The following is a 56,086-nucleotide window of genomic DNA, read 5'->3' on the forward strand; positions in this document are numbered from 1 at the left end:
GGCCGACAGGACGAGTCCCGACGGCTTGCGGTGCCGCACCGCCATCAGCGTGCCCAGCGGCACCGCCACGATGCAGGCGATCACCATGGCCGTCCCCACGAGCCAGAGCGTGACCAGGAGGCGGTCGGCGAGCTGCGGCCCGATGGGCGTATGGGAGATGTAGGAGTCGCCGAGGTCGAAGGTGACGATGTCGTGCATCCAGCCGAGGTACTGGTCGACGAGGGGCCGGTCGAGGCCGAACTGTTCGCGCAGCCCCGCCACCGCGGAGTCGGAGGCGCTGACGCCGAGGGCGACGCGCGCGGGGTCGCCCGGCAGCACCGCCATGAACGCGAACACCACGACGGAGCTCACGAACAGGCTCGCCACCAGGATCGCGATCCGCTGCAGCAGTCGGACGATCATCGGTTCGGGCCGCCTTTCATGACCGGTCGGCCGAGCCGGCCGGGTGGGACGAGCCGGACCGGCTCAGGCCGGTGAGGTCGAGGGATTCGGTGACGCTGTTCACCGGCAGACCGGTGATGTCCGCGTCCGCCACCATCAGGTTCGGCAGCAGGAACAGCCAGTCGGCGGCAGCGTCCTTCGAGAGCGTCCGGGCGGCGGCGCGCATCGAGGTGATCTGCTCCTTCTGGCTGCCCTCGTCCGCCTTCGCAAGGAGCTTGCGGAACGCGGGGCTGTCGTAGCGGGTGTAGTAGTCCTTGCTGCCGAACACGGCGGTCATGTCACGGGGTTCGACGTGGCTCATGATCGTCATGTCGTAGTCGGCATTCTTGAACACCGTCGTCAGCCAGGCCGCGGGGAACTCCAGCTGGTCCAACTCGACCTTGAATCCGGCCTGTTCGAGCTGACTCTTGACGACGGTGCCGCAGGCGGCGGCGTACGGCAGTGTCGGAATCCGCAGCCGCAGCGTGCGCCCGGCCTCCCCGGACTCCTTCAGCAGCCGTTTCGCCTTGGCGCGGTCGTACGGATACATGTCGGTGAGGTCCTGGTACCACGGGTCGGTGGGCGGCACCATGCTCCCGATGAGCTTGCCGCGGCCGCCCCAGCAGGTGTCCACGAGGGCCTTGTGGTCGATGGCGTAACGGACCGCCTGCCGCGCCTTCCCGCTCTTCATGGGCCCTGACCCGTTGTTCAGCGAGAGCATCACCTCGCCGTTGGTCGAGCCCTCGATGACGCGGTACTTGGGGTTGTTCTCGAAGCGGTAGAGGGAGTCCGGTGACTGCATCGCGCCGATGACATCGATGGTGCCCGTGAGCAGCGCGTTGTTCATCGCCGTCGGGTCCTTGAAGTACTTGAGCGTGACCGTGTCGAAGTGCGGGGCGCGCCCCCAGTAGCCGGGTCGGCGGGCGAGCGTGATCGAGTCGCCGCGGTTCCATCTCTTCACTTCGTACGGTCCGGTGCCGACGGGGTCGGTCGCGAGCTTGTCGGTTCCGGTGCGGCTGAACATCGCGCCCACGCGGGTGGTCATCCGGTACAGCCAGTCGTTGCTCGGCCGCTTCAGGGTCACCTTCAACTCGTCGCGGGAGACGGCCCGTACGTGGTCCACGACGCCCATCGGGGCCTTGAGCGCCACCGTCCACTTGGGGATGACGCGCTCGATGGAGAACTTGGCGTCCTCGGCGGTGAACGGTGCGCCGTTGCTGAACTTCGCGTTCTTGGTGAGGTGGAAGGTGTACGTCCTGCGGTCCTTCGACAGGTCCCAGGACGTGGCGAGCGCGGGCCGGATCCTGCCGCGCTGGTCGAGCTTCACCAGGTTTTCGTAGACGTTGTAGAGCAACGCCTGCGGCACGGCGGCGCCTTCGGTCTTCGTGAAGTCGAGGTTGGACGGTTCGGCGGTGAGGCCGATCGCCAGGGAGTCGCCGGGGCCCTCGGGGCGGGAGCCGGCGGCCGTGGACCCCGCGGAGCATGCCGTGGCCAGGAGCAGGACGCCGCAGGCCAGCAGGGATGCGGCCGTCCGGACTGGGCGCCCGAATCGTCGGTCCTTGCTCATGCACGACACCTTCCGCCGTAACTGGCCTGACCAGTAAGCTCACTTGACAGGTACCGTGACGACTGAGGGAGTACCTGTCAAGAGGGCGGCGCCTGTCCAATGGAGAGATGGCTGTCCATGGGAGAGGGTCCCGTCCAGAGGAGAGGGTGCGGATGTTCACCGAACAGAACCTGGCCACCATGTCCGCCGTCGAGATGACCGCCCGCTTCGCCGATCGCTCGGTGTCGCCGGTCGAGGTGCACGACGCCGTGCAGTCGGTGATCGAGGCGCGCGAGGGCGTGCTGAACGCGTTCTGGGTGCGGGACCCCGCCGAGTCCCGCAAGGCGGCGGAGGCGAGCGAGGCCCGTTGGGCGGCCGGGGAGCCGCTGGGGCCTATCGACGGTGTGCCGGTGACGCTCAAGGAGAACATCGCCCGCAGAGGCGTCCCGATGCCTTCGGGCAACGCGGGAGTGGAGCCGGTCGTCCCCGACCGGGACGCGCCGATCACCGAACGGGTCCTGGAATCGGGCGGATCGGTCCTCGGCTCGACCGTGATGCCCGACTGGGGCATGCTCTCGTCCGGCGTCTCCAGCCGGCACGGCATCACCCGCAGCGCCTGGAACCCGGCCTGGACGACGGGCGGTTCGAGCTCCGGGGCGGGCGCGGCGGCCGCGGGCGGGTACGGGCCGCTGCACGTCGGCTCGGACATCGGCGGCTCGATCCGGCTCCCGGGTACGTGGCTGGGCCTGGCCACCCTCAAGCCGAGCGACGGCCGAATCCCCCTGGACACCCCGTACTTGGGGCGCGTGGCGGGTCCCATGGCGCGCACGGTCGCGGATCTGGCCCTGCTCATGAGGGTCCTGAGCAGGCCCGATCCGCGGGACTGGACGAGCCTGCCGCCGCAGGACATCGACTGGTCGCGGCCGGGTGGGGACGTGCGCGGACTGCGTGTGGGCCTGCACCTGGACGCGGGTTGCGGAGGCCCGCGCGATCCGGAGGTGGTGGAGGCGGTGCGCCGGGCGGCGGGCGTCTTCGATTCGGCGGGGGCGACGGTCGAACCGGTGGAGCCGTTCATGTCCCAGGAACTCCTGGACGACCTGGACCTGTTCTGGCGGGTGCGCTCCTGGAACGACCTCCGCAAGCTGTCCCCCGAGGCCGCGTTGCGCGTCCACCCGTACATCATGGGCTGGTGCCGCGAGGGCGCCGACGTGCCCGGCACCCGGGTGCTCCACTGCTACCAGCAGATCATGCGGATCCAGGCACAGACGGTGGCGGCGACGCTCCCGTACGACATCGTGCTCTCGCCGGTGGCGCCCGTGGCGGCGTTCGCTGCGGAGCAGCCGATGCCGTTCATGGAACCGGGGAAGACGATGTCGCACATCGGCTTCACCGCCCCGTACAACATGTCGGGTCAGCCCGCCGCGACGGTCAACTGCGCCTTCACGGCGGACGGTCGGCCCATCGGCGTACAGATCTCGGGGCGCCGCTTCGACGACCTGGGGGTCCTCCAGGCGGCGGCCTGGTACGAGCGGAACCGGCCGGCCGAGGCGGTCCCCCAGTGGCCGGACGACGCTCCGCCGGCCCTGGAGGGGGAGGCGCCGTGACGCCGGAGGGGGCACGGTTTCAGCAGGTCGCGCCGGTCCGGCTGTACCAGCGCATCGTCGAGCAGATCGAGCAGGCGATTGCCTCCGGCGACCTGAAACCGGGTCAACGCCTGCCGAGTGAACGCGAGTTGGTCAGCCAGTTCGGCGCGAGCCGCCCCACGGTGCGCGAGGCGCTGCGCGTCCTGGAGAGCAACGGCCTCATCCGCTCCCGCCACGGCGATCCGCACGGTCCGGAGATCCTGCCGTTCACCACGGCGGGCCTGGCCAAGGAGATGACGCGGCTCGCCCGCTTCGACACCATCTCGATGGCCGAGCTGATCTCGTTCCGCATGATCCTCGACGGCTCGGCCAGCCAACTCGCGGCGCGCCTGCGCACGGACGACGAACTGTCCGCGATGGAGGCGACGGTGACGGCAATGACACACGCCATCGACGCGGGCTACGAGGAGTTCAGCAAGGCGGACGTGGCGTTCCACGAGGTGGTGGCGCGGGCCAGCCGCAACGCGCTGATAGAGGTCTCCAACCAGGTCGTCCGCGGGGCGGTCCTCACCCTGATCGCCGACAAGGTGGCCCACGCCGACAACCGCCAGGCCCTGATGCGCACCTCCCTCCGCCACCACGAGGAGGTCCTGGAGGCCATCCGCACCCGCGACGGCCTGGCAGCGGCCCGCATCTCCCGCCGAACGTTGTACGACTACTACGCGGGGTATGTGGCGGAGGAGGAGCGGGGGCCGTTGCTGGCGCTGGTGGAGGGAGAGGGGGCCTGAGAGCCGTGTCACCTGAGCGTGTCGCAGTCATCGGCGTGGGCGTCGTGGGTGCCTGCGTGGGCTGGAACCTGGCCCGCCGCGGCGCCCATGTCGTCCTGGTCGACGCGGGCAAGCCTGGCGAAGGGGTCAGTAACTGGTCGTTTTCCTGGGTCAACGCGAGTAATAAGACCGTCAGCAGGGGCTACTTCGATCTGAACGTCGCCGGGCTTGCGGCGCACCGGGAGTTGGCCGGGGTGCTGGGGGCCGGCTCCTGGTGGCATCCCACTGGTCATCTGCGCTGGGCGGACGAGGGCGCGGCGGAGGTGAAGCTCCTGGAGACGGCGGAGTTGCTGGGGAGGTGGGGGTACCGGGTCGAGGCGTGTACGGGGGCCGAGGTGCGGCGGCGGTTCGAGCCTGCGGTCAGCGTTCCCGATGCAGCCCGTGTGCTGTTCTATCCCGACGAGGGGTGGGTGCACGGGCGGCGGCTCGTCGGGCGGCTGGTCGAGGAGGCCGTCGCGGCCGGTACCGAGGTTCGGGTCAGCACCGCCGTGCGTGACATTCGGACCGGTGCGGATGGTGGTGTTCGGGCGCTTGTTCTTGGTGATGGGAGCGCGGTCGATGTCGACGTCGTCGTGAATGCCGCCGGACCCGATGCCTCGCACGTTGCCGGGCTCGTCGGGCGGGACCTGCCGATGCGTCGGGAGCCGGGCGCCGTCGCCCGGGTCGACTGCGTCGAGGTGCCGGTGCGGCGTGCCATGCATACGCCGCACATCGAGATCCGGCCCGACGGGGACGCGTCCGTGGTGCTGCACAGCCGGGAGATCGACGCGCTCATCGATGCGGAGGAGGGCGCCAGAGATCCGGACGAGTTCGGGAGGCTGCTCCACGCGTCCGCACAGCGCGTCGTCCCTGAGCTCGCCCAAGCCCGTATCGCAGGGACTCGTGTCGTCAATCGGCCGATTCCCGTCGACGGGTTCCCCTCCGTAGGGGCCGTACCGGCCGTGCCGGGCTACTACGAAGCCGTCACCCACAGCGGCATCACGCTCGGGCCGGTCATCGGACGACTGCTCGCCGCGGAGATCCACGGCGGGAGCAGCGACGCGCTGCTCGCAGGCTTTCGGCCGGAGCGGTTCTCCCGATAGGGGGCCGCCCCGGTAAACGTCCGTCCGCCACGCCGACGCCGGCGAGAGGATCCTGCCGCGCGTCACTCACCCATGACAGGCCGACGTACCGCACGCACCATGGGCGGACCCCGGACGCGGTACGTCCAGCGTCGGGTTGCGGTCGAAGAAGCCGAACGGCTTGAGGGTGAAGCCCGTGTGGTCGACCGGCATGACCGGCCAGTCCTCGGGGCGCGGGGCGTGGGTGAGCCCGAACGTGTGCCACAGCGTGAGGGGTTGGCCGTCGAGGTCGCGGTCCGCGGCAGCGTATGCGGGCAGGCCCGCGCCACCGGGGTGCTGGTTGACGAAGTCGCCTGCCGGGTAGCGCTCGGCGGCGTCGGAGCGGGTCACCCAGAGGTGCCTCGTGGCGAAGGCGGCGCGCGCGGTGACCGAGGACGCCGGGTCGGCGAGCAGCGTCGGCTTCCCCTCCGGGAACAGGGCGTAACCGACGGGCCTGCCGAGGTGGTTGAGGGACTCCGGGTTGGTGATGTGCCACGTGCGGTCGGCGGCCGGGTCCGCGTCGCGCTGCGCCGCGCGCTCGGTGAGCAGCGGGGTGCGGCGCAGCGTGAAGGCGTTGCCGCGCGGGTTGTCGGGGGCGACCGGGACGCGGACGGCGTCGACCTCCTCGACGCGGTTGGTGACTCCGTCGACGGCCATGTCGAGGCGTGCGCAGAACAGGTGTTGGTGGAAGGGGGCGCCGAGCCCCGGCGCGATCTCGGCCCGGAACCGGTCGTCGCCCTCGTACGCGGCGGTGAAGACGACGCCGGTCGCCTTGGCCTCGAAGGCGATGGTGCCATCGAGGTACAGGTACCAGTAGAAGCCGTAGTCGTAATTGCCGATCGTGGTGAAGAAGGAGAGCACCATGCGGCGTTGGCGCCGGGTCTCGGCGGAGCCCGCCCACAGGTCGGTGTGTTTCCAGAGGATCCCGGCGTCCTCCTCGTGCAGGCAGATCGCGTTGCGCAGGGTCTGCGGTGCGCCCTGTTCGTCGGCGATCACGGCGTCGAGGTAGGTGATGTCGCCGACGCAGTCGCAGCCCAGCTCAAGGGAGTTGGCGCAGCGGCCGATCAGATACTCGCCGGTGTCGAAGTAGTTCTGCCAGGAGCGGACCGGGGACGGGTCGGCGTAGGGCACGACCATTTCCGCGATGGAGGCGCGGTGGATGATCGGGCGGGTGCGGCCGGTGTCGCGGTCGGCGAAGGCGATACGGTGCAGGACGAGGCCCTCGCGGACGTCGAAGCCGATGTCGAGCGACCAGTTCTCCCACGTCAGGCGGTGGCCGTCGAGGGCGAAGCTCGGGCCGTCGGGCTGGGTGACCTCGATGGGGCGCTGGGTGGTGCGCGGCGGCCCCGTGACCTCGGGGTCGTCGAAGTTGCCGGAGCCGGTGGGGACCGGGACGGGGCCGAGGTCGATGACCCGGTCGACGGTGCGGCTGGTGACATCGACGTAGCCGACGAGCCCGTCGACCGGGTGCGCCCAGGCGTGGTCCGCCTCGTGGTCCTGCACGAAGGCGAGGCCGCGCAGGATGCGCCGCCCGGTCTCCTGCGGATACTCGTCGGCGTACACACCGGCGGACAGGGGTGCGACCCGCACCTTCCGCACGTCGAGGCCCCGGCGCTCCAGGGCAGCGAGCCACCGCTCGTCCTTGGCGAGCACCTCCTCGACGGCGCCGAACTCTTCTTCCAGTACGGGGAGTTGTCCGTCCTTCGCCGGGTCGAGCTGCCGGTCGGACACCACACGCCCGTCCGTCAGGGACACCACGACGTCGCGGGCGGGCGCTCCGGCCGTGTCCTGGAGCAGGACCCGCACCCGGCGCCATTCCGCGTCCGCTGTCCCGCCATTGAACAGCGCTTCCTTCGCGGGTTCTTCGAGCCCCAGATAGGCGAAGCGGGTGGTGTCGGCGAGCAGGTCCGCGGCGCTCAGGATGTTCCGGGCCGCCCGGATCTCCTCGGCCGTCACCGGTGCGAGCGGATCGTGATCGTGCAGGTCACTCATGAGTCGCTCCCGAAGCTTTGCCCTACGTCCGTGTCCTGGCGAACGTAGGCCGGTGGAATCGCGCCGGTGCGGCAGCGCGTGCACGCGTAGGCGCCATTGCGTGCACCCAGTGGTGTCCCGCGCCCGGCGCGAAGGGTCAGGGTCGCAGCATGCCGTCCCGGCCGGGAACGGTCCACCGAGCGACCTACGGAGTACGCACATGGACCATCGCCATGACCACCTCTACATCGGCGGAGCGTGGGTGCGCCCCAGCACCGGGCGGCGGCTCGCGCCCGTCGACCCGAGCACGGAGCTGCCGCTCGGGTCCGTCCCCGAGGCGGTGGAGGCGGATGTCGACGCGGCGGTGCGCGCCGCCCGTGCCACCTTCGACTCCCCTGGTTGCTGGGCGAGTTGGGAGCCTGCGCGGCGCGCCGAGGTGATGGACCGGTTCGCCGCGGAGCTGGACGCGCGGGCGCAGGACATCGCGACGCTGGTCAGCGCGCAGAACGGGATGCCCGTGAGCATCGCCCGGCAGCTGGAGGTCGGCTATCCCGGCGCGGTGCTGCGCTACTACGCGGGCCTGGCACGCGAGACCGCGTTCAGCGAGGTGCGCACCGGACTGCTCGGCGGCTCGGTGGAGGTGCGGCGGCTGCCGGTGGGCGTCGTGGCCGCGATCGTGCCGTGGAACTATCCGCAGGTCCTGTCCATGTTCAAGATCGCGCCCGCGATGGCGGCGGGCTGCACGGTGGTGCTCAAGCCGTCCCCGGAGACGGTGCTCGATTCGTACCTGGTCGCCGAGGCCGCGCAAGCGGCCGGGGTGCCGGCGGGGGTGCTGAACTTCGTACCGGGCAGGCGCGCGGCGGGCGCCCATCTGGTGGCGCATCCGGGCGTGGACAAGGTCGCGTTCACCGGCTCGACGGCCGCGGGCCGCGCCATCGGCGAGACCTGTGGGCGTCTACTGCGGCCCGTGACACTGGAGTTGGGCGGCAAGTCGGCCGGTATCGTCCTCGACGACGCCGTGCTCGACCCGGCGGTCATCGGCCAGGACCTCGTCGCGGCCACGCTCACCAACAACGGCCAGACCTGCTTCCTCAGCACCCGCATCCTCGCCCCGCGCGGCCGCTACGCGGAGGTCGTCGACCTCGTCACCGACCTGGCCGCCTCCCTGCCCGTCGGCAACGCCCTGGACGCGAAGACCCTCGTCGGCCCGCTGGTCAGCGAGTCGCAGCGCGAACGGGTCGAGGGGTACGTGGCCAAGGGCGTCGCCGAGGGCGCCCGGCTCACCACGGGCGGCCGCCGCTCGGCCGGACTCGACCGCGGCTGGTTCCTGGAGCCGACCGTCCTCGCCGACGTCGACAACTCCTGGACCGTCGCCCGCGAGGAGATCTTCGGCCCGGTCCTGTGCGTCATCCCCTACGAGGACGAGGAGGACGCCGTCCGCATCGCCAACGACTCCGACTTCGGGCTCGGCGGCACCGTATGGACCGCCGACCTGGAGCGCGGCGCGGCCGTCGCCCGCCGCGTGCACACGGGCACGATCGGCGTGAACGGCTATCTGCCGGACCCCGTCGCCCCGTTCGGCGGCGCGAAGGCGAGCGGCCTGGGCAGCGAGCTGGGCCCCGAGGGACTCGCGGCGTATCTGCGGTACCAGAGCGTGTACGGGGTCGGCGCACGCTGACCTCGGAAACCCGCGGGGCCGCGGTCGCTCACGGGTGCGGCGCCCCGGCCGCCGCACCCACCCGCACGGCCGTGCCGCGCGCCCACGCGCTGGAGGCGAGCACGCCGAGGACGGCGACACCCGCGCCGAGGGCCAGGACGAGCCACCACACTCCGTGTGCGGCACCGGTGAACTCCGCGCCGCCGCCCGCGAGATGCGGGCCCATCACCGCGCCCGAGACGGCGACACCCAGGGTGGTTCCTGCCTGCCGTCCGGTGGAGGCCAGCGCCCCGGCCAGGCCGGCCATCGAGCGCGGCATACCGGAGATCGCCGAGTTGCTGATGGGCGGGTTGACCGCGCCGACGAAGACACCGAACAACAGGTAGACCGCGAGAACCGCGACGAGCGGAGTGTCCGGGCCGAGCCCCAGCGACAGGCCGCCGCCGAGGGCCAGGGCGCCTCCGGCGATCACCAACGGGAGCCGGGGGCCGCGCGCACCGACCATGCGCCCGATGCGCCTTGACACCAGGAGCACCGGCACTCCGACCGGGAGCAGGCAGAGACCGGCCGTGACCGGCGGCAGACCGCGTACGTCCTGCAGGTACTGGGTGGTGACGAACAGGAACGCGCCGAACCCGCACAGCGCCAGGAGCGCCGTCACGATCGCCGAGCTGAACGGCACGCTGCGGAACAGGCGCAGCTCCAACAGCGGGTCGCTGCGCCGCAGTTCGTATCCGACGAGGCCTGCCGTGCCGAACGCGGCGAGTGCGAGCAGCCCGACGATGGGCCAGGAAGTCCAGCCAAGCGCCCCGGACTCGATGATCGCGTAGACGACGCTGCCCAGGACCACGACGATCAGCACCTGTCCGACGGGGTCGAACCGGCGGGCGCGGGCGGCGCGGGACTCGGGCACGTACAGCGCGGAGCACACGATCGCCACCGCCACGATCGGGACGTTGACCCAGAAGACGGCCCGCCAGCCGAACGTGTCGACCAGGCCGCCGCCGACGATCGGGCCGAGCGCGAGGGCGAGGCCCGACATCGAGGTGAACACGCCGATGGCGCGGGCCCGTTCGGCGGCGCCGGTGTAGGTGTTCGCGACGATCGCCATGGCCACCGGGTTGAGCATCGTGCCACCGACGGCCTGCACGGCACGCGCGGCGATGAGCCAGCCGATGCCCGGCGCGAGGCCGCACAGCAGCGAGCCGAGGCCGAACGCGGCCAGGCCGCACTGGAAGATCCGTCGGCGGCCGAACCGGTCGGCGGTGGATCCGGCCAGGACGAGGAACGCGGCCAGCACCAACGTGTAGGCGTCGACCGTCCATTGCAGGCCGGACTCGGAGGCGCCCAGGTCGCGGCGCATCGCGGGAAGCGCGACGTTGACGATGGAGATGTCCATCACGACGACCACGATGCTGAGGCAACAGATCGCCAGGACAAGGGACTTGCGGCGCGGGCCCGGGTCGCCGACCGCCGCCGTGGGAGAGCGCAAGGAGGAACTCATGACCGCGACGCTAGAATTGAGAGCGTGCTCGAAATCAAGCCCGAATCCACGTCCCGAGCCATCCCCGCAGCAGGCGTGAGCATCGCCGAGGCGGCCCGCCGCACCGGGGTCAGCGTGCACACCTTGCGCTATTACGAGCGCGCGGGCCTGGTCGTCAGCCCCGTCGACCGCACCAGTACCAATCGCCGCCGGTACCGGGAGCTCGACCTCAAGTGGATCGTCATCTGCACCAAACTGCGCGCCACCGGCATGCCCATCCGCGGCATCCGCGTCTACGCCGAACTGGTCGCGGCCGGTCCTGGCAACGAGGCGGAGCGGCTGGCGCTGCTCGAGGCCCATCGCGCCGAGGTGCTGGCCAAGTTGGCGGAGACCCGGGAGAACCTGAAGATGATCGACCACAAGATCGACGTCTACCGGGACAGCATGGCCGCGGGCGAGGCCGACCGGTTGTGGGCCCCGGTCGACCCCCGGCTGCCGTGATCACCGCATGAACAGACCCCCGTTGGCGTCCCAGCACGCGCCGGTCACCGTGTCGGCGTGCTCGGCGGAGAGCAGGACGACCATGTCGGCGATGAACTGCGGGCGGCCGAGGCGGCCCACCGGGATCACCGTCTCCATCTGCGCGAGCTTGTCCGGGTCCACGGTGCGGCGCACCACCGGCAGGTCCTGCGGGCCCGGCGAGACGGCGTTGACGGTGACGCCGCGCGGGCCGAGGTCGCGGGCGAAGACCTTGGTGAGCGTGGCGACGCCGCCCTTGGCCGCCGCGTAGTGGGCGCCGGTCGCCGTGCCGCCGTTCTGGCCCGCGAGCGAACCGAGGTTGACGATGCGTCCGTAGCCCCGCTCGGCGAAGTACGAGCCGAAGACCTGGCAGCCGAAGAAGGTGCCGTGCATGTTGGTCTCCACCACGGCGGCGAAGCTCTCCGGGGTGATGTCCATGAGTGACTCGACCTTGGAGTGCCCGGCGTTGTTCACGAGGACGTGCACCGCGCCCCACTGTTCGACGAGCCGGTCGCGGGCGCGGGCGAAGGCTTCCTTGTCGCGGACGTCGAGGGCGAGGCCGACGGTGTTCTCGCCGGTCGGGTCGAGCTCGGCCGCGGCCTTGGCGGCGGCCTCCTCGTCGAGGTCGGCCAGGGCGACCCGGTACCCGTGGTCGTAGAAACGCGCGGCGATGCAGCCGCCGAGGCCGCCGGCCGCCCCGGTGACCAGGACCACGCGGTGCGTGTCGTCCTCCCAGCGCTCCCCCACACCCTCCGGGCTCACTTCGTCACGTCCGGCAGCGGGCGGCCGACGCGGGCCTCGATCTTCATGTACCGCCACAGGCCGTACTCGCCGACCTGCACGGTGCGGAAGAGGTTGCAGGCCGCGGCGACCGTCGGTTGGTCCACGACGTCGGCGAGGACATAGCTGGTCCAGGGCCAGGATCCGGAGGGGCCGACCATGTGCTGGTCGTCGTCGATGGTGCCGATGACGTTGACGCCCGGCAGCTCGTGCAGCTGGCGCAGCATGCTGGTGAAGCCGTCCCAGACTGCCTTGCCCTGCCCGGTCGGCAGGTCGAAGAAGTTCTGGTTGACGCCGATACAGAACAGCACCCGCAGGGGTGCCTGGGGGGAAGTGGACATGGTGGGGTCGCCTTTCGTGAGCAGGGTTCGGAACTGGCCGGACTGGGTTCAGAGATAGCCGGGGAACGGGTCGACGCCCATGAGCACCGCCCCCGCCCCGTCGTACAGGCCCTCCTGAAGGAACGCGTGCTGCGGCACCACGGAGGCGTCCCGCAGATAGCGCTGCATCGGGCTGCCGTCCGCGATGGCCCGGATGCCCGCGAGCTGGTAGGCGGTGCGGGCGACGTCGAAGGAGTCCTGCGCGAGGGCCGTGGAGGCGAGCCGCAGCAGGCTGGCCTGGTGCGCGGTGGCCGGATCGCCGCTCAGCACGGTCTCCCACACCTCTTCGGTGATCTCGTAGAAGAAGGCGCGGGCCGAGCGCAGCCGGGCCTCCGCCCGGCCCACCGCGATCCGGTACGCGGCCCGGTCGGCGGCGACAGGACCTCCGGTGTAACTGGCGCGCCCGCCCTCGGTGATGACCTGGTCGAGCGCGGCGCGCGCCACGCCGAGGCCGACGACGGCGAGGACCTGCGCCGCGTACGGCACGGCCGGGTAGCGGTAGAGCGGTTCGTCGACGGTCGGCTCGCCGCCGCGGACGAAGGTCCACTCCTCGGGGACGACGACGCCGTCGACGGCGAGGTCGTGGCTGCCGGTGCCGCGCATCCCGATGACGTCCCAGTTCTCGACGATCTCGACGTCCTCGGGGCGCAGCACCGCGGTGCGCGGCCGGCCCGCCCGGTCCTCGCCGACCTTGATGCCGACGCCGAGGACGTCGGCGCCCTTGCAGCCGCTCGCGAACTTCCAGCGGCCCGAGATCCGGTAGCCGCCGTCGACCGGTTCGGCGGGCTGGACGGGGAAGAGGCCGCCGGCGAAGGCGACGTCGGGCCCGTCCGCGTACAGCTTCTTCTGGGTCTCCAGCGGCAGCGCCGCGAGATAGATCAGGGAGGAGCCGAAACTCGCGACCCAGCCGGCCGATCCGTCGACCCGCGATATCCGCTCGATCAGGCGCAGGAATTCGGCCGGTGGCAGCGGTTCGCCGCCGAAACGGCGGGGCGCGCTGGCGCGGTAGAGGCCCGCCTTCTTGAATTCGGCGATCATGTCGCGCGGTACGTGGCGCCCCGCCTCGAATTCCGCCCTGCGCTCGGCCACCAGGTCCAGCACGTTGTCCAATGTCTGCGTCATGCGTCATTCCCCTGCCTGACCGGCGAGTTGATCGCTCGAACTCGTTTCACGGACAAAACTAGGTGCGGCCTTCTGCGCCAACAATTGGGAATCAGTAGGGACGTGTAGGGGATTTCCCTGATCGTTTACGAGCCGGGGCCCCCGGCGCCCGCGGCTCCCCTCAGCGGCAGCCGGAACCGGAAGACGGTGCCGCGCGGGGAGTTGGGGAACGCCTCGATCTCACCACCGTGGCGGGTGATGATGCGATGGCTCAGGGCGAGGCCGATACCGTGACCGTTGCCCTTCGAGGTGAACACGCCGTCGAAGATCCGTCCGTCCGACGATGCCGGCAGTCCGCCGCCGGTGTCGCGCACCTCGACCTCCGCACAGTCGGCGTCCCTGCGGGTGGCGATGGTGACCTGCCCCGGTTCGTCGGGCCAACGGGCCATCTCCTCAAGGGCGTTGAACGCGAGGTTCATGACGACCTGCCCGATGAGCACCTTCTCGCAGCTGACGGGCAGATCCGCTTCCGTGCGTTCCCAGCGCACGGCGATCTGGTGCGCCCTGGCCCGTACGTCGACGAAGTACGCGCAGTCGGCGACGATGTCGTTCACGTCGGCGGATTGTTTCGCGTCCTCCAGGCGCACCACGTAGGCGCGCAGGCTCGACAGGATGGTGGTGGCTCGCTCCAGTTGGCGGGTGGCGTGGTCGAGGCCCCAGCGCAGCGAGCCGGGCTCCGGGGTGTCGTCGATGCGGCCGAGGGCTCCCGCGACGAAGTTGTGGGCGGCCGCGATGGGCTGGCTGACCTCGTGGGCGATGGCCATCGCCATGTCACCCATGGCGTTGTAGCGGGCCAGGTGGTTGAGGTACTGGGCGTCGCGCCGGTGTTCCTCCTCGGTGTGCACCGTGTCGGTGATGTCGTGGAAGAGGAGCAGCAGGCCCCGCAGGTCGTTCTCGATGTCGATGTACTGGCAGCGCGCCGCGAACCAGCGGTCGGGGCCGCCGCCCGCGCCGTCGGGGACCGAGAGCCGGTAGCGGGTGTCGGTGGGGCGGCCGCCGCGTGAGGTGTCCTTCAGTACGTCGCGCAGGACGGCGCTCGAATCGGCCGCGAGGAACTCGGTGAAGTCCGTGCCGAGCATGGCGTCGGGGTCCCGGTCGAGCAGGATGCCCGCGGATTCGCCCGCGAAGACGATCCGGCCGTCGTCGTCGAGCACCACGATGCCCTCGTCGAGGTTGCGCAGGAACGCCTGCAACCTGGCCTCGGTGCGGGTGAGGTCGCGGCGGGTGGCCTTCTCCTCCGCGATGTCGCGGAACTGCACCATGACGACGGGTCCGACCGACAGTTCCACGCGCTTGGCGAGCGCCTCGCTGAGGATGTCGGTGCCGGACTTCGACCGGTAGCACCACTCGATGCGGCTGCGGCCCTCGTCGGCGGCGCGCTGGAGCCAGGCGACGCCGATGTGCCGCGCGTACTGCGCCGCGTTGGAGCTCATGTCGGGGGCCTTGAGCGGCTTCAGCTCGTCGAGGGTGAAGCCGAGCGCGGTGCGCGCGGCGGGGTTGGCCCACAGGATGTCCTTGGTGCGGGCGTCGTGCACCAGGACGCAGTGGTCGACGGCCTCGAAGAGTCGGGTCAGGTCGGGGCAGGCGAGGTCGGCGGTGGCGGGCATCGGGCGTCACACCTCCTCGGGGCGCAGGCCGCAGCGCATCATGTCGCCGATGAGCGCGCCGAGGGTGTCGGCGTCCGTCTTCTCGCGGATGCGCGCACGGTGGGCGTCGACCGTCTTCAGGCTGATGCCGAGCTGCCGCGCGATCACCTTGCTGGGGATGCCCTCGACGACCTGGCGCAGGATCTCGCGTTCGCGCGGGCTGAGGTGGGTGATCCGCTCGCGCAGGGAGCGCTGCTCGGTTCGGCGCGCGTAGCGTTCGCCCGCCTCCCGCAGGGCGTTCTGCAGGATGTCGAGCAGTCGCTGGGGATCGTAGGGCTTCTCCAGGAAGTCGACGGCCCCGGCCTGCAGGGCGCGCACCGACATGGGGATGTCGCCGTGCGCGGACACGAAGACGATGGGCAGCGCCGCGCCCTGGGCGTTGAGGAGTTCCTGTACGTGGAATCCGCCGATGCCCGGCATGCGTACGTCGAGGACGAGGCAGGCCGGGCGGTCCGGGTCGAAGGCGTCGAGGAAGGCGTCGGCGTCGGTGAACCACTCCGTCCTGATGTGCACGGACTCCAGCAACCAGGCCAGGGAGAGGCACAGTTGCTCGTCGTCGTCGAGCACGTAGACGAGGTCGGCCGCCGGTTCACCTGTCATGATTCCTCGCTTCCTTCGTGCGTACGTGCCTCCACCCCATCACCCGGTCGCAGGCGGCCGAGGACCACTCCCCCGGCGAACACCGCGACCACGGTCAGTTCCAGGATCAGCGCCGTGGTACCGGACGCGGACACCAGGGTGGTGAAGTTGCGCAGCGCCAGTACGGTCGCGCCGCACAGCAGGGCGATCGCGAGCAGTGGGGCGAGCATGGTGTGCCAGATCCTCCCATCGAGCCGCGTCCTGCGGAAGAACACGATCACGGACACCGAGGTGAGCAGGTACAGCAGCATCAGGGCGAGCACGCTGACGCCGCCGCCCCAGGTCAGCAGCGTGAGCACCGGATCGGCCCCGGCGAGGGCGAACGGCACGACGAGGACGGCGGCGAGCACCGTCTGGGCCAGGCTCGCCGCGTAGGGCGCCCCGTGCCGGTTGGTGCGGGCCAGCCCGCGGGGCAGCACCCCGGCCTGGCCGAGCGAGTGGAAGTAGCGGTTGATCCCGTTGTGGAAGGCGACGACGCCCGCGAGCAGCGAACTGGCCAGCAGGATCTGCGTGACATCACCGGCCCAGCCGCCGAGCGTGTCCGTGAGGGGTGTGAGGACGACGGACGTGGCATCGCCCTCGCGCAGCGCGTCGAGCGCCGCCCCCTGCACCCGGTCGGCGCCGTAGTAGCTCACGATCATCCAGGAGACGAGGGCGAAGAACAGCGAGATCACCGCGACCGACACATAGGTGGCCCGGGGCACCGTGCGCGCGGGGTCCCGTGCCTCCTTCGCGTACAGGGCGGTCGACTCGAACCCGAGGAGACAGCCGATCGCGAAGGTCAGCGCCACGCCGGGCGCGCCGGTGAAGAAGGCGGACGGGGCGAACGACCCGGCGATGTCGAGGCCGTGCGGGCCGCCGCCGCTGAGGAGTTGATGGCCCGCGAACAGCAGCAGCACCGAGGTCTCGGCGACGACGAGCACGGCGAGCAGACGCGCCCCGAGCTCGATGTTGAGGGAACCGAGCGCCTGCACGAGGAGCATCGTGGCGAGCGTCCACGCCCACCACGGCAGATCGAGCGAGAGGTAGCGCTGCCCGAGTCCCTGCGCCACCACGCCGTACAGGCCGTAGAGCGCGGCCTGTGTCGCGCTGTAGCAGAGGATCGCCGCCTGCGAGGCGCCGACGCCGAGCGGCCGGCCGAGGCCGCGTGTCACGTACGCGTAGAAGGCGCCGGCGTCGGTCACGTGCCGGCTCATCGCGATGAACCCGACGGCGAACAGGCCGACCATGACGCCGACCACGAGATAGACGGCGGGCGCGGCGCCGCCGTTGCCGAGGCCGAGCGGGATGGGCAGGGTGCCCGCGACGCCGGTGAGGGGCGCCTGCGCGGACAGCACGAAGAACACCATGCCGGTCACGCCCACGGCGCCCTTGCGCAGCCGGGTGCGCGGCTGCTGTCCTGCATCCGGTCCTGCGGACTGCACGGTCACGAGGTCTCCTTGCGGCCGGAGTTCGGTGGGGTCGGGTCGTACTGTGCGCGCGGCGGGCGACCCCGGAGTGCGGGTACGTGCATCCGTTACCGCCTTTGCATGCACGCAAGTGCGGACTACGTTGATCCAAAGTCCTCCGGCAGGTGGAGCGCAGCATGCCTTCGTACGTGACGACCGAGTACATGACCACGGGGTACGTGACGACCGACGGCGTCGCCCGGGACGACCGTTTCGACCACTGGGCGCAGGAGATGTCGCACGTGTTCGGCGGGCTCGACACGCGGCCGGTCGCGGCGGGCGCCTTTCACGGCACGGCCACCTGCGACGCGCTGGGGCAGCTTCTGCTCGGCTCCATCAGCGCGGGGCCGCTGCGGGTGCGGCGCACCGAGCGGCTGACGGCGCGGAGCGAGGACGACCACTACAAGGTGGCCCTCCAGGTCGCGGGCACGTGTGTCGTCGAACAGGACGGCGCGCAGGGGGCGTTGGGCCCCGGCGACCTCGCGATCTGCGACACCACGCGCCCGTACGCGTTCCGCTACGACACCGCCTTCCGCACCGTGCTGATGCTGGTGCCGCGGGCGATGCTGCCGGTGCGGCCCGAGGCGGTGCGCGGCCTCACGGCGCGCCGGCTGACCGGGGAGAGCGGGGTGGCGGCCGTGGTGGGGCCCTTCCTGCGCTCCCTCGGCGAGCAGGCCAGGACCTGCGCGGGGCCAGCGGCGGCGGGTCTCGCGGACGGGGCGGCGTCCCTGATGACGGCGCTGGTGTCGGAGCGCCTCGACCGTGCGGCGCCCGCGGAGCCGGGGCACGCGATGATGCTTCGGATCCGCGCGCACATCGACAGCCGCCTCCCGGACCCCGGCCTCACGCCGGACTCGATCGCCGAGGCGCACGGGATCTCCCGCCGCTATCTGTTCAAGCTGTTCGCCGCCGAGGACCAGACGGTCGCGGGCTGGATCCGGACGCGCCGCCTGGAGCGGTGTGCGCGGGACCTGGCCAATCCGGCGGCGGTCCGGCGGCCCATCGGCATGATCGCCGCGCGCTGGGGGCTGCTGGACGGCCGCCACTTCAGCCGGGTGTTCAAGACGGCGTACGGCCGGACGCCGCGCGACTTCCGCCGCCAGGCGCTCGCGGGGCAGGACCCTCACGGCCGCATCGGCGCGGAGGCCGACGGGTGACATCCGTGAGGTCGCTCCCGGCGGTGCTGCCGCGCGCCCGTCACGCGGTCAGCGACGTGGGGATCGAGTGGAACTGGCGGCGGAAGTAGACGAGCGCGCCCGCCCCGTCCTCCCCGACGAGCACCCGCTCCGCCTCGATGAACATCACGGTGTGCGAACCGTGTTCGGCGGTGCCTGCGACGCGCCCGACGACGGAGGCGGCGGAGCCCTTGAGTACCGGCACATCGGCGAGTGTGTGGTCCCATACGTCGCCGCAGGCCGCGAAGCGTTCCTCGGCGGGCACGCCGCCCGCGAAGGCCTTGGCGACATCGGCGTGGTCGGGGCCGAGGACGTTGACGCAGACCCGCCCGTTCTCCGTGAACAGGTCGTGGCTGCGGCTCGACCGGTTGATGCAGACGAGCATGGTGGGTGGGTCGTCGGTGACGGAGCAGGCCGCGCTCACCGTGATGCCGGCGCGACCGCGCGGTCCGTCCGTGGTGACGATGTTGACGCCTGCGGTGAGGTTCGCCATCGCGTCACGGAACGATCGTTGGTTCGAGGTGAGTTGGTCCGACGCTGCCCTGCGAGTCACGGGTGTCATGGCTGTCACCGTAGGGCGCGGCAGGTGGCCTGCGATATTGAGAGTTCCTTCGGTTTCCTTAAGGATTTCCCCTATGCCTTCACTCCCCGCAGGGCTGACGCTCTGCCATGACCTGACCCCGGCCGCATGGGTCCGCGCCGCGCTGCCGGACTTCGCGGCCGGCATGGTCGGCTCGCTGCTGCCCGCCGGGTACGAGCGGTACGTACGCGTGCTGCATCCGGCCGGGTGCGACGAGGACGACGACACGGACGGGGACGACGGGCCGGGCGAGGGTACGCTGCCGGGCCCGCTGGCCGCGCCGTTGGCGTCGGTCCTGGAGGGGTGCACGGACACACCGGACGACTGCTACTTCGGGGTGTGGGAGGGGTGCGGCTACTTCGACGACGGCACGGTGAGTGCCCTGCTCGTGAGCGGGACGAGCACCGTGTCGTGGCAGGCGCGACCGGCCGTCGACATCACGGGCGCGCCCCGCCTCGAACTCCCGCACCGCGAGTACGCCGTGTTCCGCGGCCCGGTCGCCTCGGTGACCGCCCTCGCCATGACGGTCGCGGGTGAGATCGGCGAGGGCGCCGATGTGGCCAACGCCCTCGTACCCGACCTGTGGTGGCCCGCCGACCGCTCCTGGTTCGTGCACGGGGACACCGATCTCACGGCGACGTGGATCGCCTGCTCCGCCGCCACGGCGGAGCAGGTGCTCGGGCACCCGGACCTGGAGGCCGTCGTCATGTCCCCGGACTCACCGGTGCTCCCCTGACGACCGGGTCAGTCGGCGAGCGCGCCCATCGGGTCCCAGGCCGGCAGCACGATCGGCGGCTCGTCGAGGGCGGCGGAGAGCTCCGGCGGAAGCGCGGAGCGGCGGACCGCGACCTCGAAGACGTGCTCGCCGAACCACGAGTCGTTCATGGTCCAGAAGCCCTTGTCGGCCTTCTCCTCGCCCCAGCTGTTCTCGACCCGCCAGCGGCGCGGCGTGCCGTCCACCACGTCGACGCCGGTGAAGAGCATCGCGTGGGTCATCTGGGTCTCGTGGTGGAGGAGCCGGTCCGCCTTGTCGAGCTCGAACGACGCGTCGTAGACGGACTCGTAGTCGAAGAGCTCGGCGTCCCAGATGCCGAGGTCGGGGCGCATCTGCTGGGCGACGTCGCAGCCGAACCAGACGGGCTCGCCGCTCACGACTGCCTCCATGGTGAGGCGCTTCAGCAGGTCGATGTCCGCGTTGAGGTAGACCACGGGCGGGGCCTCGACGATATTGCCCAGGTGCTCGACGGTGAAGGTGCGTCCTGCCGGGCTCGACTCGCGCGGGTCGTGGACGAGGCACACGTACTCGTCGAGGGGTATCTGTACGTACGCCTCGGCGAACTCGGTCGGTGTCATCCAGCCTTCGCGGTGGAACTCCTGGTCCTTGTCCCGCCACTGCCACAGGAACGTCTGCGGCGGTGTGCCGAGGTGGATGCTGAGCACGCGGTGGACGGCGCCGAGCACCTCCGCCTTGCGTGCGCGCTGCGCCTCCACACCTTCCGCCACCGCGCCGCGCAGATCACGGGCGCCCTGGCGGAGCAGGCTCATCAGGGCCCGGTTCATCGGCCCGGTCGCCGACGAGCTCTCGGTCTCCGGCATCGCCGACTTGGGCACCAGGCCGTGCTTGGCGACCAGCGCCACGAACATGTTCCACTGCCCGCCGTCGCTGATCGGGTCGCCGAGCAGATGTGCCACCGTACGGTCGTCGACATCGCGGTCGGAGGTGTCGATGACGCTCTCGAGGAAGTGGTTCGCGCGCTCGAACTTGTCCCACCACAGCACGTAGTTCTGGGAGAACTCGAAGTCCTTCACGCCGAGCTTCTCCGCGGCGCCGACGCGCAGCAGGTTGAGCCCGGCGAACATCCAACAGCGGCCGCTGCGCTTCTGGTTGGTGACCTTCCAGTCGTCCAGGTGGTGCGAGACCGAGTGGTCGATGGCGGTGACGATCCGCCGGTCCAGGGCTATGTCGTCCACCGTCGTCTGCGTCACGGCGTTCTGCATCAGCCGGTTCGCGGGCCGGGCGGCGAACTCCTTCTCGTAGGACTCGAGTTGTGCCGGGGTCAGACTGCGGTCGCTGTCGGCCGGAGCGTCGGTGGAGTGAGAGGTGTGGTCATGTCCGAGCGTCACAGTGTCCGCTTCCCATTCTTGAAGCGGCCCCGTGCTCACACGGGGCCTGGGCAGGTAAAAGGGGCAACGCGCTCTCACCGTCGCACGACCGTTCTAGCCAGTCAACGGACCGGTGTTCATGATCGTCGGTCCACCACTCAGCCCTCGACGTCCTGCGGATACCACCGCAGTTCGACCGTGTTCCCGTCCGGGTCCTTGACGTACACCGACTGCGCCTGACCCCGCGCACCCCAGCGCGGCACGGGACCCTCCAGGACCTCGAACGCCCCCGAGTCGATGACCTCCTGCCAGTCCAGGGGGTCGACGACGAGGCAGAAGTGGTCGACGTTGGACTCGACCCGCGGGGTGGCGAACAGGTCGATGACCGTGCTGTCGTCGATCCGCACGGACGGGAACGGCACCTTCCCGGCCCGCCACTCCTCCACCCGCTCGGGCGCGAGCCCCAGTCGGCCGGTGTAGAACTCCAGCGACTTGTCGACGTCGGCCACGTTCAGCACCAGGTGATCGAGAGCTTTGACTCGCATGGGTGGGGTCCCCGTTCCTGTCGGTTGCGCGGTCATGGACTACCTAGTCCAGCAGCCACGCGGCGGCAAGGGCTATTCCCCGGCGCGCCCCTTCTCCGCGATCTCCTGCGTCACCCTCAGGAACCGCTCGGCCTCCTCCAGGGTGTGGCAGTGCAGCGGGGAGACACGGACGACGCCCTCCAGGCCCACCGCGCGCAGGATGCGCTCGGAGTAGGGGCTGCTCGCCACCCGCTCGTAGACGATGACGCCGCGTTCCTCGTAGGCGCGTACGGCGTCGGCGCAGGACAGGTCGTCGAAGGTGAGGGGCACGATCAGGTCGCGCGGCAGGGTGGCGGCGCGGTCGGCGAAGTGGACGTGGACACCGGGGATCCGGCGCAGGCCGCGCTGGTGCTCCGTACCGTCCAGGAGGGTGTGGAGGAGGGCCTGTTCGTGGGCGTGGACGGCCCGCATTCCGGCGACGAGGGCGGTGCGGCGGTCGGTGCCGGGCGCGGTGTCACCGACCGTGGCGAGGTAGTCGACGATCGCCGAGAAACCGGCGTAGACGGCGGGCGCGGAGCTGCCGACGGCCCAGGTTTCGGCGCTCGCGGCGGCAAGCTTGTCGTGCGGGAGACGCGCGAGCCGCGGCGAGAGGTAGGTGAACGCGTTGCCGCGGTCGCCGAACATCTTGTACGGGGCGATGTTCACGGCGTCGACGCCCCACGCCTGTGCGTCGACGACGCCGTGCGGGGCGTACTGGACGCCGTCGGTGATCACGTACGCGTCGGGGTTCTTGGCCCGCACCGCCGCCACGACCGCCGGGATGTCGGTGACGGCCCCGGTGATGTTGGACGTGGCGATGACGGAGACCAGCGAGGTGCCTTCGTCGACGAGCGCGGCGACGGCCGCCGGGTCGATGCCTCCGGTCTCCTGGTCGGCGGGCGCGACGCGGAGTTCCTGACCGGTGCGTTCGGCGTCGCGGGTGCAGGAGTCGAAGGACGAGGGGTGCTCGATGGCCGTCGTGACGATGTTCGTGCCGGGCACGTGGTCGGTGATGACGCGGACGATCGCGAACATGCCCTGGGAGGCCGTCGCGGTGGGCAGCAGCGCCCCGTCGGGATCGCCGTTGAAGAAGGCGAACAGGTCCTGCTCGCCCTGCTGTTGCACGCGGGCGAGGTCGCGGGCGACGCGCGTGGGGCGGGAGTTGCTGTCCGGCGAGAGGGACACGTCGAGCGCGCGCTCGGCGGCGGCGCGCAGCCGCAGCGAGCCACCGGAGTTCTCGAAGAAGAGCCGGTCCGCGCCGTGCATGTCCCTTTCCAGATGGGCGAATTGGGACCGTACGTAGTCCATGGTCTTAGCGGAGAAGGGGCGCGCTTCGGGGGTGGTGCGGGGCACGGATGACTCCAAGTCGTAGCGAAGAATGGTGAATTGAGGAGTAGACGGGTCAGTTCATGCGCGCGAGGAAGGCGCGGGTGCGTTCGGCGCGCGGGTTGTCGATCACCTCGCCGGGCGGGCCCTGCTCGACCACCTTGCCGCCGTCCATGAAGATGACCCGGTCGGCGACCTCACGGGCGAAGCCCATCTCGTGCGTGACCACGATCATGGTCATGCCGTCGCGGGCGAGGTCCTTCATCACGGCGAGGACCTCGCCGACCAGTTCCGGGTCGAGGGCGGAGGTGGGCTCGTCGAACAGCATCAACTTCGGGCGCATCGCCAACGCGCGGGCGATGGCGACGCGTTGCTGCTGCCCGCCGGAGAGGTGATTGGGGTACGCGTCGACCTTGTCGGCGAGACCCACGCGCGCGAGCAGCTGCCGGGCGTGTGCGAGAGCGGCTTCGCGCGGCTCCTTGCGGACGAGCAGCGGCCCCTCGACGACGTTCTCGAGGTTCGTGCGGTGCGGGAAGAGGTTGAAGCGCTGGAAGACCATGCCGATGTCGGCGCGCTGACGGGCGAGTTGCCTCCCGCTCAGTTCGAGCAGCCGGGCGCTCTCGCGTCGGTAGCCCATGATCTCGCCGTCGACGCCGACCACGCCCGCGTCCGGCCGCTCCAGCCGGTTGAGGCAGCGCAGCAGGGTGCTCTTGCCGGACCCGGACGGGCCGAGCAGACAGACCACTTCACCGCGGTCGACGTCGAAGTCGAGGCCGTCGAGGACGGTCAGCGAGCCGTACGACTTGGTGATCCCACGGGCCTGCACCATGGCGGTGCCGGAGACGGTGGCGGTGCCGGTGCTGATGCCGGTCATGCGGCGGCCTCCTTCGGGTTCTTGCGTTCCTGCACGCGCGCGTGCCCGTAGCCCTGGTTGAGCCGCTTCTCCAGCACGTGCTGGCCGAGTGTGGCCAGGGAGACGAGCGCCAGGTACCAGAGGCTCGCGACGATCAGGAGCGGGACGACCTCGTAGTTGGTGGCGTAGATGTGCTGGACGGCGGAGAGCAGGTCGAGCCCTGAGACGAAGGCGACCAGAGACGTGGCCTTGAAGAGGTTGACGAACTGGTTCACCGACGGCGGCACGATCACCCGCAGGGCCTGCGGCAGCAGCACGCGCCGCAGCAGCTGACCGCTCGTCATGCCGATGGATTCGGCGGCCTCGATCTGTCCTCGGTCGACGGCGAGGAAGCCGCCGCGCACGATCTCCGCCATGTAGGCGCCCTCGTGCAGGCCGAAGGCGAGGAGGGCCGCGGTGAACCAGTCGATGGCGTCGTTGGTGTCGATGCCGCCGGCACCCTGCCCGAAGAACATCGCGGGCCCCAACTCGGGGAAGACCAGGGCCAGGTTGAACCAGAAGATCAGCTGGACGAGCAGCGGCGTACCGCGGAAGAACCACACGAAAAGTGAGGCGGCCGCGGACAGGGCCCGGTTGCCCGACGTCCGCAGCACGGCGACCACGACCCCGATGACGACGGCGAGCGCCATGCACACCACGGTGAGGAGCACGGTCCAGCCGATGCCGTGCAGGATGTCGGCGTCGAAGAGATAGTCGCCGACCACCGGCCAGCCCATGTTGGAGTTGCCCGCGACCGATACGAGGAGCAGGGCGAGCAGCGCGATGACCACCGCGCTCGCGGCCCACTGCCAGGGCCTGCGGACCGGGGTGACGGGCAGCGCGGCGGCGGCTTCGATGTCGAGGGCGCGCGACGGGACGGTCGGGGCGCTCATGACGTGGCCGCGTTCACGCGTGGAGAGTCCATCGCCAGCTGCCCCATGTCCCAGTGCTTCAGGATCCGTTCATAGCTTCCGTTGCGCATGATCTCCTCGAATGCGGCGCCGAGCGCCTTGCGAAGGGGTGCGTCGTCCTTGCGTACGGCCGCGCCGTGGAACTGTTCGTAGAAGGGGGATCCGGCCACGTCACCCGCGTCGCTGTGCTCGGCGACGTAGCGGCCGATGACGTAGTCGATGACCACCGAGTCGGCCCGGCCGGTGCGCACCTGCATCATCGTGGCGGCCGCGTTGTCCATCTCGATGAGCTTCACACCGGCCCGGCCCGCCTTCCGGCAGGTGGTGTCCTGCTGTGCGGCGAGCTCACCGGAGAGACTGCCGACGGTGGCGGCGGCCGTGGTGCCGCACAGGTCGTCCGCGGTCTTCAGCCGCTTCGGATTCCCCTTCTGCACGAACAGGGTCTGGTACGAGGTCGTGTAGTCGACGAAGGTCACGGCCTGCTGCCGCTCCTTGGTGTCGGTGAAGTCCCCCATCGCCACGTCGAGCTTCCCCGACTGGAGGCCCGGCACGAGCGCGGTGAACCCGGCGTCGTAGAACTCGATCTCCACGCCGAGCTCTTCGCCCAGCGCGTCCATCAACTCCTTCTCGAATCCGGTGATTTCGGAGCCGTCCCGGTACAGGTACGGAGCGACGTTCGTACTGCCGCCGATCTTCAGCTTCCCCGACTGCCGTACGTGCTCGGGCAGCAGGCGGTGGAGCGGATGGGAGTCGGCGACGTTGCGCGCCACCGGGTCCGCGCCGCAGGCCGCGAGGGTGAGGGCGAGCGCGACGGCCGTGAGGGCCGGACGCAGGAGCTTGGCTCTCTTCACACCGGTCTCCTCTGCGATGGACACAGAACTGCGAGAGCAGTCTCATTTAGTGAATGAGTTGAAGGCATACGGGCCCGCCCGTCAAGACCTTGAACGCAGAGGAGTTCGGATGACGGGATGAGATAGCCTGCCGGGAAGTAAGACTCGGATCTCATGACTCATGGCGTACGGACGGACCTCGGAGGCCACCCTGAACAGCACCGGCCAACCGGCGGGGCGGAGCCGCGGCCCGCGTCAGGACGCCGTCCGCAACCGCAACAAGCTGCTCGACGCGGTGGGCGCCATCCTCGAGTCCGAACCCGCGTCGGTGTCCATGCCGCTCGTCGCCCGGCAGGCCGGCCTCTCCACGGCCACGGCCTACCGGTACTTCTCCACGCTCGAAGAGCTGATCTCGGCGTACGTCTACAGCACCATCGTCGAGCTGCGGAACTTCAGCCACGACTGCCCGAAGACCGGCACCGCCCTCTTCGAGGCGGTCGCGGCCGAGCGGGTCCGGCTCGTGCGCAGGCACGGCGCGGCCACCGTCCAGGTCCGCTCACGGCAGGGCTTCCTGGCCCGGCTACAGGCACAGGACCACGTGATCACCGCGGTCCGTGACATCTGGGAGCGGCCGATCCGCGCCGCGATGCGCCAACTCGGCGTCGCCGACGAGCACTTCGACCACACGCTGTTCCTCTACAACATCATGTTCGACCCCCGCGACATCCTGGACCTCGTCGCGACGGGCCTGGACGAGGCGGCGGTGGTACGCCGCCTGACCCGGGCGTACTACGGGGCGGTGCGGGGGTGGGTGGACGCGGATTCGGGCTGAGCGGCTTCCTCGACTTCCTCGGTCCCCACGGCCCCCTCGACCTCATGAGCACTACTGGCCCCACTGGTTCCTTTGGCTCCCCTCCGGCGCACCAGCACCGGTCCGATGAGTGCCAGCGCCGCCAAGCCGAGCACCGCGGCCGACACCGGGCGCGTGACGAAGACGGTCCAGTCGCCCTCGGCGAGGGTGAGGGCGCGGCGGAACTGGGTCTCGGTCATCGGCCCGAGCACCACGCCGAGGACCAGCGGGGCCAGCGGGTAGCCGGTGCGGCGCAGCAGGAAGCCGAGGAGGCCGAACACGACGGCGACCGCGAGGTCGAAGGGGTTCTGGGCGAGCGCGTAGACGCCGAGGCCGGCGAAGACGAGGATGCCGGCGGTGAGCAGCGGCCGGTCGATCTTCAGCAGCTTCACCCAGAGCGGGATCATGGGGAGGTTGAGGAGGAGCAGCACCACGTTGCCGATGTAGAGGCTCGCGATGAGGGTCCACACCAGCGTCGGCTGGGTCTCGAACAGCTGCGGTCCCGGCTGCACGTTGTACATCTGGAAGGCGACGAGCAGCATGGACGCGGTCGCCGACGTGGGGATGCCGAGGGTGAGCAGCGGCACCAACACACCTGAGAACGCGGCGTTGTTGGCGGCCTCCGGTCCGGCGACCCCCTCGATGGCGCCCTTGCCGAACTGTTCGGGGTGCTTGGTGAGCCGCCGTTCCAGGTTGTAGCTGAGGAAGGTCGGGATCTCCGCGCCGCCGGCCGGCAGTGCGCCGATGGGCATGCCGAGGGCGGTGCCGCGCAGCCAGGGCTTCCAGGAGCGGCGCCAGTCCTGCCGTGTCATGCCGATCCGGCCGCGCAGCGGCAGCGGTTCGGGGTCCGGGGCCCTCCTCAGCCGGGCCACGGTGTACAGCGCCTCGGCGAACGCGAAGAGGCCGACCGCGATGGCGACGAGCGCGACACCGTCGAAAAGCTCGGGCACACCGAACGTATAGCGGGCCTGCCCGGTGAGGCTGTCGATGCCGACGAGGCCGATGGCGAGGCCCAGGAAGAGGCTGCACAGTCCGCGCACCGGTGCGTCGGCGACGACCGCGGTGACGGTCGCGAAGGCGAGGACGAGGATCGCGAAGTACTCGGCGGGCTGGATGTGTTCGGCGATCGAGGAGAAGGCGGGGCCCGCGAACGTGATGCCGAGGGTGGAGAGCGTTCCGGCCACGAAGGAGCCGATCGCGGCGGTGGCGAGCGCCGCCCCGCCGCGGCCCGCGCGGGCCATCGGATGCCCTTCCAGGGTGGTGGGCACGGAGGCCGTCTCCCCGGGAACGTTGAGCAGGATCGCGGTGGTCGAACCGCCGTACATGCCCCCGTAGTAGATGCCCGCGAAGAGCACGAGCGCGCCGACCGGGTCGACGACGGAGGTGAGCGGGAGGAGCAGCGCGACGGTGGTGGCGGGACCGAGTCCGGGCAGCACGCCGACCAGCGAGCCGAGGACGCAGCCGCCGAGCGCGAGCAGCAGGTGCAGCGGGCTGAAGGCGTGGGCGAAGCCGTCACCCAGGTGGGAGAGCACGTCCATGGGTCACAGGTCCCATCGCAGGTAGCCGGGCGGGAGGTGGATGCCGAGCAGCTGGTCGAAGAGCAGATACGTCGCCAGCGCGAGGACGAGTCCGATCAGCAGGTCGCGGCGGATGCGGCGACTGCCGAGGATCCGGGCGACCGCGACGAAGAGCACTGCGGTGGTCTGCCAGTAGCCGAAGAACTCCAGCGTGAGGACGTACGCGGCGAGCGTCGCGAGAAGCAGCACGACCGGGCGCCATTCGGTGACGCGGGCCTCCTCGCGGGCCTGTTCGTCCTGGGCGGGGTCGCTGCCGCGGAAGCACTGGACGGCGTTGACCGCGGCGGTGACGGTGAGTCCGGCGCCGATCAGCAGCGGAAAGGCACGCGGCCCGACATCGGTGCCCTCGGCGAGCGCCGGGGTGGGGATCGCGAAGGCGAGGGCCAGGACGGCGATTCCGGTGGCGAGAAAGGCGAGCGCGGCGATGCGGGGACCGAGCGGACGGGTGCCGGGCGGACGGATGGCGGACTCCGCCGCCGACGGGTTCGGGGTGGGGGTGGTGGGGGTCATCCGAGACCGACCTCCTTCAGTACGGCGCCGACCTGCTTCTGCTGACGGGAGATCAGGTCGCCGAACTTCCGCCCGGGGAGCCAGACTTCGTCCCAGTCGTTCTCGCGCAGGGTCTTCTTCCAGCAACTCGTGTGCCGCATCTTGTCGACGAGCCGGACGACGGCGCGCTGCTCGGAAGCGTTGAGCCCGGGTGGCGCCATGACACCTCCGATGGCGTCCACGGCATCGTCGCCGTACCCGAGCCGGTCGAGCGTCGGCGGGGAGCCGAGGTCCTTCGGTGAACTCCCGCCGGAGACCGCGAGGATGCGCAGCTTGCCCGCCTCCACCTGGGGGCGGATCTCGGACAGCGTGGAGAGCCCGGCCGTGGCGACGCCGCTCAGCAGCATGTTGAGGACCTCTCCCCCACCGCCGGTGGGCACGTACGTGAGACGGTCCGGCGCCAGGTGCACACGCTGGGCGAGCGAGGCCACGGTGATGTGGTCGGGGCCGCCGAGGGATCCGCCGACCCACTTGGTGGCTCGGGGCTTCTTCGCGGTGGCGCGGATCAGGGAAGGGAGGTCGCGGTAGGGCGACTTGGCCGGGACGACGATCGCGGTGGTGGACACGGTGAGTCCGGCGATCGGCGTGAGCCGGGTGAGGGAGACCGGCGAGTGGTTCTGGATCTCGCCGCCGAGCAGGGTGACGGTGTCCATGGTCATCAGCTGGTACGGGTCGTCGGCGCGGCCCGCGATCCGGGCGAGGCCGATGGTGCCCGCGGCGCCGGGCGCGTTGCTGACGGTGACGTCCTCGTCGGTGACACCGCAGCCCGTGAGGGCGCCTCCGATGCCGCGGGCCCGGGAGTCGAAGCCTCCTCCTACGCTGCCGGGGGCGAGGATCGACAGGCCACGGGAGGGGTAGCCGACGACGGCCGCACCGGAGTCGACCGGTCCGACCGCGCACCCGCCGAGGCCTGTGGTGAGGGCGGTGGCGAGCAGCACGCCGAGGGCGGCCCGCCCGCGCCGATTCGGTCCCGGTGGTCGGGGGCTGCGGGAGAGCAGAGGCATGGCGGGGACTCCAGCACGGCGACGAGTGACATGGACGGGGACTGTGGCTGGGACTGTGGCGGTGACGTGTGTCGTGAGCAGAAGAGCACAGAGGGGGGAAGGGTGGCGTGAACATGCAGGGCGCGAGTGGCCTGGATCTTCCGTGCCCGGCCGTCGCGACGGCAAGAGGATTGACACCAACCGATCAATCCTCAAGGGTTGACGGATGCCCGTCGTGATCGAACTCGGCCCGGCGGCGAGCCGGTTCGTGGCCCCCAGGGTCTCCCCGCTCGCCGAGCTCTGCGCCTGCCTCCACGCCCTGCAGACACCCGGCCACCATCCGGCGAGCCGACGCTGGGCGGACGCCGTACGGCAGGACGCCGAACCCACTCTGCTCGACCGGGCGGCGGCCCTGTCACCGCTGTGGGGCGCGTTCCGGGCGCGCTATCTGCTGCCCCTGTCGGCGAACGGGGAGCGCGAACTCGCGGAGGAGATCGGGGAGATCACCGCGCTGCCCCGCGAGGAGTTCACCGGGATGACGGCGCAGGCTCTGCTGGGCAAGAACACACCACCCCCCGAAGAGGCACTGCGGGACCCGGGCCGGTTCCTGGCGCGGCTGCGGCAGCACGCGGAGGACCGGTTCACGTTGGGCGCGCGGCTTCTCTCGGACCCGGAGGGGCTGCGGGAGACGCTCACGGAGTTCCTCCACCTGGCCGGTGAGCAGTGGTTCGGGGCGGAGTGGGAGCGGCTCGCGGGCCCGCTGGGCTCCGAGGTCAGGGGCCGTTTCCAGGAGCACAGGCAGGACGGCGCCGCGGTCCTGGCCGGCTTCCCGACGGCGCGGGTGCTCACCGATCCGCCGCGGGTGGAGTTCGAGAAGCTGTACCAGGCGCGGGTGCCACTGTCCGGCACACCGTGCCTGCTCGTGCCGTCCCTGCACGTCAACCCGCATGTGGCGATCAAGCACTATCCGGGGTTCCCGATCGTCGTGCAGTACCCGGTGCGCGGCGGGGACGGGGCCGGGCCGCCCTCCCTCGACGTGGTGCGGGAGCGCCTGAAGGTGCTGCACGAGCCGCTCCGTGTCGACCTCTGCCGGACCCTGTTGCGCGAGGCGATGACCACCACCGAGCTGGCCACGCAGTACCGGATGACACCGCCTCAGATGTCCCGGCACCTCAGGCGCCTGCGGGAGTCGGGTCTGGTGGTCACGCACCGGCGGGGCGCGCGCGTCCACTACCAGCTCGACCAGGAGGCGGTCCGCAATCTCGGCGCCGACCTGCTCGCGGCGCTGCACCGCTGAACAGGCGTAGCCCACACGGTCATTGACACCTCTGCGGCAATCTCCTTGAGGCGGCCCGGCGGCACCGGCGACGCTGACGGCCGAACGCCGCGACCCGCTCAAGGCCGGCGTCCACCCACCCGTACACCGATCACCGCCGCACCACGATCGAGGTCCCGCCGCATGAGCTCGCCGAGCACCACCACGCCCAAGGGGTCACGCACCAAGTCGACCGCCGACTTCTACGTCACCGGAGCCACCACCCAGTTCGCGTCCCGCTACGACCAGCGCCTGTCGTACTGCCTGTACGTACCGGCCGCACACCACACCGCCGAGCACCCCCTGCCGCTCCTGGTCATTCAGCACGGCACCGGCCGCACCGGCCCCCAATACCGCGACGCGCTGGCCGACTTCGCCGAGGAGCACGGCATCGTGGTGCTGGCCCCGCTCTTCCCCGCGGGACTCGGCAGCGACCCGGACGACCTGCACAACTTCAAATTCATGGAGCACGAGGGCGTCCGCTTCGACCTGGCGCTGCTCGCCATCGTCGAGGAGGCGGCGGAGCGCGTCCGCATCGATGCTTCACGCTTCGTGCTGCACGGATTCTCCGGCGGCGGCCAGTACGCCCACCGCTTCCTGCTGCTGCACCCCGACCGCCTCGCCGGGGTGTCGATCGGCGCCCCCGGCCGGGTCACCCTGATCGACCCGGAGCGCGAATGGTGGCTCGGCACCCGCGGTTTCGAGGAACGCTTCGGGGCGCCCGTGGACCTGGACCGGATCCGCGAGGTGCCGGTGCATCTGGTGGTCGGCTCGGAGGACACCGAGACGTGGGAGATCAACAACCCCGGCGACACCAACTGGATGGACGGCGCGGACGCGGTCGGCCGCACCCGGGTCGAGCGCATCACGGCGCTGTACGAGAACTACCGCTCCCTGGGAATCGACGCCCGCCTGGACCTCGTTGCGGGCGTCGCGCACAACGGAATGGGCGTCCTGGACGAGGTCCGGGCCTTCACCGCGGGCGTGTTCGAGGGCCGCTGAACCGAGGAACGGTCGGGAAGACGCCAGTTCTTCTTCAGGCAGTCTTCTCCAGACGATCGTCTTCAGGCGAGGCGCGCGGAGTCGATCAGGTGGTCGTCGAGGACGCCCTGGTCGGGTACGAAGCCGAGGCCGGGGTCGTCGGACAGGCGGGTCACGGGTTCCCACGCCTGGGCCTCGTGCAGCCGCACGGGCCAAGCCACGAGCGGGACTTCGAGGCGCGTGGCGGGCTGGTACGCGGCCAGGTACTGGGCGGTGGCGAGGGTGGCCGGTCCGAAGGCGAAGTTGTGCGGCACGACGCGTACGCCGTGTGTCCTCGCCAGCAGGCCGACCTCGAGGAGTCCGCTGATGCCGCCGATCTTCGAGACGCTGGGCTGCGCCACGTCGCAGGCCCGGAGCGCGAAGAGCGCGGCGAAACCGGCGGGCCCCGAGGCGTTCTCGCCGGTCGCGACCGGGACGCCGGTGGCCCGCAGCCGGGCGAGGGCGGCCGCGTCGTCCGGTGGGAAGACCGGCTCCTCCAGCCAGGTCAGGTCGAGGTCCCGCAGCCGTTCCGTCCGGCGCTCGGCCTCGTCCGGCGTCCAGGGGCAGTTGACGTCCACCATGAGCTCGACGCCGTCCGGCAGCACGGCGCGCGCGGCGGCGACCGCCTCGTACTCGGTCTCGTGCAGCTTGACCCCCCAAAACCCTTGCTCCGCCGCGTACTTGGTGCGTCGGGCGACCTCCTCCGGCTCGTTGTCGTACACCATGAGGCTGGCGTACGACTCGACCTGGTCGGCGGCGTGCGGGTTGAGCAGTCGGCGCAGCGGAAGTCCGGCGCGCTGCGCGGCGAGGTCCCACAGGGCGATGTCGATCCCCGACTGCGCGAACAGCACGGGGCCCGAGCGGCCGAAGGCGTGCAGCGCGTGGTCCGCCTGCGGGGCCGCGCCGGGGCGGGCAGGCGTGCCGAGGTACAGCGGACCGACCAGGTCGCGCAGCGCGGCGAACGTCACCGGGTTCACGGCGTGCCCGAACGCCTCGCCCCAACCGGTCCGCCCGTCGGAGTCGACGACCTTCACCAGCAGGCACTCCATGCGCTCCACCGACGCGGCGGCCGCGTTCAGTGTCGTGTCCCCCGCGGTGGCAGGGCGCCGGCGCCCGCTGTCGTAAGGGATGGCCACGCGCAGAATGTCGATCGACTCGATGACCGGCCCCGCGTCGTCCAGCGTCATGCTGCTGATCTCCTTCCGTCAACTTCCGCCGGGCGGTGCCGCCTTCGTCGCTCGGCTCGCACCGACAGGCGTGTACGCACGGCGTTGTACGCACGGAAGGAATGCGGCCCTTGAACGCCCGCGCGCGCCCTCTTGAAGGGAGTCACTGGGATTGAGAGGACGCTACGGCTGCGGGTGATTCGCGTCCAACACTCTTTCTGGATCTCGCGATACCCACGGCACATCAATCACGCGACTGCGGTCACGCGCCCCTCGGCCCATTGCGGGGTATGCCGCCAAGTCCTCCAACACGGCCCGGATCTGACGCGTGGTCACCGCAGCGATCCCCGGCGACTCGTGGGCGTACGCGGCGTACGCGATGAGGCCGCCCGTCAGACCCCAGCCGCGGCCGCGCGCCCAAGTGGCGTCGTCCACCCCGAGGGCGGTACGGAAGACCGCCCGACTGGGCGCCGTCATCAACGAGTAGGCCATCATCAGGTCGGTGGCGGGGTCCCCGAAGGCCAGGCCGCTGAAGTCGATCACCGCGTCGAGTCGGCCGCCCGCGGTGAGCAGGTTGCCGGTGTGGAAGTCACCGTGGACCCATACGGGCGGCCGGTTCCACGGTTCGGCGGCCAGCGCCGCGTCCCACACCTCGGTCATCGCCTCCGCGTCGAAGGCGTCCGCGGCCTGCGCGATCGCCGCGCGCGTGGCACGGTCACGGTCCGCAAGTGGCTCCGGGGGCGGGACCGCGGCGGGCCCCGGTGCGGGCCGGTGGATCCGACCGAAGTCCCACAACGCACGGAGGAACTCGGCCAGTTCACCCGCGACGGCGGCGTCGTCGCCCAACTTCCCGGCGTCAGCCGTCTCGCCGTCCAGCCAGCGGGAGACCGACCAGGGCCAGGGGTAGCCGAACCCGGGACGGCCCTGCGCCACCGGGACGGGCACGGCGAGGGGCAGGTGCGGGGCGAGCCGGGGCAACCAGGCGAACTCCCTGTCCAGGCCGCCGAGCGGCCCGGGGTGCCGGGGCATCCGCACCGCGAGTTCGGTGCCGAGCCGGTGGATGACATGGTCCGAGCCACCCGGTTCGACACGCTCCAGCGGCAGGCCGACCCACTGCGGGAACTGTGCGTCGACGAGTCTGCGGGTCAGGGCGGTGTCGATGGGTGGACGCATCCACACACCTTCACGCCTCGCACCACCCCGCCGCACCCCGTTTTCCCCGGCTACCCCAACACCGGAGCGGTCTTAAATGTACGTACACCTTGAGCCAGATCACCTTCAGCCGCTTGTACGTCAGCGGGTTCTCGCTCTAGCGTAGATGTACGTACATTCACGGGAGGGATTCCCTTGGTGACCACACAGCACCACCGGACGGTGATCGTGGGCGGCGGCTCCGCCGGCATCTCGGTCGCGGCGCGGCTCCGTCGGGCCGGCGAGCGTGACGTCGCGGTCCTCGACCCGAGCGAGCGGCACTACTACCAGCCGCTGTGGACGCTGGTCGGGGGCGGACGGGCGCCGCTGAAGGAGAGCGTCCGGCCGCAGAAGTCCGTGATGCCGAAGGGCGTCCGGTGGATCCGGCGCGCCGCGGTCGCCGTCGACCCGGACGCCCAGGAGGTGACCCTCGACGACGGCGGTGTCGTGCACTACGACCACCTCGTGGTCTGCGCCGGCATCCAGCTGGACTGGGACGGTGTGCCGGGCCTTGCGGACGGGCTCGGCCAGAACGGGCTCTCCAGCAACTATCTTCCACACACCGCACCCGTGACCTGGCGTTTCATCCGCGAGACCCGCTCGGGCAGCGCCGTGTTCAGCATGCCGACCGGAGCCATCAAGTGCGGCGGCGCCCCGCAGAAGATCGCCTACCTCGCCGCCGACCACTGGCGCCGGGAGGGCGTTCTCGGCCGGATGGACATCCACCTGGTGCTCCCGACCGACACCATCTTCGGCGTTCCGGAGTTCGCGCGGGTGCTGGAGGGCGTGGCCCGCAAGTACGGCATCCACGTCCACTACGGCAGCGAGGTCACCGAGGTCCGGCCCGAGGCCCGTGAGGTCGTCGTCAGCGACATCGGCACGGGCACCAAGACGACCCTCCCGTACGACATGGCTCATCTCGTGCCACCGCAGAGCGCCCCTGACTGGATCAAGCGCAGCCCGCTCGCGGACGCCGCCAACCCGGCCGGCTACGTCGAGATCGACAAGCACCGCATGCGGCACGTCCGGTACCCCAATATCTGGGCCCTCGGCGACGCCGGCTCCTCGCCCAACTCCAAGACCGGCGCGGCCGTGCGCCAGCAGGCTCCCGTGGTCGTCGAGAACCTGCTCGCGACGATGCAAGGTCAGGAGCCGCTCGCCGTCTACAACGGCTACTCCTCGTGCCCGTTGACCACGGCCCGCAACAAGATGCTGCTCGCCGAGTTCGACTACAGCGGGCGGCCCGCCCCCTCGATCCCGCTGATCGACACGGTCCGCGAGCGCACCGACATGTGGTACCTCAAGCGGCACGGTCTGCCGTTCCTGTACTGGAACCTCATGCTCCGCGGGCTCGCGTGACCCGCACGCCTCCCCCAAGCAGCTTCATGACCCAGGAGTCCGTCATGCCCAAGGAATCCGTCGCGCCCAAGGAATCCGTCGTGCCCAAGGAATCCGTCATGCCGCAGGTTCCCGTCACCCATGACGGCACCGGACCGCTGATGCACGACGGCACGGGGCCGCTGATACACGACGGCACCGGACCGCTGATTTTCGTGCAGTTCTACCTCGACTGCCTCTCGCACGCCTCGTACCTCATCGGCGACCGCACCACGGGCCGCGCCGTCGTGGTCGACCCCCAGCGCGATGTCAACGAGTACCTCGCCACCGCCGCACACCACGGCCTCACCATCGAGCGCGTCGTCGAGACCCACGTCCACGCCGACTTCCTCTCCGGCCACCTGGAACTGGCCGAACGCACCGGCGCCCCCATCTCCTACGGCGCCGCCGCCGAGGTCGACTTCGACACCAACCCCCTCGCCGACGGCCAACACCTCTGCCTCGGAGAGGTCGACCTCCAGATCCTGCACACCCCGGGACACACCCCGGAGTCGGTGTGCGTCGTCGTACGCGAGCACGCGGCCGACCCCGTCCCCTACGGCGTCCTCACTGGCGACACCCTGTTCATCGGCGACGTGGGCCGCCCCGATCTGCTCAGCGCGCGCGGCCGGTCGGCCGAGGACATGGCCCGCGCCCTCTACCGTTCCACCCGCGAGCGCCTGCTCACCCTCCCCGACGAGACCCGCGTCTTCCCGGCGCACGGGGCCGGCTCGGCCTGCGGCAAGAACCTGTCGGCCGAGCTGAGTTGCACGCTCGGCACCCAGCGCGTCAGCAACTACGCCCTGGCCGACATGTCCGAGGACGCGTTCGTCGACGTCGTGACATCCGGCCAGTCCGCGGCGCCCGCCTACTTCTCGTTCACGTCCGAGCGCAACCGTGAGGCCCGTCCGGTGCTCGACGAGGACGCCCCCGTCCCCGCCCTCACCCCGGACGCCGCACGGCGGGCCGTCGACGACGGAGCGACCGTCCTCGACACCCGGGCCCCCGGCCCCTTCGCCGCCGCCCACCTGCCCGGCGCGGTCAACGTCCCGCTCGGCGGCCGGTTCGCCGAACTCTGCGGCGAGGTGCTCCCGGCCGGGGCCGACCTCGTCCTGTGCGGGGACCCCGGCACGGCGCGCGAGGCCCGCAACCGCCTCGCCCGCATCGGCTACGACCGGGTCCTCGGCGCCCTGCCCGCCGACACCCTGAGCGCCGAGCACGTGACGTCGATGCCGCGCGTGGAGGCAGCGGCCCTCGCCGCCCGCCTCACCGAGAACCCCCGCCCCTTCACCTTGCTGGACGTACGCGCCCCCGGCGAGATCCACGACACCGGCACCCTCCCCGGCGCCCGTACCGTTCCGCTGCCCGAACTCATCGCACGCATCGACGAGTTGACGCCGCATCAGCATCAGCCACTCGTCGTGCTGTGCGCCAGCGGCAACCGCTCGTCCGTGGCCGCCTCCGTGCTCCGGGCCCACGGCTTCGACGCCGACGACCTGCGCGGCGGCTTTGCCGCATGGCACGGCCCGGTCGAGCATCCGGCCGGCGGGGGCGGCGTCCCCGCGTGAACACCCTGATCCTCGCCGTGCTCTGCGGCGCCGTGGTCGGCCTGGCCCTCGGCGGGCTCGGCGGCGGCGGTGGCGTCCTCGCGGTTCCGGCCCTCGTCTACCTCCTGGGCGTCGACCCCGCCGACGCGGGCACCACCAGCCTGGTCATCGTCACCGTCACCTCCGCCACCGCCCTCGCCCGGCACGCGGGCACCAGAACCGTCCGCTGGCGGACCGGCGTGCTGTTCGCCGCGGTCGGCGCGGTGCCGACCGTCGGGGCGTCGATGCTCGCGCACCGTCTCCCGCAGAACCTGCTGACCGGCGCGTTCGCCGTGCTGGCCGGGGTGGCCGCCGCGGTGATGCTGCGCGGTGCACGTGCCCGTGGTGAGGCGCCGCCTGCGAGCACCGGTCCGCCGGTGCGGGCGGCGGCGGGGCCCGCGAGCGCCGGTCCGCAGACGAGGCCGGCGACGGGGCCCGCCCCCGGCCTCGTACACGTACGAGAGTCAGAAGCGACGGTCACCAGAGGAGCCACCGCCCCCGGCCGGGCCGGCCCACTGCGGACCACCGGGGCCGGGGCCGGGCTCGGCGCGGTGACCGGGCTGCTGGGGGTGGGCGGCGGATTCCTCGCCGTACCCACCCTGGTGTCCGTGCTGCGGCTGCCGATGCGGGTGGCCGTCGGCACCAGCCTCGTCGTCACCCTGCTCAACTCGCTGGTGTCCCTCACCACGCGCCTGACGACCGAGGGCATCTCCATCGATCCCGCGGTGCTCGGCCCCTTCGTCGGCGCCGCGATCCTCGGGGCGTGGGACGCCAGGCGGCTCGCGGCCAAGCTGTCGGGACCGGCATTGCAGCGCGCGTTCGCGGTCCTGCTGCTCGCGACGGCCGCGTTCATGCTGGTGGACGCCTTCGTGTGAGCGCGCCCAGGGGTTTGCACCGGCTCCGCAAATCGACGAGCATGCATCCCGTGCCCACCAGCAGCTCGCAGTCCGGCCCCCGTCCACTCACCCGGTCCAAGGGCAAGCCGCTGTGGTCCCAGCTCCGCGCCGACCTTCTGCGACGCCTTGAGGACGGCGAGTTCCGGGACGTCTTCCCCGGTGAGCACGATCTCGTCGCCGAATACCAGGTCAGTCGGCACACCGTCCGCGAGGCGCTGCGCACGCTGCGCGCGGAGGGCCTGGTCACGGCGCAGCGGGGCAGGGTGTCCCGGTTCGCGGCGAGCCGGCCGCTGGAGCAGAAGGTCGGCGAGGCGTACAGCCTCTTCCACTCGGTCGAGGAGGTCGGCGCCGTCCAGCGCAGCGTGGTCCGCCGCCTCGACGAGCGTGCCGACGGTGTCATCGCCGCCCGTCTCGGCCTCGAGGAGTCCACTCCCCTCGTCCACCTGGAACGCTTGCGGCTCGCCGACGGGGAGCCGCTCGCCGTCGACCGCGTCTGGCTCCCGGCGGACGTGGCCCGCCCGCTCCTGTCCGTCGACTTCACGCACACCTCGCTCTACGCCGAGCTGGAACGTCACTGCCGTACGCACATCAGCGGCGGTTGGGAGCGGATCCGGGCCGTGGTGCCCACGCGCGCGGAGCGCAAGCTGCTCGACTGCCCCGAGTCCACCGCCCTGTTCGCGATCGACCGGCTCGGCCACGACGCCGACCATCGCCAGGTCGAGTGGCGCCAGACCCTGGTCCGCGCGGACCGGTTCACGGTGGCCGCCGCGTTCTCGGCCGACGACGGCTACCGGCTGGGCGCGCCCGTTCCGACTCCCTGACGGGCCGCTTTCGTGGGCCGGTGCCTTCGAGAGCTGGTGTCTTCAGGGGCTGGCGTCTTCGAGAGCTGGTGTCTCCGAGGACTGGTGTCTCCGACGACTGATATCTCCGAGGACTGAGGTCAAAGCCTCCGCACCCGCAGCACACCCGTCCGCATCGGCAGGGTGAACTCACCACGGGCGGTCTCCGGTGTGCCGGCGAGGAAGGCACGGATCCGCCCCAGCAGGGCTTCCCGTTCCTCTTCCGGCATGACCAGCACGCCGGCGCGCGTCGCGAGAGTCTGAACAAGGGAGTCGGCGGTGCGACGCTGCCCGTGCGGGAACTCGGCCTGTTCCGGTGAGCCGAAACGGGGCGCCGCCTCGGTCTTCGGAAGGTGCATGCCGGCCGTCGCCGCACGCCAAGCGGCAGGGGTGTCGCGGGGGCCGACGGCGGCGCCGCCACCGACCCGTGCGAGCCCGGCGACCCACTCCACCTCGTCGTCCATGAGGTTCCACAGCCCGGCCAGTACGCCGCCGGGCACGAGGACACGGGCGATCTCGGGCCCCGCGACCGCCATGTCGAACCAGTGCATGGCGTTGCCGGCCACCACGACATCGACTGAGGCGTCCGACAGCGGAATCGCCTCGGCGCTGCCCGGCAGGGCGCGAACCCCTGGAAGGGAGCGCCGCAGCTGGCCCAGCATCGCTAAGTCCGGCTCTACGGCGGCAACTTCGGCCCCCAGCACAGCAAGTACGGCAGTCAACTTGCCGGTTCCGGCCCCCAGATCAAGCACACGCACTCCGGGCGCGCCCTCGAGCGCCCAACGCACCGCGGCCTGCGCGTAGTCGGGCCGATGCTCGGCGTACGAGACCGCTGCCGCACCGAAGGAAGAGGCATGACGCCACTGTTCACTCTGCTCCACGCGGCCACCGTACCCACACACAAGACGAACGAACGAGGGACCGCACGCTAGCCAACTCCCTTGCTGTACAGACTCGGTGGGATCCAGTCGTGATGCCGGAGGATCATGCGCACGGCGACACGGGAGGGCGTCAGACGCATCGCCGTGTTGCGCAGGGCGACGGGCAGCGGGTGGGCTAGCTGCTGCCCCATCCGTCCGGCCTGGCGCGCGGCGCGTGCGACGGCCTGGCTGCGGGGCCGGCGTTCGGCGTCGTACCGGGCGAGCGCGGCCTCCACGGTGAGCTCGGAGCCGAGGGCGGCGGCCAGGGTGACCGCGTCCTCCAGCGCCTGGCAGGCGCCCTGCCCCAGGTTCGGCGTCATGGCGTGCGCCGCGTCACCGAGGAGCGCTACGGAGCCGACGGCGTACGAAGGCAGCGGCGTACGAAGCTCGTTGACATCGTGGTGCAGTACAGCGCCGGGGTCCGTCGCATCGAGCAGCGCCCGAATCGGCTCGTGCCAGGCACAGAACCGGCGCCGCAGCTCGCCCAGCGGATCGTCGAACCGCACCCCTGCGGGGAGGTTGAGGACCGCGTGCCATTCGGCGTGACCGTCGGGGAAGGCGATGTGCCCGAACTCGGCGCCATGACCCCAGGCGCCCGAAGCCCGTTGGCGGCCAACGAGATACCGGCACCCACGTCATCGAGCTCCGCCGCACGCTCGACGACCACCACCTCCCAACCGACGCGACGCAGCCCGATCGCAGCGGCAAGCCCGCCGACCCCGCCCCCGACAACGACCGCACGCTTCCCCATGCCGAGCCCCTCCGCCGCCCCATCTTCTACACCTGTAGAAGCTAAACCCTACCCGCCCCTCTACAGGTGTAGAAAAGAAACATGGCAGCACCGCGCAAGACATCGGACCGCCGCACGGATGAACGCACAGATGAACACACGGGTGAACGCACAGGTGAACGCGCGAATCGACGCACCCTCCTCGCGGACACGGCACTCGACGTACTCGCCGACGAAGGGATCCGCGGCCTCACCCACCGCGCGGTGGACCGCCGAGCGGCGCTGCCGACGGGCACCACATCGGCGTACTTCCGCACCCGGGCCGCCCTGCTCACCGGCCTCGTCACCCGCCTCGTCCAACTCGACCAGGCGGAACTGCAGTCGACGGCCGAGCAGCTCGCCCCACTGCACACCGCCGACGACCTCGTGAACGGCATGACACTCCTGGCCCGCCGACGCCTCACCGGCGAGGGCCGCCGCCGCTCGCTGGCCCGCTACGCCTGCGCCGTCGAGAGCGTGCGCGACCCGGAACTGCGGGACATCCTCGTCCCCCGCGAGAACGCCGGCCGCGAAGCAGTTCGCACATTCCTCACCGAGCACGGGGCCCCAGACGTCGAAACCCGCACGCACACGCTGCTGTCCTGCATCGACGGCCTGATCTTCGACCGCCTCGTGAGCGGTGGCGAGGTACCGCGCGAGGCCCTGGAAGGCCTGGTGACAGCGGCCCTGCGGTAGGTACTAACCGCGGGCCACCCGCCGCACCGACCGCGGCCGGTACTCCACCACCGTCAGCGCCAACGACACGTACCGCTCGACGAGTTCGTCGGGGGTCACCTCGCCGTCGGTGCGGTACCACTGGGCGATGGCGTTGCACATGGCGATCACGGCGCGGCGGGCGTCGTCCGGGTGGGGGGTCAGGAACACGCCGTCGGCGACGCCGCGTTCGATGACCTCGCGGAACTGTTGCGTGCCGCGTTCCTCGTTCTTGCGGTAGCGGGCGAGGTGTTCGGGTTCCAGGCTGCGGCCCTCGGTCAGCACGATGCTGCTCTTGACCGGGTGCTCGATACGGAACTGCACCGTCGCCGTGACCAGGGCCTCCAGCTGCTCCGCGGGGTCGTCGCCGGCCTCGTCGAGGGCGGTTCCGCAGGCGCCGAAGTAGGCGTCGAGGCCCTCTTCGAGGATGGCGACGAGCAGGTCCTGCTTGCCCTTGTAGTAGTAGTACAGCGCGGACAGGCTCACTCCGGCGCGCTTGGCGATGTCGCGGATCGAGGTGGCCCCGTAGCCCTGCTCGGAGAACTCTTCGCGGGCGGCCTCGATGATGGCCTTGTGACCTGCGGGTCGAGTGGACACGATGCTCCGATCTGCTGGGCCGCCCGGTCCGTCCCGCAACTGAACATTCGTACAACCGGCGACGGAGCCGTCATCGTAGCGCCGCGTGTCCTCGGCGCCGAGCCCGCAGTGGAAGTCGGGCGACGGGGGCCTGCTGTGTGCTTCCTGCTCCCGTCGCCCGTGAACGTCGCGCATCGCGCCTAACAAACGTTAAGTCGCGGGTGCACGGCTCGCACCGCTCGCACCGCTCGGACCGCCCGGACCGCCCGGACCGCCCGGACCGCCCGAACCGCTCAGTCCGTGATCTCGATGTGGCCGTTCACCGATTCGGCGCCGGCCGGCTCGGCGGACTTCGGGGCGGGCACCGTCGCCCCCTTCGCCCCGGTGATGTTCTTCAGCAGCGCGGCGAGGTCAACACCCGTGGTGGAGTTGAGGAGTTCGACGCCCTGGGCGACGTTGTCGGCGACCGTACGGGACAACTGGCTCGCCCCGTCCGTGGAGATCACCGTCATCTTGTCGACGGCGCTCAGCGGTTCGGACGCCTTCGCGACGACCTGCGGCAGCACCTCGACCAGCATCTGCAGCACGGCCGCGTCGCCGTACTGCGCGAACGCGTCGGCCTTCTTCTGCATGGCCTCCGCCTCTGCGGCACCCTTCGCGCCGATCGCCGCCGCCTCGGACTCACCCTCGAGCCGGACCGCGTCCGCAAGCGCAGCACGGTGCGCCTTCTCGCCCTCACCGGTGAGGCGGGCCCGCTGGGCGTCCGCCTCCGCCTGCTTGACCAGGCCGATCCGGCGGGCCTCTGCCTCCTGCTCGGCCTGGTAACGGGCGGCGTCGGCGGGCTTGCGGACCTTCGTGTCCAACTCCCGGTCGGTCAGCGCCGCCTGACGCTCCGCCACCTTCTCCTGCTCGGTGAGAACTTCCTGCTGGCGGGCCGCGTCCGCGAGCGGTCCCGCCGCGTTCGCCTGCGCGGCGGCCCGGTCGGTCTCCGCCTTGATCTCGGCCTGCTTCAGCGCGAACGTGCGCTGCGCGATCGCGATCTCCTCCTCGGCCTTCAGCCGCGCCTGCTCGGAGGCGCGACGCGCGACGGCCTCGGCGATGTCGGCCTCCTGCTTGGCGCGGGCGGCCTCCGGCCGGCCCAGGTCCTCCAGGTAGGAGCCCTCGGTGGTGATGTCCTGGATCTGGAACGCGTCCAGGACCAGGCCCTGACCGGACAGCGACGCCTCCGCCTCCTCGGCGACCTGCCCGGCGAACGCGGCCCGGTCGCGGATGACGTCCTCCACCGACATCCGTCCGACGATGGAGCGCAGCGCGCCGGACAGCACTTCCTGCGTGAAGCCGACGATGCCGTCCTGCTGCATCAGGAAGCGCTGGGCGGCGGCCCGGATCGAGTCCTCGGTGCCGCCGACCTTGACGATCGCGACGCCTTCGAGGTTCGCCTTCACGCCGCGCAGGGTGACCGCGCCGCGCACCGCGACGGGGATGTGCCGCGAGGACAGTTCGAGCGTGAACTTCTGCTGCACGAACGGGACGACGAAGACGCCGCCGCCGACCACGACCTTCTGGCCGCTGTTGTCGGTGATGACATGACCCGTCTCCGGATCGGTGGACTTCTTGCCGCGCCGCCCGGTGACGATGAACGCCTCACTGGGACCGGCGACCTTGTAGCGGGTGATGACGACGAGCGCCAGCAGGACCAGGAGCACGACGACTCCGGCCACGGCGATGGTCACAGGGCTCATGATGAATTCCCCCTCTGCCCCCTCGCCTCCCGGGAGGCGGCAGTCGGTTGGTGATGGTTCGTACGGTCAGCGGGCGGTGATCAGCAGTCACCGATCAGCGGTCAGCGGCCGGCCGTCAGCGGTCGACCGTGCGGACCTCGACCGAGGTCGGCGACAGGATGTCCGCCACCCACACCTCGGCACCGCGGGCGACCGCGATCGCGCTCTTCGCCGAGAACTTCGTCGGCTGGCCCGCGAGTTGGAGCAGCACCTCGCCGTATCCGTCGACCGGGATGGCGGTGACCACGGTGCCCGCGCTGCCGACGAGGTCGTCTCCGCGGGGCGCCACCGCGGTCTGGTCCCGCATCAGCGCGCGGGTCAGCTTCCACGTCAGCCAGGCGGCGCCGCCCCCCGCGACGGCACCGACTGCAGTGGCGGGACCGGCACCGAGGTCGGTGGTGCCGAGTACGATCGCGCCGCCGAACCCGAGCATCGACACGAAGCCGGCGATCACGGGCAGCGACAGCAGTCCGTCGAAGAGCCCGTCCAGGGCCCCGACCCCGTCGAACAACCCCTCCAGGACCCCGTCCAGCACCAGGGACAGGACGAGCAGCACCACTCCCGCGATGCCGAGTCCGAGAAACCACGTCATGTCACTGGCCTCCCTCGTCGCCCCTGTTCCGTGTGCTTGACCCGGATGTTGCCATGGGCAACCACCTCACGTAACTGCCGGTTTCCGGCAATCTTTACGCGATTTTGATGCCTGCTTGCTCATCCGTTAAGAATGCGGAGGAACGGAGAGCATTCGGCATCACGATGGGGGTGGGCATGGCGTCGCAGCAGGACGTTCCCGACGAGTATCTGGACGGGTATGTCCGGGCGGTGGCCGACGCCTCCGCCACCGGACGCCGGCTGACCCGGGACGAACTCGACGCGCGCCGCGCGCTGGGCGAGCGTGCCGCGGAGGCAGGTCTCGGGCTGCGGGCCCTGGTCGCCGCCCACCTCGCGCAGACGCACACCGGCAACATCGGCACCAGGGTGACGGTCGACGCCGTCGTCGCGGCAGGCGCCCAGGCCATCGACGCGTTCGCCGAGGGCTACGAGCGCGCGCAGCGGCAGACCATGCGCCGGGAGGAGGCGGCCCGCCGCGAGTTCATCGACGACCTGCTCTACGGCCGCAGCGACCTGGGCAAACTGGCCGAGCGCGCCGAGCGTTTCGGGCTGCGGCTGTCCGGCGAGCACGCGATAGCGGTGGCCCGCGGCAACGGCGCGTACGAGGAGGGCGACACCGTCGCGCGCGAGATCGAAGGCGCGGTGATCGCCCGTTTCGGCAACCGGAACATCCTGCTGACCACCAAGGAAGGGCGGCTCGTCTGCATCGCCCCCGGCGACCAGACCGAGGTCCTCACCTACTTCGCCAAGCAGGCGTACGCCGCCGTCGACGGAAGCCAGGTCGCCATCGGCCGCCCGCAGTCGGGCCCGGGCGGCGTCGTCCAGTCCTACGAGGAGGCGCTGAGCGCACTGGACCTGGCTACCCGCCTCGGCCTCGACACCCCGGTGCTGCGCTCGGCCGACCTCCTCGTCTACCCCGTCCTCACCCGCGACCGGCAGGCCATGACCGACCTGGTCCACAACACGCTGGGGCCGCTGCACGAGGCACGGGGCGGCGCCCAGCCGCTCATCGACACGCTGATGGCGTACTTCGACGCCGGCTGCGTGTCGGCCGAGGCCGCCCGCCAACTGTCGCTCAGCGTGCGGGCGTTCACGTATCGCCTCGCCCGTATCCACCAGCTCACGGGCATCGACCCAGCGGTCCCGGCCGACCGCTACACGTTGCAGACCGCGGTGATCGGCGCCCGCCTCCTGGACTGGCCGACGGACGCCGCCTGACACGACTCTTCAACGTCACTCGAAGAACTTGAGGCTCCACCCGGTGTCGGTCTCGGCGCCGGGGACATTCGCCCGCCGGTAGGTGGTGTCGCCCCACCAGACGAACGAACCCGAGTACCAGTAGCGGTTCTCCCAGGCGTACGGCGTCCCCTTCGCCACGGCGTGGAACATGAAGGGGACCTTGTTTCCGGCCGACGGGCTGGTGTTGATGTCACCGTCCCGCAGGGCGAAGGTGTGATGGCCCGGCCCGTCGACGTGCAGCGTCGGATCCCAGCCGGTCATCATCGTCTCGCGGTGCGAGCCGAACAGGCAGCCGTTCGACTTGTACCAGTCCCATACGTACGTGGGGTCCCCGCCGGCCCGCAGCCGCAGGTCGACCAGGCAGCACTGGCTGCTCCAGCTGCCGTTGGCGGAGCAGACGACGTGCAGCTGCCCGCTCGGATCCTTTATGGCCTCGGGGCCTCGTTGATGTACGGGTCGCCGATCACCCGCTCCCAGCTCTCGCCGGTGTCCGACCACACCTTCTTCGCGGGCGCGGACGCGAGGCCGTCCAGCGACGAAGCCTGCCGTACGACGATGCCGCCATCGGCCGACTCGACGGCGACGTAGCTGTCACCGACGCGCAGCACACTGGGATCCGCTCGTTGAGCCCCGTCCGCGTCCGCCCGCACGGGAGCGGGATCGGCAGGAGCTTCCTGCGCTCGGGTTCAGGTGTGGGTGCTGGTCGCGGCGGACTGAACCATCTTGTGCGCCTCCGCCGGTGAGGTGCGCCAAGGGGCGCCATGGCCGGGGAGCACCCAGGATGCCGACAGCTCGGCGATTCGCTCGAGGGACATGAGTGCTTGCGCAGGGGCGTCGGTGAAGGGCGCGGGCTGAGGGCCTGTGCGCCCGGTGAGAACGTGCCGCGTGGTCAGGGCGTCCCCGACGAAGACCGCGTCGGCGAGTGGGACGTGCACCGCCACGCTTCCCGGGGAGTGCCCCGGCATGCTGACGATGACCGGACTTCCGGGCAGGCCCAGGATGTCGCCGTCGCCGATCTTGGTGGTTTCGCCGACGTAGCGGGGACGCAGGCCGTTCTTGCGGATGGAGTAGCCGAGGAAGCCGAGGGCGGGGCCCAGACGCATGGGGCCGATTGAGACCTTGGGCTTTTCTCCTGTGCGGGTGCGCATGGCGTCGGCGGCGTGCACGTACACCGGCACGCCGTGAGTGGTTCGCAGGCGTTCGGCGAAGCCGATGTGGTCGGAGTCGCCGTGGGTCAGCACGAGTCCGCGGATGTCGTCGACGGTCTTGCCCAGGGAGCGCAGTTCGCGCTGAAGGTCCCGCCAGTGGCCGGGCAGTCCGGCGTCGATGAGGGTGATGCCCTCGGAGGTGTCGATGAGGTAGCACGCCACGAGATCGTTGCCGAGGCGGTGCAGATGGGGTGCGAGTTTCATGGGCTTTCCTTCGGAGGCACGGACGGGAAGGTGGCGCTCTGGCCGAGGTCTGCGGCGGTGATCGCTAGCCCGCCAGGTCGTGCAGGGCGGTGATGACGTCGCGGCCGGTGGGGGTGGTGAAGTCGCGGACCATGTCTGTGACGAGGCCGGCTACCGAGGTCACGGTGCCGCCTGCCTTTTCGATCTGACGGAGTGCCGCGCTCTCCGTGCGCTCCGACATGCCGCCGCTCGCGTCGACCGGGACGATCACGTCGTAGCCGGCGGCCAGGGCGTCGAGTGCGGTGTGAAGGACCACGATCTCTGAGGTCACGCCGCAGATGACCAGTGTTCCGCGAGTGTGAGCGGCGATTGCTTCGCGCCATTGCTGGTCGTCCCAGCAGCATGGTCCGCCGCGCACGAAGGCAGGTGCTTCGGGAAGTTCGGCGATGACGCCGGGTCCGCCGGGGCGGGGTGCGACCGACACGGTGAACGGGATGTTCAGGGCCTGCGCGACCTGGCCGAGCACTCCGGTCGAGCGCTTGATGCTCTCGGGGCTGTTCGTGCTGCTCAGCGCCACGATGCTGTCCTGCAGGTCGGCGAAGACGATCTGCACAGTGCGATGATCAATCACGATTCTCATCTCGAATCATTCATGACATGAATGGTTTAAGGAAGGTAGCATGCTGTTCGTGAACGATGTCAAGTGGACCGAGACCCTAAGCTTCCGGCTCGGCACCCTGGGTGCACTGGTCGCCGATCAATACGCTGAGGCACTGGCCGCCCACGACCTGAAGCCCAAGCACGTCGGCCTCCTGGGAGTCCTCGACTCGGGGCTGGCCGCCTCCCAGCTCGAGATCTCCAAGCTGATGCGAGTGGCACCCAGCCTTGTGGTGTCCCTTGCCGACCGCCTCGAATCCATGGGCGCCATCGAGCGGCTCCGCGACCCGACCGACCGCCGCCGTCAGATCCTGAGCCTCACCGACAAGGGACGCGAACTCCTCGCGGATTGCACCGGTAAGGCGGTCGCGCTCGACGCGAAACTCGCCGCCGAACTCAGCCCGTCCCAGCAGGCCGCGCTCGGTGAGGCGCTCGGCCGCTTGGCGGCGTCCTACGGGCTGCCCATACGCGAATAGTCCGGGTCCGACTCGGCCCGGCGGCACGGATTGAAGGTTTCCACTCCTCAAACCGTCCACCGTCAGCTGTCCAGTCTCGATCGGTGGGCGCGCTCACGGCCGTCGCCGGCCCCTCGACGCCGAGGTCTACGCGCCGGTCGTCCGCCAGGCCGGCTGCCCCGACGCTCCTGCAGCCGCGTCATCGACAGCCGCTCCGCACTCCAGCCGGTCCTCGCCCCGCACCTGCTGCATCCTCTTCTCCCGAACGATCGGTCCGACGCCCCCCCATCGGACCGTTGCCTGGCAACTCACTGCATGCCAGGCCCCACCACGCCCGACCGAACCTACGTTCACAAGCACCCGGCGCAGAACACGCCTGCTCCTACTCCCCTTCCGTCACTACCCCGGAGGAGGAAACACCGCACGGTGCACGGGCGGCCGGCAGCTGGAGCAGGGGCAGACAACCGAACAACCGCCCCCGCAGCCACACGCGCTACCGCAACGTCACATCGTCCAGGTCTCAACAGGTGCCCAACACTGCCTCTCCGTCGATACTGGCGATGGAGTAGCACCCTCGGCAAGGAACACCTGACGACCCGTCAACAAAGTCAGTATTGAGTCAGCATCAGCCCCGCCCACCCCCGCCGTCGACCGCCACGGACCGCCAAGATCCAGAACTGCATACAACCAACACGACCAGGGAAAACGCAGGCCAGCAACCTACCTGCTAACGCCACCCGGAGGTACGAGTGAAAATGCTGATCAACGTAGCCGAGACGGTCGTCACCGACGCCCTGAAGGGGATGGCCTCCGCCCACCCCGAACTGAACGTGGACGTCGAGAACCGGGTGATCGTGCGCCGGGACGCGCCGGTGGCCGGGAAGGTGGCGTTGGTGTCGGGCGGCGGGTCCGGGCACGAGCCGCTGCACGGCGGGTTCGTCGGTCCCGGGATGCTCTCCGCGGCCTGTCCCGGTGAGGTGTTCACCTCGCCCGTGCCGGATCAGATGGTGCGGGCCGCCGCCGCGGTGGACAGTGGCGCCGGTGTGTTGTTCATCGTGAAGAACTACACCGGCGACGTACTGAACTTCGACATGGCCGCCGAGCTCGCCGAGGACGAGGGTGTCCAGGTCGCCAAGGTGCTGGTGAACGACGACGTCGCCGTCACCGACTCCCTCTACACCGCAGGGCGGCGCGGCACCGGGGCGACCCTGTTCGTGGAGAAGATCGCCGGTGCCGCCGCCGAGGAGGGGCAGCCGCTGGAGCGCGTCGAGGCGATCGCCCGGCAGGTCAATGAGAACGCGCGGAGTTTCGGCGTCGCGTTGAGCGCCTGCAGCACACCGTCCAAGGGCGCGCCCACCTTCGATCTGCCGTCCGGCGAGCTGGAGTTGGGGATCGGGATCCACGGCGAGCCGGGCCGTGAGCGGCGTTCCATGATGACGTCCGGGGAGATCGCGGACTTCTCCGTGAACGCCGTGCTGGAGGACCTCAACCCCAGCAGCCCCGTCCTTGTGCTCGTCAACGGGATGGGTGCCACCCCGCTTCTCGAGCTCTACGGGTTCAACGCCGAAGTGCAGCGGGTGCTCGGGGAGCGCGGCGTGCCTGTCGCCCGCACGCTCGTCGGGAACTACGTCACCTCGCTCGACATGGCCGGCGCCTCCGTCACGATCTGCCAGGCCGACGAGGAGCTGCTGCGCCTGTGGGACGCACCGGTCAGCACGGCCGGGCTCCGCTGGGGCATGTAGATAGGGGCATGTAGCCGGGGGCGTGTACATGTAGCTGGGGGCATGCACAGACCCCGCCCTGATACCTCGCCACATCAACGAATCTGAACAGCAAGGAGATCACGTGCTCGACGCCGACTTCTTCCGGCGCTGGCTGACACTGGCCGCCGCGGCCGTGGACCGCGAGGCCGACCGGCTCACCGACCTCGACTCGCCGATCGGCGACGCGGACCACGGCAGCAATCTGCAGCGCGGGTTCAACGCCGTGCGCGCCACTCTCGACAAGGACGCGCCGGACACTCCGGGGGCCGTACTCACCCTGGCCGGACGGACGTTGATCTCGACGGTGGGCGGCGCGTCGGGTCCGCTGTACGGGACGCTGCTGCGCCGCACCGGCAAGGCGCTGGGCGATGCGGCCGAGGTCGGCGAGGCGGACTTCGCGCAGGCACTGAAGGCCGGCGTCGACGCCGTCGCCGCGCTCGGCGGCGCCGCTCCCGGCGACAAGACGATGCTCGACGCCCTCGTGCCGGCAGCGGAGGCGCTCGGCGACGGGGACTTCGCCGCGGCACGGTCGGCGGCCGAGCACGGGGCCGAGGCCACCACCCCGCTACAGGCCCGCAAGGGGCGGGCGAGTTATCTCGGTGAGCGCAGCATAGGGCACCAGGATCCGGGTGCCACGTCGTCGGCGCTGCTGATCGCCGCGCTGGCCGAGACGGCGGAGGCCGCGTCGTGAGCGCCCCCGACAAGCCCGTCGGCATCGTGCTGGTCTCGCACAGCAAGGACGTCGCCGAGTCCGTGGCGCGGCTCGCGACCGGGCTCTCCGGAGGCGGCGACACCGCGCCCGTCGCGGCGGCCGGCGGCACAGAGGACGGCGGCCTCGGCACCAGCTCCGAGCTGATCTCCGCGGCCGCGGCGGAGGTCGACCGGGGTGCGGGTGTCGCGGTCCTCGTCGACCTCGGCAGCGCCGTGCTGACCGTGAAGGCGCTGCTGGCCGAGGGCGATGAACTCCCGGACGCCACACGCCTCGTGGACGCCCCCTTTGTGGAGGGCGCGATCGCCGCGGTCGTCACCGCCTCCACCGGAGCGGACCTGGACGCGGTCGCCGCGGCGGCCTCGGAGGCGTACACGTACCGCAAGGACTGAAGGACTGAGGGAGCGAGGGACCGCCTCTCAGCACCTCCCAACCTCCTTCGACACCTCCCAACCTCCTTCAACGGGTCTTTGGTACAGACCTGTTGGCGCGAACCCCTTGAGGAGAGCCCACCTCTCGTGCCATACAGGTCTGTACCAATCCGCTCGAACGGAAGGCCCTCCGTGCGACGCCTCCCCCCACGCGCCCTGCTCGCCCGCACGGCCTGCGCCGCCGCACTCGTGCCCGCGCTCGCCTCCTGCGGCCTCCTCTCCGACAGTGCGAAGGCCGAGGGGCCCGCCCTGTCGGCGCCGGCCGGGGTCACCGCGCAGGCCGGTAGCGCCACCTCCGTGCACGTCATGTGGAACCGCCCCGCGAGCACGGCGGAGGTCAAGGAGTACGAGGTGTACCGCGGCGCCAAGCGCGTGAAGCGGCTGCCCGCGGAGCGGCACATGGTCGACGTCACCGGACTCGCCCCCACGTCCCGATACGTGTTCACGGTGCGGGCCCGCGGCACGGACGGCTCCCTGGGTCCCGCCAGTACCCGCGTCACCGTCACCACCCCGGCCGCCGTCAAGGAGGACCGCGCGGCCCCGAGCCGGCCGACCGGGCTGCGTGGGCAGGCGGACGGGAGCCGTGCCGTGTCGCTGGCGTGGCGGAAGGCGACGGACGACCGGGGCGTCGCCTCGTACGACATCTACCAGGGCGCCACGAAGATCCACAGCGTCGGTGGCAAGGAGACGCGGGCGCTGGTCACCGGGCTGCGGCCGGGCACCGACTACGCATTCAGCGTGCGCGCCCGGGACGCCGCCGACAACACCTCGGCCGCGAGCGGGACCCTGCGCCTGACGACCGCGCGGGGCAAGGGCGAGGAGGGGCCCGGTACCGCCCCTTCGGAGTTCGAGGCGTCGACGCGGCGCGCGAAGGGCGCGTACTACATCGACCTGGCGTGGACGCCGCCGCGGACCGGCGGCGAGGTTCCGGCGTACCAGCTGTTCCTGGACGGCCGGGAGGCGACGACGGTGATGTGGGGCGAGAGCGCGCCGGCCGACTCGGCGACGTACAGCTTCTACATCGGCAAGAAGCCGCACGTGGAGCACCGGGTGAAGCTGCGTGCGCAGTTGCCGGACGGGACGTGGGGCGCCTTCTCGGCGGAGCGGAAGGTGACCACGGGGAAGGCTGCGAAGCGGGGCTGAGGGTCAGTCCAGTTCCGTCAGGGTCCGCTCCAGCCAGTCCACCCAGAACCGTTCGAGGTCGATGCCCGCGCGCAGCACCGCGTGTTGCAAGCGGTCGGCCTCGCTGTTCTTCTCCGGCGGGAAGTCTCGCTTCTCGATGTCCTGGTACGTCGCCAACTGCTCGCGGTGCAGGGCGAGATGGCGACTCAGGTCCTCGGCGATGCCCTCCGTGCCGACCACCGCGGCGGAGCGCAGGCGCAGCGGCAGCGGGTCGCGCAGCGGCCTGGGGTCCTGGGGGGTGGCGGTCCAACGGGCCAGTTCCGCCCGGCCCCCCGGCAGGACCTCGTACTCCTTCTTCTGGCCGCGCGAGGGTGTCTCGGTGGGCAGCGCGCGGATCAGTCCCTCGCGTTCGAGTTTGCCGAGCTCCCGGTAGATCTGCTGGTGCGTGGCCGACCAGAAGTAGCCGATGGACCTGTCGAACCTGCGGGTCAGCTCGAGGCCCGACGACGGCTTCTCCAGGAGCGCCGTGAGGATCGCGTGCGGGAGTGACATGTCGTAAGGGTAGGCGAGTTCCCGTGAGTGGACATGAGTGGTGGACATGGGCGAAGGGGAGTCACGTGTCCGGCGGGCCCGGTCACGTGACTCCCCGGTCTCTGGGACGGGCTCTACAGCGCGGCCGCGACCTCGGTGCCCTGCTTGATGGCGCGCTTGGCGTCCAGCTCGGCCGCGAGGTCGGCGCCGCCGATCAGGTGCGGGGTACGTCCGGCGGCCACCAGGTCGTCGTACAGCGAGCGGTGGGGTTCCTGGCCCGCGCACAGGACGACGGTGTCGACGGGGATGAGGGACTGCTCGCCTTCGATGGTGACGTGCAGGCCCGCGTCGTCGATGAGGTCGTACGTGGCGCCCGCGACCATGGTGACACCGCGGTGGCGCAGCTCGGTGCGGTGAATCCAGCCGGTCGTCTTGCCGAGGCCCGCGCCGACCTTGGTGGCCTTGCGCTGGACGAGGTGCACCTGGCGGGGCGGGGCGGGCCGCTCGGGCTTGGTGAGGCCGCCGCGGTCGGCGTAGTCCATGTCGACGCCCCACTGCCGGAAGTACGTGGCCGGGTCCAGGCTCGCCTTCTCGCCGTCGTCGGTGAGGTACTCGGCGACGTCGAAGCCGATGCCGCCGGCGCCGATGATCGCGACGCGGTCGCCGACGGGCGCGCTGCCGCGCAGGACGTCGAGGTAGCCGACGACCTTCGGGTGGTCGACGCCGTCGATGGCGGGGGTGCGCGGGGCGACGCCGGTGGCGACGACGACCTCGTCGTAGGAGCCGAGGTCGTCGGCGGCGACGCGGGTCTCCAACTTGACGTTCACGCCGTGCAGTTCGAGCTGCGTGCGGAAGTAGCGCAGCGTCTCGTTGAACTCCTCCTTGCCGGGGACCTGACGGGCGACGTTGAGCTGCCCGCCGATCTCGGCGGCGGCGTCGAACAGGGTCACCTCGTGGCCGCGCTCGGCGGCGCTGACGGCGCAGGCGAGGCCGGCGGGGCCGGCGCCGACGACGGCGACGCGCTTGCGGATCCGGGTCGGCGAGAGCACCAGCTCGGTCTCGTGGCAGGCGCGCGGGTTCACCAGGCAGGAGGTGATCTGGAGGCTGAAGATGTGGTCGAGGCAGGCCTGGTTGCAGCCGATGCAGGTGTTGATGGCGTCGGAGCGGTCGGCTGCCGCCTTGTTCACGAAGTCCGGGTCGGCGAGCATCGGGCGCGCCATGGAGACCATGTCGGCGGCGCCTTCGGCGAGCAACTCCTCGGCGAGTTCCGGGGTGTTGATGCGGTTGGTGGTGACGAGCGGGACGTTCACCTCGCCCATGACCTTCTTGGTGACGAAGCTGTACGCGCCGCGCGGGACGGACGTGGCGATGGTGGGGATGCGCGCCTCGTGCCAGCCGATGCCGGTGTTGATGATGGTCGCGCCGGCCGCCTCGATCTCCTTGGCGAGCTGCACGACCTCGTCGAGGGTCGAGCCGCCGGGGACCAGGTCCAGCATGGACAGCCGGTAGATGAGGATGAAGTCGGGCCCGACCCGCTCGCGCACGCGCCGCACGATCTCGACGGCGAACCGGATCCGGTTCTCGTACGAACCGCCCCAGCGGTCCTCGCGGTGGTTGGTGGCGGAGACGATGAACTCGTTGATGAGGTAGCCCTCGGAGCCCATGACCTCGACGCCGTCGTACCCGGCGGACTTGGCGAGTTCGGCGGCGCGCGCGTAGTCCTCGATGGTCCGCTCGACGTCCGCGTCGCTCAGCTCGTTCGGCACGCAGGGGCTGATGGGGGCCTGCAGCGCGCTCGGCGCGACCAGGTTCGGGTGGTAGGCGTACCGGCCGAAGTGCAGGATCTGCATGGCGATCCTGCCGCCCGCCGCGTGCACGGCGTCGGTGATCTCGCGGTGCTGCTCGGCCTCCGCCTCGGTGGTCATCTTGGCGCCGCCCTCGAAGGAGCAGCCCTCGGCGTTGGGCGCGATGCCACCGGTGACGATGAGGCCGACGCCGCCGCGGGCGCGGGTCGCGTAGAACTCGGCCATGCGCGCGAAACCGTTCGGAGCCTCCTCCAGGCCCACGTGCATCGAGCCCATCAGGACGCGGTTGGGGAGCGTCGTGAATCCGAGGTCGAGCGGGGCGAGCAGGTGCGGGTAGCGGCTCATGGGGCCCTCCGTGAGCGGTGAACGGTCGAATCAGTTGTAGAGGACACCGCACCGGTTTTGCAACAAGTTGCAAAAGAGATCCGCGCCACGTCGGGCCGCTGCCGGGCGGGCTGGGTTGTAGAGTGCAACGAGCACCACGAAAGGAACCGCCGTGGCACAGCCAGATCACGCGGCCGACCGCGAGGCGGCCGTGGAGACCATTCAGCGCGAGCTGACCTCGTTCGCCCGGCGGGCGCGGGCCACCGCCGCGCGGATGCACCCGGAGCTCTCGCTCGTCTCGTACTCGCTGCTCGCCCACCTCGACGAGCGCGGCGGCTGCCGCGCCACGGACCTGGCGGCGCACTACGCCCTCGACAAGTCGACGGTCAGCCGCCAGGTGGCCGCCCTGCAGCGGGCCGGCCTCGTGATCCGGCGCGTCGACCCCGACGACCACCGCGTCCAGGTCCTGCACCCGACCGAGGCCGGCGCCGATGTCCTGCGCCAGGTGACCGTCAACCGCCGCCAGATCTTCGGCGACCGCCTGGCGGACTGGCCGGAGGAGGACCTGGAGCGGTTCGCCGACTACCTGGTGCGCTACAACCACGCGGCCCAGGAAGAGGAAAGCGGCTCGTAGGCCGCTCCGGGCCACCGCTGAGTCCGCGGCCCGCTCCGCGCTACCGCGGGGCGCGCACCGTGCGGAAGTGGGTCGTGTTGCGCAGGTGGAAGCCCAGGGACTCGTACAGCCGGATCGCGCTGGTGTTGTCCGCGCCGGTGTGCAGGAACGGGGTCTCGCCGCGCTCCTTGACCACGGCCGCGACGGCCTTCACCAGGCGGCCCGCGAGGCCCTTGCCCCGGTGGTCCGGGTCGGTGCACACGGCGCTGACCTCGGTGTATCCGGGCAGGTGCAGGCGCTCCCCCGCCATCGCGACGATCGCGCCGCCCTGGCGGATGCCCAGGTACGTGCCGAGTTCGATGGTGCGGGGCGTGAACGGGCCCGGCTGGGTGCGGGCCACCAGGTCGAGCATCTCCGGCACGTCGTCGACAGTGAGCAGGACGGCCTCCGGGTCGGGGGTCGCGTCCACCGCGTCGCCGACCATGCGCACGCCCGCGAAGTCCACCGTCGTCTCCCAGCCGTCCGGCAGCTCGATGTCGGTGCCGAGCAGCGGCAGGGTTCCGTCGGGGGCGGCGAAGGCGGCGAGGTCCGCCCAGTCCGAGGGCCCGGGGTCAGGGGGCAGCGCGGTCCACGGCGTGACGGCGGTGGGATAGCGCAGGGCGCGGCCGCTCCGCTCGGCGAAGTGCGCGTGCGGGCCGGTGAGCGCGGCGTACGCGGGGTGGTCGAGGGGGTGGAACCCGCCCTCGGTCCCCGGTACGGGGCCGGGCGTGCCCTCGTGCGCTGCG

The 56,086-nt window shown here is 70.9% G+C and carries 53 protein-coding genes and 2 pseudogenes (2 of these 55 cut by a window edge); 22 read left to right on the forward strand and 33 right to left on the reverse strand.

Going from position 1 to position 56,086, the window contains the following annotated elements; translation table 11 throughout:
- Together OHA73_RS06590 and OHA73_RS06595 are read right to left on the reverse strand one after the other, a co-directional pair.
- Positions 1–402, reverse strand: partial view of an ABC transporter permease gene (locus OHA73_RS06590; RefSeq protein WP_327654480.1) — the beginning only. Its footprint begins 546 nt before the window's first position; only the first 402 of its 948 coding nucleotides appear in the window; the start codon lies at positions 400–402; its stop codon lies beyond the left edge, outside the window.
- Positions 403–418: 16 nt separating this feature from the next.
- Complete coding sequence (locus tag OHA73_RS06595) at positions 419–1,987, reverse strand: ABC transporter substrate-binding protein (RefSeq protein ID WP_327654481.1); 1,569 nt, start codon at positions 1,985–1,987, stop codon at positions 419–421.
- A 152-nt stretch (positions 1,988–2,139) separates the two neighbouring features.
- Between OHA73_RS06595 and OHA73_RS06600 the strand changes: the two genes are divergently transcribed.
- The 3 genes from OHA73_RS06600 to OHA73_RS06610 are packed head-to-tail and all read left to right on the forward strand — an operon-like array spanning position 2,140 to position 5,458.
- The gene (locus OHA73_RS06600) at positions 2,140–3,570 is read left to right on the forward strand and encodes an amidase (RefSeq protein WP_327654482.1); all 1,431 of its coding nucleotides are present in this window, start codon (positions 2,140–2,142) and stop codon (positions 3,568–3,570) included.
- Positions 3,567–4,337, forward strand: coding sequence for a FadR/GntR family transcriptional regulator (locus OHA73_RS06605; RefSeq protein WP_267071714.1), 771 nt, complete (start codon positions 3,567–3,569; stop codon positions 4,335–4,337). Before OHA73_RS06600 ends, OHA73_RS06605 begins: the two co-directional genes overlap by 4 nt.
- Positions 4,338–4,342: 5 nt before the next feature.
- Positions 4,343–5,458, forward strand: coding sequence for an NAD(P)/FAD-dependent oxidoreductase (locus OHA73_RS06610; RefSeq protein ID WP_327654483.1), 1,116 nt, complete (start codon positions 4,343–4,345; stop codon positions 5,456–5,458).
- Between the two features lie 66 nt (positions 5,459–5,524).
- Here OHA73_RS06610 and OHA73_RS06615 read toward each other — a convergent pair whose 3' ends face one another.
- On the reverse strand, positions 5,525–7,468 hold the full coding sequence (locus OHA73_RS06615; protein ID WP_327654484.1) for a primary-amine oxidase: 1,944 nt from the start codon (positions 7,466–7,468) through the stop codon (positions 5,525–5,527).
- Between the two features lie 199 nt (positions 7,469–7,667).
- On the opposite strand from OHA73_RS06615, the gene OHA73_RS06620 reads away from it, so the two are divergent.
- Positions 7,668–9,125: an aldehyde dehydrogenase gene (locus OHA73_RS06620; RefSeq protein ID WP_327654485.1), complete on the forward strand. Its 1,458-nt coding sequence runs from the start codon at positions 7,668–7,670 to the stop codon at positions 9,123–9,125.
- 28 nt (positions 9,126–9,153) lie between these two features.
- On the opposite strand, the gene OHA73_RS06625 is transcribed toward OHA73_RS06620, so the two are convergent.
- Positions 9,154–10,608, reverse strand: coding sequence for a DHA2 family efflux MFS transporter permease subunit (locus OHA73_RS06625; protein ID WP_327654486.1), 1,455 nt, complete (start codon positions 10,606–10,608; stop codon positions 9,154–9,156).
- A gap of 24 nt (positions 10,609–10,632) precedes the next feature.
- Here OHA73_RS06625 and OHA73_RS06630 point away from each other — a divergent pair, with 24 nt between their 5' ends.
- Positions 10,633–11,088, forward strand: a complete 456-nt coding sequence (locus OHA73_RS06630; protein ID WP_267071709.1) for a MerR family transcriptional regulator — start codon at positions 10,633–10,635, stop codon at positions 11,086–11,088.
- Here the strand turns inward: OHA73_RS06630 and OHA73_RS06635 are convergent, their stop codons facing one another.
- From OHA73_RS06635 to OHA73_RS06660, 6 genes are all read right to left on the reverse strand, one after another.
- On the reverse strand, positions 11,089–11,868 hold the full coding sequence (locus tag OHA73_RS06635) for an SDR family NAD(P)-dependent oxidoreductase (RefSeq protein WP_327654487.1): 780 nt from the start codon (positions 11,866–11,868) through the stop codon (positions 11,089–11,091).
- Positions 11,865–12,227, reverse strand: a complete 363-nt coding sequence (locus OHA73_RS06640) for a hypothetical protein (protein ID WP_266716416.1) — start codon at positions 12,225–12,227, stop codon at positions 11,865–11,867. Before OHA73_RS06640 ends, OHA73_RS06635 begins: the two co-directional genes overlap by 4 nt.
- Before the next feature lie 48 nt (positions 12,228–12,275).
- Positions 12,276–13,388: an acyl-CoA dehydrogenase family protein gene (locus OHA73_RS06645; protein ID WP_266716414.1), complete on the reverse strand. Its 1,113-nt coding sequence runs from the start codon at positions 13,386–13,388 to the stop codon at positions 12,276–12,278.
- Between the two features lie 125 nt (positions 13,389–13,513).
- Positions 13,514–15,034: an ATP-binding protein gene (locus OHA73_RS06650; protein ID WP_327654488.1), complete on the reverse strand. Its 1,521-nt coding sequence runs from the start codon at positions 15,032–15,034 to the stop codon at positions 13,514–13,516.
- 6 nt (positions 15,035–15,040) lie between these two features.
- On the reverse strand, positions 15,041–15,673 hold the full coding sequence (locus tag OHA73_RS06655) for a response regulator transcription factor (protein WP_266716410.1): 633 nt from the start codon (positions 15,671–15,673) through the stop codon (positions 15,041–15,043).
- Positions 15,670–17,142: an APC family permease gene (locus OHA73_RS06660; RefSeq protein WP_327654489.1), complete on the reverse strand. Its 1,473-nt coding sequence runs from the start codon at positions 17,140–17,142 to the stop codon at positions 15,670–15,672. Before OHA73_RS06660 ends, OHA73_RS06655 begins: the two co-directional genes overlap by 4 nt.
- 155 nt (positions 17,143–17,297) lie before the next feature.
- Here OHA73_RS06660 and OHA73_RS06665 point away from each other — a divergent pair, with 155 nt between their 5' ends.
- Positions 17,298–18,317, forward strand: a complete 1,020-nt coding sequence (locus OHA73_RS06665; protein WP_327654490.1) for a helix-turn-helix domain-containing protein — start codon at positions 17,298–17,300, stop codon at positions 18,315–18,317.
- A gap of 40 nt (positions 18,318–18,357) precedes the next feature.
- Here OHA73_RS06665 and OHA73_RS06670 read toward each other — a convergent pair whose 3' ends face one another.
- A complete protein-coding gene (locus OHA73_RS06670) occupies positions 18,358–18,897 on the reverse strand; it encodes a flavin reductase (RefSeq protein ID WP_327654491.1) in 540 nt (179 codons plus the stop codon).
- Between the two features lie 73 nt (positions 18,898–18,970).
- On the opposite strand from OHA73_RS06670, the gene OHA73_RS06675 reads away from it, so the two are divergent.
- Positions 18,971–19,651 carry a hypothetical protein gene (locus OHA73_RS06675; RefSeq protein WP_327654492.1) on the forward strand — a complete coding sequence of 227 codons (681 nt, stop codon included), beginning with the start codon at positions 18,971–18,973 and terminating at the stop codon, positions 19,649–19,651.
- 8 nt (positions 19,652–19,659) lie between these two features.
- On the opposite strand, the gene OHA73_RS06680 is transcribed toward OHA73_RS06675, so the two are convergent.
- The 6 genes from OHA73_RS06680 to OHA73_RS06705 all read right to left on the reverse strand — a co-directional run bounded on the left by OHA73_RS06680 (position 19,660) and on the right by OHA73_RS06705 (position 25,561).
- Positions 19,660–21,039 (reverse strand): aminopeptidase C, encoded by a 1,380-nt coding sequence (locus tag OHA73_RS06680; protein ID WP_327654493.1) that lies wholly within the window; start codon positions 21,037–21,039, stop codon positions 19,660–19,662.
- Between the two features lie 137 nt (positions 21,040–21,176).
- The gene (locus tag OHA73_RS06685; protein ID WP_327654494.1) at positions 21,177–21,563 is read right to left on the reverse strand and encodes a VOC family protein; all 387 of its coding nucleotides are present in this window, start codon (positions 21,561–21,563) and stop codon (positions 21,177–21,179) included.
- A 72-nt stretch (positions 21,564–21,635) separates the two neighbouring features.
- Positions 21,636–22,934 (reverse strand): aminotransferase class V-fold PLP-dependent enzyme, encoded by a 1,299-nt coding sequence (locus OHA73_RS06690; protein ID WP_327654495.1) that lies wholly within the window; start codon positions 22,932–22,934, stop codon positions 21,636–21,638.
- 49 nt (positions 22,935–22,983) lie between these two features.
- A complete protein-coding gene (locus OHA73_RS06695; RefSeq protein WP_327654496.1) occupies positions 22,984–23,781 on the reverse strand; it encodes an amino acid ABC transporter ATP-binding protein in 798 nt (265 codons plus the stop codon).
- Positions 23,778–24,692, reverse strand: coding sequence for an amino acid ABC transporter permease (locus OHA73_RS06700; RefSeq protein WP_327654497.1), 915 nt, complete (start codon positions 24,690–24,692; stop codon positions 23,778–23,780). Before OHA73_RS06700 ends, OHA73_RS06695 begins: the two co-directional genes overlap by 4 nt.
- Positions 24,689–25,561 carry an ABC transporter substrate-binding protein gene (locus OHA73_RS06705; RefSeq protein ID WP_327654498.1) on the reverse strand — a complete coding sequence of 291 codons (873 nt, stop codon included), beginning with the start codon at positions 25,559–25,561 and terminating at the stop codon, positions 24,689–24,691. The genes OHA73_RS06700 and OHA73_RS06705 overlap by 4 nt, the downstream gene beginning before the upstream one ends.
- A 160-nt stretch (positions 25,562–25,721) precedes the next feature.
- Here OHA73_RS06705 and OHA73_RS06710 point away from each other — a divergent pair, with 160 nt between their 5' ends.
- The gene (locus OHA73_RS06710; RefSeq protein WP_327654499.1) at positions 25,722–26,372 is read left to right on the forward strand and encodes a TetR/AcrR family transcriptional regulator; all 651 of its coding nucleotides are present in this window, start codon (positions 25,722–25,724) and stop codon (positions 26,370–26,372) included.
- Here OHA73_RS06710 and OHA73_RS06715 read toward each other — a convergent pair.
- The 3 genes from OHA73_RS06715 to OHA73_RS06725 are packed head-to-tail and all read right to left on the reverse strand — an operon-like array spanning position 26,330 to position 29,520.
- Positions 26,330–27,928, reverse strand: coding sequence for a tripartite tricarboxylate transporter permease (locus tag OHA73_RS06715; protein WP_327654500.1), 1,599 nt, complete (start codon positions 27,926–27,928; stop codon positions 26,330–26,332). The genes OHA73_RS06710 and OHA73_RS06715 overlap by 43 nt on opposite strands.
- A 3-nt stretch (positions 27,929–27,931) precedes the next feature.
- Positions 27,932–28,477, reverse strand: coding sequence for a tripartite tricarboxylate transporter TctB family protein (locus OHA73_RS06720; RefSeq protein WP_327654501.1), 546 nt, complete (start codon positions 28,475–28,477; stop codon positions 27,932–27,934).
- A complete protein-coding gene (locus OHA73_RS06725; protein WP_327654502.1) occupies positions 28,474–29,520 on the reverse strand; it encodes a Bug family tripartite tricarboxylate transporter substrate binding protein in 1,047 nt (348 codons plus the stop codon). The genes OHA73_RS06720 and OHA73_RS06725 overlap by 4 nt, the downstream gene beginning before the upstream one ends.
- Positions 29,521–29,725: 205 nt before the next feature.
- Between OHA73_RS06725 and OHA73_RS06730 the strand changes: the two genes are divergently transcribed.
- On the forward strand, positions 29,726–30,796 hold the full coding sequence (locus OHA73_RS06730; RefSeq protein ID WP_327654503.1) for an ArsR/SmtB family transcription factor: 1,071 nt from the start codon (positions 29,726–29,728) through the stop codon (positions 30,794–30,796).
- Positions 30,797–30,958: 162 nt separating this feature from the next.
- On the forward strand, positions 30,959–31,816 hold the full coding sequence (locus OHA73_RS06735) for a PHB depolymerase family esterase (protein ID WP_327654504.1): 858 nt from the start codon (positions 30,959–30,961) through the stop codon (positions 31,814–31,816).
- Between the two features lie 62 nt (positions 31,817–31,878).
- On the opposite strand, the gene OHA73_RS06740 is transcribed toward OHA73_RS06735, so the two are convergent.
- Both OHA73_RS06740 and OHA73_RS06745 read right to left on the reverse strand, forming a co-directional pair.
- Complete coding sequence (locus OHA73_RS06740) at positions 31,879–33,021, reverse strand: mandelate racemase/muconate lactonizing enzyme family protein (protein ID WP_327654505.1); 1,143 nt, start codon at positions 33,019–33,021, stop codon at positions 31,879–31,881.
- A 162-nt stretch (positions 33,022–33,183) separates the two neighbouring features.
- On the reverse strand, positions 33,184–34,173 hold the full coding sequence (locus OHA73_RS06745) for an aminoglycoside phosphotransferase family protein (RefSeq protein ID WP_327654506.1): 990 nt from the start codon (positions 34,171–34,173) through the stop codon (positions 33,184–33,186).
- Positions 34,174–34,347: 174 nt separating this feature from the next.
- On the opposite strand from OHA73_RS06745, the gene OHA73_RS06750 reads away from it, so the two are divergent.
- The 4 genes from OHA73_RS06750 to OHA73_RS06765 are packed head-to-tail and all read left to right on the forward strand — an operon-like array spanning position 34,348 to position 38,871.
- Positions 34,348–35,550: an NAD(P)/FAD-dependent oxidoreductase gene (locus tag OHA73_RS06750; protein ID WP_327654507.1), complete on the forward strand. Its 1,203-nt coding sequence runs from the start codon at positions 34,348–34,350 to the stop codon at positions 35,548–35,550.
- 44 nt (positions 35,551–35,594) lie between these two features.
- The gene (locus tag OHA73_RS06755) at positions 35,595–37,136 is read left to right on the forward strand and encodes an MBL fold metallo-hydrolase (protein ID WP_327654508.1); all 1,542 of its coding nucleotides are present in this window, start codon (positions 35,595–35,597) and stop codon (positions 37,134–37,136) included.
- Positions 37,133–38,029 (forward strand): sulfite exporter TauE/SafE family protein, encoded by an 897-nt coding sequence (locus OHA73_RS06760; RefSeq protein WP_327654509.1) that lies wholly within the window; start codon positions 37,133–37,135, stop codon positions 38,027–38,029. Before OHA73_RS06755 ends, OHA73_RS06760 begins: the two co-directional genes overlap by 4 nt.
- Positions 38,030–38,070: 41 nt before the next feature.
- A complete protein-coding gene (locus tag OHA73_RS06765) occupies positions 38,071–38,871 on the forward strand; it encodes a GntR family transcriptional regulator (protein ID WP_443063040.1) in 801 nt (266 codons plus the stop codon).
- A gap of 119 nt (positions 38,872–38,990) precedes the next feature.
- Here the strand turns inward: OHA73_RS06765 and OHA73_RS06770 are convergent, their stop codons facing one another.
- Entirely contained in the window at positions 38,991–39,770 is a 780-nt protein-coding gene (locus OHA73_RS06770) for a class I SAM-dependent methyltransferase (RefSeq protein ID WP_327654511.1), read from the reverse strand.
- Between the two features lie 47 nt (positions 39,771–39,817).
- A pseudogene (locus OHA73_RS06775) lies at positions 39,818–40,560 on the reverse strand (FAD-dependent monooxygenase).
- A gap of 219 nt (positions 40,561–40,779) precedes the next feature.
- On the opposite strand from OHA73_RS06775, the gene OHA73_RS06780 reads away from it, so the two are divergent.
- Positions 40,780–41,274: a TetR/AcrR family transcriptional regulator gene (locus OHA73_RS06780; protein WP_443063201.1), complete on the forward strand. Its 495-nt coding sequence runs from the start codon at positions 40,780–40,782 to the stop codon at positions 41,272–41,274.
- A gap of 3 nt (positions 41,275–41,277) precedes the next feature.
- Here the strand turns inward: OHA73_RS06780 and OHA73_RS06785 are convergent, their stop codons facing one another.
- The 3 genes from OHA73_RS06785 to OHA73_RS06795 form a co-directional block, all read right to left on the reverse strand.
- Entirely contained in the window at positions 41,278–41,889 is a 612-nt protein-coding gene (locus OHA73_RS06785; protein WP_327654513.1) for a TetR/AcrR family transcriptional regulator, read from the reverse strand.
- 272 nt (positions 41,890–42,161) lie between these two features.
- Positions 42,162–43,610: a flotillin family protein gene (locus tag OHA73_RS06790; RefSeq protein WP_266716372.1), complete on the reverse strand. Its 1,449-nt coding sequence runs from the start codon at positions 43,608–43,610 to the stop codon at positions 42,162–42,164.
- Between the two features lie 115 nt (positions 43,611–43,725).
- Positions 43,726–44,241, reverse strand: coding sequence for a hypothetical protein (locus tag OHA73_RS06795; RefSeq protein ID WP_327654514.1), 516 nt, complete (start codon positions 44,239–44,241; stop codon positions 43,726–43,728).
- Positions 44,242–44,417: 176 nt separating this feature from the next.
- On the opposite strand from OHA73_RS06795, the gene OHA73_RS06800 reads away from it, so the two are divergent.
- The gene (locus tag OHA73_RS06800; protein WP_327654515.1) at positions 44,418–45,479 is read left to right on the forward strand and encodes a PucR family transcriptional regulator; all 1,062 of its coding nucleotides are present in this window, start codon (positions 44,418–44,420) and stop codon (positions 45,477–45,479) included.
- A gap of 15 nt (positions 45,480–45,494) precedes the next feature.
- Here the strand turns inward: OHA73_RS06800 and OHA73_RS06805 are convergent.
- From OHA73_RS06805 to OHA73_RS06815, 3 genes and pseudogenes are all read right to left on the reverse strand, one after another.
- Positions 45,495–46,150 (reverse strand): annotated as a pseudogene (locus tag OHA73_RS06805) (hypothetical protein).
- A gap of 36 nt (positions 46,151–46,186) precedes the next feature.
- Entirely contained in the window at positions 46,187–46,912 is a 726-nt protein-coding gene (locus tag OHA73_RS06810; RefSeq protein WP_267071681.1) for an MBL fold metallo-hydrolase, read from the reverse strand.
- Between the two features lie 64 nt (positions 46,913–46,976).
- Positions 46,977–47,504, reverse strand: a complete 528-nt coding sequence (locus OHA73_RS06815; RefSeq protein WP_327654516.1) for an isochorismatase family protein — start codon at positions 47,502–47,504, stop codon at positions 46,977–46,979.
- Between the two features lie 67 nt (positions 47,505–47,571).
- Here OHA73_RS06815 and OHA73_RS06820 point away from each other — a divergent pair, with 67 nt between their 5' ends.
- From OHA73_RS06820 to OHA73_RS06840, 5 genes are all read left to right on the forward strand, one after another.
- Entirely contained in the window at positions 47,572–48,024 is a 453-nt protein-coding gene (locus OHA73_RS06820) for a MarR family winged helix-turn-helix transcriptional regulator (protein ID WP_267071679.1), read from the forward strand.
- Between the two features lie 728 nt (positions 48,025–48,752).
- Entirely contained in the window at positions 48,753–49,745 is a 993-nt protein-coding gene (gene dhaK, locus OHA73_RS06825; protein ID WP_266716361.1) for a dihydroxyacetone kinase subunit DhaK, read from the forward strand.
- 103 nt (positions 49,746–49,848) lie between these two features.
- A complete protein-coding gene (gene dhaL, locus OHA73_RS06830) occupies positions 49,849–50,457 on the forward strand; it encodes a dihydroxyacetone kinase subunit DhaL (RefSeq protein ID WP_327654517.1) in 609 nt (202 codons plus the stop codon).
- Positions 50,454–50,867 carry a dihydroxyacetone kinase phosphoryl donor subunit DhaM gene (gene dhaM, locus OHA73_RS06835; RefSeq protein WP_327654518.1) on the forward strand — a complete coding sequence of 138 codons (414 nt, stop codon included), beginning with the start codon at positions 50,454–50,456 and terminating at the stop codon, positions 50,865–50,867. Before dhaL ends, dhaM begins: the two co-directional genes overlap by 4 nt.
- Before the next feature lie 171 nt (positions 50,868–51,038).
- The gene (locus tag OHA73_RS06840) at positions 51,039–52,049 is read left to right on the forward strand and encodes a fibronectin type III domain-containing protein (RefSeq protein WP_327654519.1); all 1,011 of its coding nucleotides are present in this window, start codon (positions 51,039–51,041) and stop codon (positions 52,047–52,049) included.
- A 3-nt stretch (positions 52,050–52,052) separates the two neighbouring features.
- Here the strand turns inward: OHA73_RS06840 and OHA73_RS06845 are convergent, their stop codons facing one another.
- Positions 52,053–52,580: a PadR family transcriptional regulator gene (locus OHA73_RS06845; RefSeq protein WP_267071674.1), complete on the reverse strand. Its 528-nt coding sequence runs from the start codon at positions 52,578–52,580 to the stop codon at positions 52,053–52,055.
- A 113-nt stretch (positions 52,581–52,693) separates the two neighbouring features.
- Positions 52,694–54,709, reverse strand: a complete 2,016-nt coding sequence (locus tag OHA73_RS06850; protein WP_327654520.1) for an NADPH-dependent 2,4-dienoyl-CoA reductase — start codon at positions 54,707–54,709, stop codon at positions 52,694–52,696.
- 151 nt (positions 54,710–54,860) lie between these two features.
- Between OHA73_RS06850 and OHA73_RS06855 the strand changes: the two genes are divergently transcribed.
- A complete protein-coding gene (locus OHA73_RS06855; RefSeq protein ID WP_266716349.1) occupies positions 54,861–55,322 on the forward strand; it encodes a MarR family winged helix-turn-helix transcriptional regulator in 462 nt (153 codons plus the stop codon).
- Between the two features lie 40 nt (positions 55,323–55,362).
- On the opposite strand, the gene OHA73_RS06860 is transcribed toward OHA73_RS06855, so the two are convergent.
- Positions 55,363–56,086, reverse strand: partial view of a GNAT family N-acetyltransferase gene (locus tag OHA73_RS06860; RefSeq protein ID WP_327654521.1) — the 3' portion only. Its footprint extends 20 nt past the window's final position; 724 of the gene's 744 nt are visible here — the last part of the coding sequence; its start codon lies beyond the right edge, outside the window; it ends in the stop codon at positions 55,363–55,365.

The sequence above is a fragment of the Streptomyces sp. NBC_00483 genome (assembly GCF_036013745.1).
Taxonomy (GTDB): domain Bacteria; phylum Actinomycetota; class Actinomycetes; order Streptomycetales; family Streptomycetaceae; genus Streptomyces.

Bases quoted from the DNA above. Each gene is read 5' to 3' on its own strand.
- OHA73_RS06595 (WP_327654481.1), bottom strand. From the start codon at position 1,987: ATGAGCAAGGACCGACGATTCGGGCGCCCAGTCCGGACGGCCGCATCC.
- OHA73_RS06600 (WP_327654482.1), top strand. From the start codon at position 2,140: ATGTTCACCGAACAGAACCTGGCCACCATGTCCGCCGTCGAGATGACC.
- OHA73_RS06615 (WP_327654484.1), bottom strand. From the start codon at position 7,468: ATGAGTGACCTGCACGATCACGATCCGCTCGCACCGGTGACGGCCGAG.
- OHA73_RS06620 (WP_327654485.1), top strand. From the start codon at position 7,668: ATGGACCATCGCCATGACCACCTCTACATCGGCGGAGCGTGGGTGCGC.
- OHA73_RS06625 (WP_327654486.1), bottom strand. From the start codon at position 10,608: ATGAGTTCCTCCTTGCGCTCTCCCACGGCGGCGGTCGGCGACCCGGGC.
- OHA73_RS06640 (WP_266716416.1), bottom strand. From the start codon at position 12,227: ATGTCCACTTCCCCCCAGGCACCCCTGCGGGTGCTGTTCTGTATCGGC.
- OHA73_RS06645 (WP_266716414.1), bottom strand. From the start codon at position 13,388: ATGACGCAGACATTGGACAACGTGCTGGACCTGGTGGCCGAGCGCAGG.
- OHA73_RS06650 (WP_327654488.1), bottom strand. From the start codon at position 15,034: ATGCCCGCCACCGCCGACCTCGCCTGCCCCGACCTGACCCGACTCTTC.
- OHA73_RS06655 (WP_266716410.1), bottom strand. From the start codon at position 15,673: ATGACAGGTGAACCGGCGGCCGACCTCGTCTACGTGCTCGACGACGAC.
- OHA73_RS06665 (WP_327654490.1), top strand. From the start codon at position 17,298: ATGCCTTCGTACGTGACGACCGAGTACATGACCACGGGGTACGTGACG.
- OHA73_RS06670 (WP_327654491.1), bottom strand. From the start codon at position 18,897: ATGACACCCGTGACTCGCAGGGCAGCGTCGGACCAACTCACCTCGAAC.
- OHA73_RS06675 (WP_327654492.1), top strand. From the start codon at position 18,971: ATGCCTTCACTCCCCGCAGGGCTGACGCTCTGCCATGACCTGACCCCG.
- OHA73_RS06685 (WP_327654494.1), bottom strand. From the start codon at position 21,563: ATGCGAGTCAAAGCTCTCGATCACCTGGTGCTGAACGTGGCCGACGTC.
- OHA73_RS06695 (WP_327654496.1), bottom strand. From the start codon at position 23,781: ATGACCGGCATCAGCACCGGCACCGCCACCGTCTCCGGCACCGCCATG.
- OHA73_RS06700 (WP_327654497.1), bottom strand. From the start codon at position 24,692: ATGAGCGCCCCGACCGTCCCGTCGCGCGCCCTCGACATCGAAGCCGCC.
- OHA73_RS06710 (WP_327654499.1), top strand. From the start codon at position 25,722: ATGGCGTACGGACGGACCTCGGAGGCCACCCTGAACAGCACCGGCCAA.
- OHA73_RS06715 (WP_327654500.1), bottom strand. From the start codon at position 27,928: ATGGACGTGCTCTCCCACCTGGGTGACGGCTTCGCCCACGCCTTCAGC.
- OHA73_RS06720 (WP_327654501.1), bottom strand. From the start codon at position 28,477: ATGACCCCCACCACCCCCACCCCGAACCCGTCGGCGGCGGAGTCCGCC.
- OHA73_RS06725 (WP_327654502.1), bottom strand. From the start codon at position 29,520: ATGCCTCTGCTCTCCCGCAGCCCCCGACCACCGGGACCGAATCGGCGC.
- OHA73_RS06730 (WP_327654503.1), top strand. From the start codon at position 29,726: ATGCCCGTCGTGATCGAACTCGGCCCGGCGGCGAGCCGGTTCGTGGCC.
- OHA73_RS06735 (WP_327654504.1), top strand. From the start codon at position 30,959: ATGAGCTCGCCGAGCACCACCACGCCCAAGGGGTCACGCACCAAGTCG.
- OHA73_RS06740 (WP_327654505.1), bottom strand. From the start codon at position 33,021: ATGACGCTGGACGACGCGGGGCCGGTCATCGAGTCGATCGACATTCTG.
- OHA73_RS06745 (WP_327654506.1), bottom strand. From the start codon at position 34,173: ATGCGTCCACCCATCGACACCGCCCTGACCCGCAGACTCGTCGACGCA.
- OHA73_RS06755 (WP_327654508.1), top strand. From the start codon at position 35,595: ATGCCCAAGGAATCCGTCGCGCCCAAGGAATCCGTCGTGCCCAAGGAA.
- OHA73_RS06765 (WP_443063040.1), top strand. From the start codon at position 38,071: ATGCATCCCGTGCCCACCAGCAGCTCGCAGTCCGGCCCCCGTCCACTC.
- OHA73_RS06790 (WP_266716372.1), bottom strand. From the start codon at position 43,610: ATGAGCCCTGTGACCATCGCCGTGGCCGGAGTCGTCGTGCTCCTGGTC.
- OHA73_RS06795 (WP_327654514.1), bottom strand. From the start codon at position 44,241: ATGACGTGGTTTCTCGGACTCGGCATCGCGGGAGTGGTGCTGCTCGTC.
- OHA73_RS06800 (WP_327654515.1), top strand. From the start codon at position 44,418: ATGGCGTCGCAGCAGGACGTTCCCGACGAGTATCTGGACGGGTATGTC.
- OHA73_RS06810 (WP_267071681.1), bottom strand. From the start codon at position 46,912: ATGAAACTCGCACCCCATCTGCACCGCCTCGGCAACGATCTCGTGGCG.
- OHA73_RS06820 (WP_267071679.1), top strand. From the start codon at position 47,572: ATGCTGTTCGTGAACGATGTCAAGTGGACCGAGACCCTAAGCTTCCGG.
- OHA73_RS06845 (WP_267071674.1), bottom strand. From the start codon at position 52,580: ATGTCACTCCCGCACGCGATCCTCACGGCGCTCCTGGAGAAGCCGTCG.
- OHA73_RS06850 (WP_327654520.1), bottom strand. From the start codon at position 54,709: ATGAGCCGCTACCCGCACCTGCTCGCCCCGCTCGACCTCGGATTCACG.